Origin of the sequence: Blautia sp. SF-50, assembly GCF_900101315.1 — a bacterium.
GTDB lineage: Bacteria > Bacillota > Clostridia > Lachnospirales > Lachnospiraceae > Blautia_A > Blautia_A fusiformis.
Map to the genome: position 1 here is coordinate 55,602 of NZ_FMUW01000002.1, position 57,671 is coordinate 113,272.

At 44.8% G+C, this 57,671-nt stretch carries 49 protein-coding genes and 1 riboswitch (1 of these 50 only partly in view); of the genes, 47 read left to right on the plus strand and 2 right to left on the minus strand.

The window, feature by feature from the left end; translation table 11 throughout:
• Positions 1-367, minus strand: the 5' portion of a protein-coding gene (locus BLP57_RS01560) for an ABC transporter substrate-binding protein (RefSeq protein ID WP_022427132.1). Its footprint begins 611 nt before the window's first position; the window shows 367 of its 978 coding nt (coding positions 1-367); its start codon is at positions 365-367; its stop codon lies beyond the left edge, outside the window.
• Between the two features lie 226 nt (positions 368-593).
• Between BLP57_RS01560 and BLP57_RS01565 the strand changes: the two genes are divergently transcribed.
• The 16 genes from BLP57_RS01565 to BLP57_RS01640 all read left to right on the plus strand — a co-directional run bounded on the left by BLP57_RS01565 (position 594) and on the right by BLP57_RS01640 (position 20,260).
• A complete protein-coding gene (locus BLP57_RS01565) occupies positions 594-1,358 on the plus strand; it encodes an N-acetylmuramoyl-L-alanine amidase (RefSeq protein ID WP_092068843.1) in 765 nt (254 codons plus the stop codon).
• 144 nt (positions 1,359-1,502) lie between these two features.
• Positions 1,503-2,096: a YdcF family protein gene (locus tag BLP57_RS01570; RefSeq protein WP_021650371.1), complete on the plus strand. Its 594-nt coding sequence runs from the start codon at positions 1,503-1,505 to the stop codon at positions 2,094-2,096.
• Between the two features lie 208 nt (positions 2,097-2,304).
• A complete protein-coding gene (locus tag BLP57_RS01575; protein ID WP_092068846.1) occupies positions 2,305-4,029 on the plus strand; it encodes a hypothetical protein in 1,725 nt (574 codons plus the stop codon).
• 56 nt (positions 4,030-4,085) lie between these two features.
• On the plus strand, positions 4,086-4,436 hold the full coding sequence (locus BLP57_RS01580) for a TIGR04086 family membrane protein (RefSeq protein WP_021650373.1): 351 nt from the start codon (positions 4,086-4,088) through the stop codon (positions 4,434-4,436).
• 82 nt (positions 4,437-4,518) lie between these two features.
• Complete coding sequence (scfA, locus tag BLP57_RS01585) at positions 4,519-4,659, plus strand: six-cysteine ranthipeptide SCIFF (protein ID WP_015524633.1); 141 nt, start codon at positions 4,519-4,521, stop codon at positions 4,657-4,659.
• 143 nt (positions 4,660-4,802) lie between these two features.
• Complete coding sequence (scfB, locus tag BLP57_RS01590; protein ID WP_129975275.1) at positions 4,803-6,167, plus strand: thioether cross-link-forming SCIFF peptide maturase; 1,365 nt, start codon at positions 4,803-4,805, stop codon at positions 6,165-6,167.
• Positions 6,168-6,182: 15 nt separating this feature from the next.
• Positions 6,183-8,609 (plus strand): protein translocase subunit SecD, encoded by a 2,427-nt coding sequence (secD, locus tag BLP57_RS01595; RefSeq protein ID WP_092068849.1) that lies wholly within the window; start codon positions 6,183-6,185, stop codon positions 8,607-8,609.
• Positions 8,610-8,776: 167 nt separating this feature from the next.
• Complete coding sequence (gene recJ, locus BLP57_RS01600; RefSeq protein ID WP_022427127.1) at positions 8,777-10,495, plus strand: single-stranded-DNA-specific exonuclease RecJ; 1,719 nt, start codon at positions 8,777-8,779, stop codon at positions 10,493-10,495.
• A gap of 202 nt (positions 10,496-10,697) precedes the next feature.
• Positions 10,698-11,222, plus strand: a complete 525-nt coding sequence (locus BLP57_RS01605) for an adenine phosphoribosyltransferase (RefSeq protein ID WP_092068853.1) — start codon at positions 10,698-10,700, stop codon at positions 11,220-11,222.
• Between the two features lie 78 nt (positions 11,223-11,300).
• Positions 11,301-13,625 (plus strand): RelA/SpoT family protein, encoded by a 2,325-nt coding sequence (locus BLP57_RS01610; protein ID WP_015524639.1) that lies wholly within the window; start codon positions 11,301-11,303, stop codon positions 13,623-13,625.
• A gap of 22 nt (positions 13,626-13,647) precedes the next feature.
• Positions 13,648-14,277, plus strand: coding sequence for an MBL fold metallo-hydrolase (locus BLP57_RS01615; protein WP_021650380.1), 630 nt, complete (start codon positions 13,648-13,650; stop codon positions 14,275-14,277).
• Entirely contained in the window at positions 14,249-15,778 is a 1,530-nt protein-coding gene (gene hemZ / locus BLP57_RS01620) for a coproporphyrinogen dehydrogenase HemZ (protein WP_092068856.1), read from the plus strand. Before BLP57_RS01615 ends, hemZ begins: the two co-directional genes overlap by 29 nt.
• A gap of 21 nt (positions 15,779-15,799) precedes the next feature.
• The gene (locus BLP57_RS01625; RefSeq protein WP_255363746.1) at positions 15,800-16,435 is read left to right on the plus strand and encodes an HD-GYP domain-containing protein; all 636 of its coding nucleotides are present in this window, start codon (positions 15,800-15,802) and stop codon (positions 16,433-16,435) included.
• Positions 16,368-17,621 (plus strand): histidine--tRNA ligase, encoded by a 1,254-nt coding sequence (gene hisS / locus BLP57_RS01630; protein ID WP_092068860.1) that lies wholly within the window; start codon positions 16,368-16,370, stop codon positions 17,619-17,621. The genes BLP57_RS01625 and hisS overlap by 68 nt, the downstream gene beginning before the upstream one ends.
• A 77-nt stretch (positions 17,622-17,698) precedes the next feature.
• Positions 17,699-19,498, plus strand: coding sequence for an aspartate--tRNA ligase (gene aspS / locus BLP57_RS01635; RefSeq protein ID WP_015524642.1), 1,800 nt, complete (start codon positions 17,699-17,701; stop codon positions 19,496-19,498).
• A 6-nt stretch (positions 19,499-19,504) separates the two neighbouring features.
• Positions 19,505-20,260 carry a sulfite exporter TauE/SafE family protein gene (locus BLP57_RS01640; RefSeq protein ID WP_021650384.1) on the plus strand — a complete coding sequence of 252 codons (756 nt, stop codon included), beginning with the start codon at positions 19,505-19,507 and terminating at the stop codon, positions 20,258-20,260.
• An 84-nt stretch (positions 20,261-20,344) separates the two neighbouring features.
• Here BLP57_RS01640 and BLP57_RS01645 read toward each other — a convergent pair whose 3' ends face one another.
• Positions 20,345-21,478, minus strand: coding sequence for a hypothetical protein (locus BLP57_RS01645; protein WP_092068863.1), 1,134 nt, complete (start codon positions 21,476-21,478; stop codon positions 20,345-20,347).
• A gap of 218 nt (positions 21,479-21,696) precedes the next feature.
• Here BLP57_RS01645 and BLP57_RS01650 point away from each other — a divergent pair, with 218 nt between their 5' ends.
• The 31 genes from BLP57_RS01650 to BLP57_RS01800 all read left to right on the plus strand — a co-directional run bounded on the left by BLP57_RS01650 (position 21,697) and on the right by BLP57_RS01800 (position 57,391).
• The gene (locus BLP57_RS01650) at positions 21,697-23,139 is read left to right on the plus strand and encodes an efflux RND transporter periplasmic adaptor subunit (protein ID WP_092068866.1); all 1,443 of its coding nucleotides are present in this window, start codon (positions 21,697-21,699) and stop codon (positions 23,137-23,139) included.
• On the plus strand, positions 23,136-23,807 hold the full coding sequence (locus tag BLP57_RS01655) for an ABC transporter ATP-binding protein (protein ID WP_015524653.1): 672 nt from the start codon (positions 23,136-23,138) through the stop codon (positions 23,805-23,807). Before BLP57_RS01650 ends, BLP57_RS01655 begins: the two co-directional genes overlap by 4 nt.
• Positions 23,808-23,811: 4 nt before the next feature.
• Positions 23,812-25,893, plus strand: a complete 2,082-nt coding sequence (locus tag BLP57_RS01660) for a hypothetical protein (protein ID WP_092068869.1) — start codon at positions 23,812-23,814, stop codon at positions 25,891-25,893.
• Between the two features lie 21 nt (positions 25,894-25,914).
• Complete coding sequence (locus BLP57_RS01665; protein WP_092068872.1) at positions 25,915-27,177, plus strand: ABC transporter permease; 1,263 nt, start codon at positions 25,915-25,917, stop codon at positions 27,175-27,177.
• A gap of 269 nt (positions 27,178-27,446) precedes the next feature.
• The gene (gene ptsP, locus BLP57_RS01670; protein ID WP_015524657.1) at positions 27,447-29,063 is read left to right on the plus strand and encodes a phosphoenolpyruvate--protein phosphotransferase; all 1,617 of its coding nucleotides are present in this window, start codon (positions 27,447-27,449) and stop codon (positions 29,061-29,063) included.
• A 298-nt stretch (positions 29,064-29,361) separates the two neighbouring features.
• Positions 29,362-30,231 carry a DegV family protein gene (locus tag BLP57_RS01675; RefSeq protein ID WP_015524658.1) on the plus strand — a complete coding sequence of 290 codons (870 nt, stop codon included), beginning with the start codon at positions 29,362-29,364 and terminating at the stop codon, positions 30,229-30,231.
• Positions 30,232-30,270: 39 nt separating this feature from the next.
• Positions 30,271-32,037: an arginine--tRNA ligase gene (argS, locus tag BLP57_RS01680; RefSeq protein WP_092068876.1), complete on the plus strand. Its 1,767-nt coding sequence runs from the start codon at positions 30,271-30,273 to the stop codon at positions 32,035-32,037.
• A gap of 251 nt (positions 32,038-32,288) precedes the next feature.
• Complete coding sequence (locus BLP57_RS01685) at positions 32,289-33,554, plus strand: serine/threonine protein kinase (protein ID WP_207646686.1); 1,266 nt, start codon at positions 32,289-32,291, stop codon at positions 33,552-33,554.
• On the plus strand, positions 33,532-34,527 hold the full coding sequence (locus BLP57_RS01690) for a hypothetical protein (RefSeq protein ID WP_092068882.1): 996 nt from the start codon (positions 33,532-33,534) through the stop codon (positions 34,525-34,527). The genes BLP57_RS01685 and BLP57_RS01690 overlap by 23 nt, the downstream gene beginning before the upstream one ends.
• A 46-nt stretch (positions 34,528-34,573) precedes the next feature.
• Positions 34,574-35,221 carry an HAD family hydrolase gene (locus BLP57_RS01695; RefSeq protein WP_059085566.1) on the plus strand — a complete coding sequence of 216 codons (648 nt, stop codon included), beginning with the start codon at positions 34,574-34,576 and terminating at the stop codon, positions 35,219-35,221.
• A 32-nt stretch (positions 35,222-35,253) separates the two neighbouring features.
• Entirely contained in the window at positions 35,254-36,048 is a 795-nt protein-coding gene (locus BLP57_RS01700; protein WP_242872534.1) for a CPBP family intramembrane glutamic endopeptidase, read from the plus strand.
• Positions 36,049-36,328: 280 nt separating this feature from the next.
• Positions 36,329-36,703 carry a GntR family transcriptional regulator gene (locus BLP57_RS01705; protein WP_092068887.1) on the plus strand — a complete coding sequence of 125 codons (375 nt, stop codon included), beginning with the start codon at positions 36,329-36,331 and terminating at the stop codon, positions 36,701-36,703.
• On the plus strand, positions 36,696-37,598 hold the full coding sequence (locus tag BLP57_RS01710; protein ID WP_059085567.1) for an ABC transporter ATP-binding protein: 903 nt from the start codon (positions 36,696-36,698) through the stop codon (positions 37,596-37,598). Before BLP57_RS01705 ends, BLP57_RS01710 begins: the two co-directional genes overlap by 8 nt.
• Complete coding sequence (locus BLP57_RS01715) at positions 37,573-39,756, plus strand: DUF6449 domain-containing protein (protein ID WP_092068890.1); 2,184 nt, start codon at positions 37,573-37,575, stop codon at positions 39,754-39,756. Before BLP57_RS01710 ends, BLP57_RS01715 begins: the two co-directional genes overlap by 26 nt.
• Positions 39,756-40,523, plus strand: coding sequence for a pseudouridine synthase (locus BLP57_RS01720; RefSeq protein WP_021650398.1), 768 nt, complete (start codon positions 39,756-39,758; stop codon positions 40,521-40,523). The genes BLP57_RS01715 and BLP57_RS01720 overlap by 1 nt, the downstream gene beginning before the upstream one ends.
• A gap of 179 nt (positions 40,524-40,702) precedes the next feature.
• Positions 40,703-41,446 carry a 30S ribosomal protein S2 gene (rpsB, locus tag BLP57_RS01725; protein WP_044960678.1) on the plus strand — a complete coding sequence of 248 codons (744 nt, stop codon included), beginning with the start codon at positions 40,703-40,705 and terminating at the stop codon, positions 41,444-41,446.
• A gap of 36 nt (positions 41,447-41,482) precedes the next feature.
• Positions 41,483-42,421: a translation elongation factor Ts gene (tsf, locus tag BLP57_RS01730; RefSeq protein ID WP_092068893.1), complete on the plus strand. Its 939-nt coding sequence runs from the start codon at positions 41,483-41,485 to the stop codon at positions 42,419-42,421.
• A 290-nt stretch (positions 42,422-42,711) separates the two neighbouring features.
• Positions 42,712-42,826, plus strand: a riboswitch (FMN riboswitch).
• A 275-nt stretch (positions 42,827-43,101) separates the two neighbouring features.
• A complete protein-coding gene (gene ribD / locus BLP57_RS01735; protein ID WP_092068896.1) occupies positions 43,102-44,229 on the plus strand; it encodes a bifunctional diaminohydroxyphosphoribosylaminopyrimidine deaminase/5-amino-6-(5-phosphoribosylamino)uracil reductase RibD in 1,128 nt (375 codons plus the stop codon).
• Entirely contained in the window at positions 44,211-44,864 is a 654-nt protein-coding gene (gene ribE / locus BLP57_RS01740) for a riboflavin synthase (RefSeq protein ID WP_092068900.1), read from the plus strand. Before ribD ends, ribE begins: the two co-directional genes overlap by 19 nt.
• A gap of 18 nt (positions 44,865-44,882) precedes the next feature.
• Positions 44,883-46,100 carry a bifunctional 3,4-dihydroxy-2-butanone-4-phosphate synthase/GTP cyclohydrolase II gene (locus BLP57_RS01745; protein ID WP_092068903.1) on the plus strand — a complete coding sequence of 406 codons (1,218 nt, stop codon included), beginning with the start codon at positions 44,883-44,885 and terminating at the stop codon, positions 46,098-46,100.
• 29 nt (positions 46,101-46,129) lie between these two features.
• Complete coding sequence (ribH, locus tag BLP57_RS01750) at positions 46,130-46,603, plus strand: 6,7-dimethyl-8-ribityllumazine synthase (RefSeq protein ID WP_006427673.1); 474 nt, start codon at positions 46,130-46,132, stop codon at positions 46,601-46,603.
• 15 nt (positions 46,604-46,618) lie between these two features.
• Positions 46,619-47,269, plus strand: a complete 651-nt coding sequence (locus BLP57_RS01755) for an HAD family hydrolase (protein ID WP_092068906.1) — start codon at positions 46,619-46,621, stop codon at positions 47,267-47,269.
• 104 nt (positions 47,270-47,373) lie between these two features.
• Positions 47,374-48,453: a tetratricopeptide repeat-containing glycosyltransferase family 2 protein gene (locus tag BLP57_RS01760; RefSeq protein WP_092068911.1), complete on the plus strand. Its 1,080-nt coding sequence runs from the start codon at positions 47,374-47,376 to the stop codon at positions 48,451-48,453.
• A 123-nt stretch (positions 48,454-48,576) separates the two neighbouring features.
• The gene (locus BLP57_RS18490) at positions 48,577-49,182 is read left to right on the plus strand and encodes a hypothetical protein (RefSeq protein ID WP_092068914.1); all 606 of its coding nucleotides are present in this window, start codon (positions 48,577-48,579) and stop codon (positions 49,180-49,182) included.
• Positions 49,183-49,308: 126 nt separating this feature from the next.
• The gene (locus tag BLP57_RS01770) at positions 49,309-50,691 is read left to right on the plus strand and encodes an MATE family efflux transporter (protein WP_326928966.1); all 1,383 of its coding nucleotides are present in this window, start codon (positions 49,309-49,311) and stop codon (positions 50,689-50,691) included.
• Positions 50,692-50,830: 139 nt separating this feature from the next.
• Complete coding sequence (gene fliB / locus BLP57_RS01775; RefSeq protein ID WP_092069156.1) at positions 50,831-51,967, plus strand: flagellin lysine-N-methylase; 1,137 nt, start codon at positions 50,831-50,833, stop codon at positions 51,965-51,967.
• Between the two features lie 139 nt (positions 51,968-52,106).
• Positions 52,107-52,589, plus strand: a complete 483-nt coding sequence (locus BLP57_RS01780; protein WP_092069159.1) for a LeuD/DmdB family oxidoreductase small subunit — start codon at positions 52,107-52,109, stop codon at positions 52,587-52,589.
• A 3-nt stretch (positions 52,590-52,592) separates the two neighbouring features.
• Positions 52,593-53,843, plus strand: a complete 1,251-nt coding sequence (locus BLP57_RS01785; protein WP_092068917.1) for a 3-isopropylmalate dehydratase large subunit — start codon at positions 52,593-52,595, stop codon at positions 53,841-53,843.
• A 135-nt stretch (positions 53,844-53,978) separates the two neighbouring features.
• The gene (locus BLP57_RS01790) at positions 53,979-54,470 is read left to right on the plus strand and encodes a LeuD/DmdB family oxidoreductase small subunit (protein ID WP_015524680.1); all 492 of its coding nucleotides are present in this window, start codon (positions 53,979-53,981) and stop codon (positions 54,468-54,470) included.
• Between the two features lie 21 nt (positions 54,471-54,491).
• Positions 54,492-55,736: a 3-isopropylmalate dehydratase large subunit gene (locus BLP57_RS01795; RefSeq protein WP_092068920.1), complete on the plus strand. Its 1,245-nt coding sequence runs from the start codon at positions 54,492-54,494 to the stop codon at positions 55,734-55,736.
• A 215-nt stretch (positions 55,737-55,951) separates the two neighbouring features.
• Complete coding sequence (locus BLP57_RS01800) at positions 55,952-57,391, plus strand: L,D-transpeptidase family protein (protein WP_092068923.1); 1,440 nt, start codon at positions 55,952-55,954, stop codon at positions 57,389-57,391.
• Positions 57,392-57,671 lie beyond the last annotated feature (280 nt).

The window sequence follows — 57,671 nt, forward strand, 5'->3', positions numbered from 1 at the left end:
CGACACCATATTCGGTAACGGCTGTTCCAAGGATCGGGATATCGGAAGTTCCGGCAGCTGCAGCCTGAAGAGATGCGGTTGCGTTTGCAAGGATCAGGTCTGCCCCTTCTGAAACAAAGCTGTTGATAATGGTAGAACAGGTATTAGAATCACCCTGTGCATTTTGCTCGTCAAATTTTACGGAATCACCCATCTTTTCAGTGATGGCATCCTCAAAACCCTTAGTTGCGGCATCCAGTGCGTCATGCTGGACCAGCTGGCAGATACCTATTGTGTAAGTCTTTTCTTCTTTGGCGCTTACTGTGGCAGCACAGGTTCCTGTTACAAGAGCTGCTGCGAGTACAGCTGTTAAAATACGCTTTTTCATATTGTTTTCCTCCTCACGATGTTGCTGCATTTTTGGATTATTTAAAAATACAACACTGATTGTGTTAATATAACACTTTAACGCTTAAAAGTCAAGAAGAATTAACGTGAAAATATGTTGAATAAACAGATCCGGAAAACAAAATAAAGCATGAAATGAAATGCAGGCACAGGAAAAAACATACAGTCATATCATATTGTGAATGAAATTCTCAAGGAGAAAGAACATGGCATATAAAATCGTTCTGGATGCCGGACATGGTGGAGAAGATCCGGGTGCTGTTTATAAAGATCGCAAGGAAAAGGATGACAATCTGAAACTGACCCTTGCAGTAGGAAAGATCCTGGAAGAGAATGGCGTGGATGTGGTTTATACCAGGACTACAGATATTTATCAGACTCCTTTTGAAAAAGCGAAAGCTGCAAATGAAGATGGAGCAGATTTTTTTATTTCTTTTCATCGCAACAGCAGTTCCAAGCCGGAACAATACAATGGAGTTGAAGTACTGATCTATGATAAGAAAGGCATTAAATATCAGATGGCACAGAATATCCTGGGAGCATTGGGAGAACTGGGGTTTCGGGAACTGGGCGTAAAAGAACGTCCGGGGCTGGTAGTGCTCCGGCGCACAAAAATGCCGGCACTTTTGATCGAGACCGGATTTATAAACTCGGAAAAGGATAATCAGCTTTTTGAAAAAAAATTCGAAGAGATTGCCAGAAGCATCGCAGATGCCATTCTGGGAACATTGAATGAGGAAACGGTGGAAGAGCCATTGTATTATCGGGTACAGACAGGAGCATTTCGAAATCGGGAAAATGCAGACAGGATGTTGTATCAGCTGACAGATCAGGGATTTCCGGCGTTTATCCTGAGAGAGAATGATCTTTACAAAGTTCAGGTAGGAGCATATATGCAGCTTGGAAATGCGGTCAATATGGAACAAAGGCTGAGGGACAGTGGATATAGCACAGTGATCGTTACAAAATAGAAAACAGATGATCTGTTAGTGCATCTGCCACGAAAGAGTGATATGATTAGGCAATACAGAAAGCTGGATAAGGGATACCTGTCAGATAAATATCTTTTGATCCGGGATTTAGCTGCAGATGGTAAAGAAAGGACATAGAAAATAATGTACGAAGAGTTTCTGAAACAGATAGAAGATTTCATGTTTATAGAAGATAAGCCGGAAAAAGCGGATGTGATCTTTGTTCCGGGAAACGGATATCCTCAAATGGCGGAAAAAGCAGCGGAGCTTTACAGGAATGGGTTTGCACCAAAGATCCTGCCCAGTGGAAGATACAGTATCACAGCAGGGAGATTTACAGGAGTTCTTGACAAGAAAGAATGTTATTGTGGGACATACAAAACGGAATGGGATTTTTTGAAAGATGTTCTGATGCAGAATGGTGTACCGGAAGAAGCGATTCTGAAAGAAGATCAGGCAACCTACACTTATGAGAACGCAATTTATTCCCGGCAGGTAACAGACAGAGAATACCTGGATATCAAAAAGGCGATTCTCTGCTGTAAGACCTGTCATGCAAGACGTGCGTTGATGTATTACAAGTTGCTTTATCCGGATACGGAATTCTTTGTGAGTTCGTGTTGTGTGGATTCTATAGATAAAAATACGTGGATTATGACAAATGATGGAATTGATGAGGTAATGGGGGAAATAACTAGAATAATTAAACAATTTTCATTGATGCTCAAAAAAAATTAATTTAGGGGTGTCGTAAAAAAAAGAATTGTGTTATAATGCATTTGACGAAAAAAAGAAATATCTGTTACGAAAGATTAACAAGATATTAATTTTTGGAGAAATATTGGTTCGAGCGCATGTTACATGCGTTCGATATTTTATATAACTGAATTTTTTGACAAAAGGCAAATATGAATCTTAGATTTTGAATATAGAGGTGCAGATTATTATGAAAAAGAACACAAAGATTACATTTAGCAGAAGCTTTTCAATACTGGCAGCAGCGGCATTGTCCATGACACTGATCGGAGGACAGACCTTTCCGGCATATGCGGAGAACTCTTCAGGTATAGAATCCGGTGCTGTGATCCCGGATAATATAACTATTGACAGCCCTACAGCTCTTGCTAACATTGCGCTCCCATCTAATGCGTATGGAACTCTTTCCTGGGCAGATAGTTCTTATGTTCCGGACAAACGTGTGCAATCCTGTGGGGTAGTGTTCAAACCTGCTGCAGGTGCTGACCTTTCAGGCCTTCCGGGGTGGGACAGTAATTCAGGAACACTTACAGGTTCCGTGACAGTTGTGGTCAGCAGCATTGACAGTACAGAGGAAAATTCCGGAAGTGAGGAAAGTTCCGATTCTTCTGATTCAGATTCAGGAGAATCTTATGGAACCGATGATAAAGAGGAAAATGGAACCGACGTCAATGAGAGTGATGCAGATACTTCTGTAAAAGAAACAGAGGACAGCACTGCAGAGAATGAGGAGAAGAACGAAGGTCTGCAGGATGACAGTGCCCAGGAAAATAAAGAAGATCCGGAGACAACAGGAAAAACGGAGCAGTCTTCTTCAGACTCTTCAGATACAACAGATGCAGCAGATGCCAGTGGAGAGGAAAAAAGGGATCCGGAGATAACAGAAGCTCCGGAGGTAACAGTTGCACCATCTGAGGATAATAAAACTCAGGATGGGGAAGAAGCAGAAGCTGTGGAAACTCCTGCTGTAACGATAACTCCGGCGGCAGAAGATGGTATGGATCCTGATGCAGCATCTGAGAATAGAGACGATGAGAATCATGAAAAAAATAACGATGCTGAAATTACCGCGATCCCGGAAATTACGGAGACTCCTGATACTGAAGAAAACAAGGATAATATTTTTGACAGGAAAGATGATACAGAGGATAAACGCCCTCAGAATGCAGCTACCGATCTGACAGAAACAGAAAAAGAGGAAATTGCGTCTCAAAATCATACCTGTGATGGAATAACTGTATCAGGAATCGATCTTCCGTGGTATGTACAGTTTCGTGTTTCTGGTGGTGAGGACTATCAGTTTACCAATGAAGAAGATGCAACAATCTTTAAATCCTATGAGTTTGAACTTTGGGATACACAGAATAATACAGAGTATAAAATTCCGGATGGGGAGTATATCAGTGTGACTGTACCTGTAAAGGCCGGCTATACATATTCTATTGAACACCTTCTTGATAATGGCGCAATGGAGACCATCATTCCAAGCATGGATGGTGCCACAATGACTTTCAGTACACATTCATTCAGCCCATTTGGCATCGCTGGAAGTAAATCTCTGGTAGGGCCAGATGCTGAAAGCAATACCGGTGCAACGGTTACACCTGCAGCTGATGCTTCATCTTCGGATACTGCATCTTCAGGTACTGCAGATTCTGCAGAAACAGACAGTACAGACACCAATACGGCAGAGACATCTCAGAATCTGACTTCAGATAGCACAGATCAGGAACAGTCTTCTTCTCAGAACAGTGATACGGCGGAGAATGAGGCTGAAGAACAGTCTTCTGCAACAACATCTAAGAAACAGGTAAATACCGGAGATAACACTCAGATCCTTCCGTTTGTGATCTTGTTTGTGGCAGCGGCAGTTGTAGCTGGTGTAGCAGTGTTTTTTAAGAAAAGAAAGAAGTAATGAATACGAATAAGAGAAAAAGCTCTCCCATATAATGACTGTGGGAGGGCTTTTTTATGAAGGGAAAAGCAATATTACGATCATTGCTGCTAGCCTATGGAGTGACAGGACTTTTTCTTCTGATACTGGCGTTTCTGCTCTTTCAGTTTGAATTTGGAGGAGGAACGGCGGCGGTGGGGATTATTATTATTTATGTAGTATCCTGCCTGGTCGGAGGTTTTATGGCGGGAAAGATCATACGGAAAGACCGATATATATGGGGGATCGTTACCGGGCTTTCCTATTATGTTCTGCTGCTTCTGGTATCTTTTCTGGCACAGGGGAAATGGGATATGACCTTTGCCCATGCGTTGACTACTTTTTTCATGTGTCTTGGTGGCGGAGCCATTGGTGGGATGCTGTCGTAAAAGCTTACAAAAAAATGCTTTGAAAATCGATGATTTTATGCTATACTAGGCGAAGAATAGAATACATAAAGGAGGATATATCATGGAACATATCAAGACATTAAATACAAAGAACCTTCAGAACACGGTTAAGAAGGGTGGATGTGGCGAATGTCAGACATCCTGTCAGTCTGCTTGCAAGACTTCCTGTACAGTAGGAAACCAGAGCTGCGAGCACAAATAAGAAGCAGCCGTTGAATGAGTGGAAAGCAGCGGGAGATCCGCTGCTTCACTTGTTTTATCTGAAAGTAACAGGTATCCAGCAAAACGCGCCGGAGGGCGCGTTTTGTCGGGTTATAAAAGAATTTTAGAAAGGATTGCGGGAAGATGAGTCTGATTCACCGTTATCAAAGTAATGGATATAATATTGTGCTGGATATCAACAGCGGCTGTATCCACCTAGTAGATGAAGTAACCTATGAGGTGCTGCCGTATCTTGAAGAAGGCATGGAAGCGGCTGCCATTGCTGAGAAGCTTGGCGACCGTTTTAAGAAAGAGGATGTGGAAACCTCTGTAACTGAATGTAAGAAGCTTCAGGAACAGGGAATGCTTTTTACAAAAGATATTTATGAGAATATCATTGATGAATTTACCAAAAACCGCCAGACCGTTGTAAAGGCTCTTTGCCTTCATATTGCTCATGACTGTAATCTGGCATGCAGATATTGTTTTGCAGAAGAAGGAGAGTATCACGGAAGACGTGCGCTGATGTCTTTTGAGGTAGGAAAAAAAGCGTTGGATTTCCTGATCGCTAATTCCGGCTCCAGAAAGAATCTGGAAGTGGATTTCTTTGGCGGCGAGCCTCTTATGAACTGGCAGGTTGTAAAGGATCTTGTGAAATACGGAAGAGAACAGGAGAAACTTCATAACAAAAAATTCCGCTTCACGCTGACAACCAACGGCGTTCTTTTAAATGATGAGGTGATGGAATTCTGCAATAAGGAAATGGGAAATGTTGTCTTAAGCGTGGACGGTAGAAAAGAAGTTCATGACTACATGCGCCCGTTCCGTAAGGGTGCAGGAAGCTATGATCTGATCATGCCGAAATTTGAGAAATTTGCGGAATCCAGAAATCAGGACAAGTATTATGTAAGAGGAACCTTTACTCATCATAATCTTGATTTCTCTCAGGATGTTCTGCATCTGGCAGATCTTGGCTTCAAGCAGATTTCTGTTGAGCCGGTCGTGGCAGCAGATACAGAAGAGTATGCGATCCGTGAGGAGGATATCCCACAGATCCTGGAACAGTATGATATTCTTGCAAAAGAAATGATCAAAAGAGAAAAAGAGGGAAAAGGATTCAACTTCTTCCACTTTATGATAGACCTTACCGGTGGTCCGTGTGTATACAAACGACTTTCCGGATGCGGCTCAGGAACCGAGTACCTGGCTGTTACTCCGTGGGGAGATTTTTATCCATGTCACCAGTTTGTGGGTGAGGAACAGTACCTTATGGGTAATGTAGACGAGGGAATCACAAAGCCTGAAATCGTAAAAGACTTTGGAAGATGTAACGTCTATACGAAACCGGACTGTAAAGACTGTTTTGCCAGATTCTACTGCAGCGGCGGCTGTGCGGCAAATGGTTACCATTTCGGCGGAGATATCCGGGGGAATTATAAGATCGGATGCGAACTCCAGAGGAAGCGTGTGGAGTGCGCTATCATGATAAAAGCCGCTTTGGCGGAATAAGAGAGGAAAAAGAAAATGAAGAAAAGTAGAGGAATTGCAGTGCTGCTTCTGACAGCAATTGTCACAGTATTCTTCTGCTATGTGGCTGCGGTAGGCATTGGTCCTACAGGAACAGGTTCGGCTAAGAATATCAACACCGGACTTGATCTTGCCGGCGGTGTCAGCATCACATACCAGGCTAAGGACAGTAATCCGAGCAAGGAAGACATGTCCGATACTGTTTACAAGATGCAGCAGCGTGTTTCTCAGTACAGTACTGAGGCACAGGCATATCAGGAAGGTTCCAACCGTATCACCATTGAGATTCCAGGAGTATCAGATGCAAATGCGATCCTGGAAGAACTTGGAAAGCCAGGTTCTCTGTATTTTATCGATCAGACAGATGCAGACGGAAACCAGAATTTTACAACAGGAAACAGTGAGAGTGGATATGTTCTTGCAAGAAGTATTGAGGATATCCAGAAAGCCGGATCTGTTGTACTGGAAGGTACAGACGTTGCAGACGCTGAGGGAGGTGCTTATCAGGATTCATCCACAAGCTCCCAGAAATATGCAGTCAGTCTGACTCTTACAAAGAATGGAAAAACCAAATTTGCGGAAGCTACCAAGGCAAATGTTGGAAAGCAGATCGCAATCGTATATGACGATCAGGTTTTAAGCGCTCCGAATGTAAATGAGGAGATTTCCGGCGGAAAAGCTCAGATCACCGGAATGGCAAGTACAGAAGAGGCACAGAATCTTGCTTCTTACATAAGAATCGGTTCCTTAAGTCTTGAGCTTACCGAGCTTCGTTCCAGCGTAGTTGCTGCACAGCTTGGTGAAGAAGCCATCGCAACAAGTGTAAAAGCCGGAGCGATCGGTCTTGTGATCGTTATGCTGATCATGATCATCGCATACCGTATCCCAGGTCTGGTTGCATCTGTTGCACTGGTTCTTTATACAACCTTAATGCTGATCACGCTGAATGCCTTTGATATCACCCTTACGCTTCCGGGTATTGCAGGTATCATCCTGGGCATTGGTATGGCAGTGGATGCCAATGTTATTATCTACGCCAGAATCCGTGAGGAGATCGCGGCAGGCCTTTCTGTCCATGCAGCGATCAAAAGTGGATTCGGCAAAGCGTTTTCCGCTATTTTTGATGGAAACATCACAACACTGATCGCGGCTTGTGTGCTGATGTGGCTTGGCTCCGGTTCTGTTAAGGGGTTTGCCTACACGCTGGCAATGGGTATCGTGATCTCCATGTTTACAGCACTGGTTATATCCAGACTTGTTATTAATGCGGTATACGCAATTGGTGTTCGTGACCCGAAATTCTATGGCATTGCCAAGGAACGTAAGGTTGTGGATTTCGTTGGAAAGAGAAAAATCTTCTTTGCTGTTTCCATTATCCTGATCCTTTGCGGACCTGTAGGAATGCTGGTCCACAGTAATGTGATCGGTGACAAAGCCATGAATTACAGTCTGGAGTTTTCCGGCGGTACTTCTACCAATGTAACCTTCAATAAAGAGATGGATATCAAGGAGATCGATTCCGAGGTAACACCGGTTGTTGAGGCAGTGACAGGTGATAAGAATGTACAGCCGACCAAGGTGCAGGGAACCAATCAGGTAGTGATCAAAACACGTTCTTTGGATCTTAAGGAACGAGAAGCACTGAATAAGGCATTGGAGGAAAATTTTGATGTAGATACAAGTCTGATCACATCGGAGAATATTTCCGCTACTGTCAGCAATGAGATGAGAAGAGACGCTATCGTAGCGGTTATCGTAGCTGCGATCTTCATGCTTCTTTACATCTGGTTCCGTTTCAAGGATATCCGCTTTGCAAGCAGTGCAGTACTTGCACTTCTTCATGATGTCCTGGTCGTACTTGCGTTTTATGTTATTTCTAGAACATCTGTGGGAAATACATTTATTGCGTGTATGCTGACGATCGTAGGTTATTCCATCAATGCTACTATTGTCATCTTCGACCGTATCCGTGAGAATATGAGAGGCAGAAAGAAAGTTGAGGATGAGAAACTAAAAGAGATCGTAAATACCAGTGTTACAGAAACTCTGACACGAAGCATTTACACATCCCTAACAACATTTGTAATGGTTGCAATTCTTTATGTAATGGGTGTTTCCTCAATTAAAGAATTTGCAGCACCGCTGATGGTAGGTATCGTCGGTGGAGCATATTCTTCTGTATGCATCACTGGTGCTCTGTGGTACACCATGAAAACATTCAGAAAAAATCGTGTTGCAGCACCGGCAGCTGTAGCAGCTTCCGCAAAGATTTCTTCCGAGAAATCTGAGAAAAAGGTAAAACAGCCATCCGGACAGCAGACAGCTCAGCAGCAGCCGAAGAAGAAAAACCGTAAAAGAGTTGCCGAGCGCCTTGCAGCGCAGGAGGCAGCAAAGCAGCAGAATGATGAGGAGAAATCTGAATAAAATTGCTGAATAACAGAAACGTTCCGTACCGGGAAAGAATATTTCCTGGCGGAACGTTTTTTTTGTGTGGCATAAAAAACTTGCAGCTATGCAGGAGTATGAGTTACAATACGGTTATTGTGTTGCTTTGAAGAAAGAAAGCGGCAAAGCATCAAGGAGGAAACAACATGGAACGATGGGTTGTTGCTGCAAAACGGGCGGATTTTGCGGCAATTGGAAAAGAGTTCGGAATTGATCCGGTGATCGCCAGACTAATCCGAAACCGGGATGTACAGGACAGGGATGAAATTCGCAGATATCTTTATGGAAAGGTGGACGAACTGGCTTCTCCGCATTTGATGAAAGATGTGGATAAGGCAGTGGAGATCCTGCGGAATAAAATAAAGGAAAAAAAACGCATCCGTATTATAGGCGATTATGACATTGATGGGGTAGTATCGACCTTCATTCTGATCAAAGGACTGAAGCGTGCAGGAGCTCTGGCAGATACATATATTCCGGACCGTGTGGCGGACGGATATGGAATCCATGAGCACCTGATCGAAAGAGCAGTGAATGATGGGATTGACGTAATTGTTACCTGTGATAATGGAATTGCGGCGTACAATGAAATCACTATGGCTAAAGAGAAGGGAATGACGGTGATAATAACCGATCATCATGAAATTCCCTATAAAGAAACGGAAGATGGAAGAGAACTGATCCTTCCGCCGGCTGATGCCATTGTAAATCCAAAACAGCCGGACTGTAATTATCCGGAGAAAAGATTGTGCGGAGCAGTTGTTGCGTTGAAGCTGGTGACAGCTCTCTATGAGGCATGCGGGATTCCGGAAAAAGAGCTGGAAGATTTTCTGGAATTAGGAGCCATTGCCACGGTGGGAGACGTGATGGATCTTCAGGGTGAAAACCGCATCCTTGTAAAGGAAGGACTGAAACGACTTTCCCACACTTCTAACAAAGGTCTCCGTGAACTGATCCGTTCCAATGGCCTGGAGGAGGGGCCGATCACTGCCTATCATGTGGGGTTTGTGCTGGGACCATGTATCAATGCCAGTGGAAGACTGGATACCGCTGCACGTTCCCTGAAACTGCTCTGTGCGGAGACGGAAGATGAAGCAGCAAAACTTGCCGGTGATCTGACTGCGTTGAATCAAAGCAGAAAAGCTCTCACGGAAGATGGAAAGGAAGCAGCGATCCGTATTGTGGAAGAGACAGAAATCGGACAGGACAGGGTTCTTGTGATCTATTTACCGGACTGTCACGAAAGTCTGGCCGGAATTATTGCGGGACGTATCCGGGAAAAGTACAATAAACCGGTCTTTGTTCTGACAAAAGGTGAAACCATGGTGAAAGGCAGCGGACGTTCCATAGAAAGCTATTCCATGTTTGAGGAACTGGTAAAATGCGGAGATCTAATGGAACAGTATGGCGGTCATCCTATGGCGGCAGGATTATCCATTAAAGAAGAAAATGTGGAAGAGTTCCGCAGACGGTTAAATGAAAACTGTACTCTGACAGAAAAGGATCTGGCTCCAAAGATTCTGATCGATGTGCCAATGCCGGTTTCCTATATAAATAAGGAACTTGTGGAAGAGATATCCCTGCTGGAGCCTTTTGGAAAGGGAAATACCAAACCGATTTTTGCACAGAAGGGACTTCGGGTTTTAAGCAGCCGTATTCTTGGCAAAAATAGGAATGTGGCAAAGCTTCAGCTGTCAGACAGTACCGGCTGTGTAGTGGAAGCAGTATATTTTGGAGAAGCAGATGAATTTGTTGATAGAATAAAAAACTGTGGAAGTATTGCGGTCACATATTATCCTGAGATCAACCGTTATCAGGGAAGAGAGACCTTACAGATCGTAATCCGAAATTATATTACAGAATAACAGGAGAAGGTATCACTAAAATGCAGATCCTGACAGCGAGTAATTGACTGTAAAACAGGAAAGAAGGCTCTGTACTGGGCAATATGCAGTCCAGGGCCTGTCGTAATTCCGCGAGTTCTGTCGGGTTGCACATTGATTCCCTACAGAAAAAGTGCTATACTATCTAACATCTGATTGACAAATTAAACCATTGGAGGTTATTATGAAAAAAATAGAAGAATATGTAAGAAGTATCCCGGACTTTCCAGAGCCAGGGATTATTTTCCGTGACGTTACCAGCGTCCTTCAGGATGCGGATGGATTACAGCTTGCCATTGATTCTATGCAGGATTGTCTGGAGGGTGAGGAGTTCGATGTGATCACAGGTCTTGAATCCAGAGGCTTTATCTTTGGTATGCCGATCGCATATAATCTTCACAAACCCTTTGTTCTGGTCCGCAAAGCAGGAAAACTTCCATGTGAGACCGTTTCCAGAACCTATGATCTGGAGTATGGAAGTGCAACTATCGAGATGCATAAGGATTCCATCAAGCCGGGACAGAAGGTTGTTATTGTGGATGACCTGATCGCTACGGGCGGAAGCGTGGAAGCAGCCATCAAGCTTGTGGAGGAGCTTGGCGGCGAGGTTGTCAAGGTGGTTTTCCTTATGGAGCTTGCAGGTCTGAAGGGACGTGAGCGTCTCAAAGGTTATAATGTGGCATCTGTGATCTGTTACGACGGAAAATGATTTTTTGTCGGTGGAAGGGGATGTGAACTGTTGTAGTCATACGGCAGTATGAAATTGTGCACAGGCAGGTGGGATTTAATGGCAGAGACAAAAAATACGGAAAAACAAAACATTGAGATACAGAAGGAAGAAGAAAAAAGAGAGTCCGTCCGGAAGGCAGATGCGGCGGTGAAATCCATGCATGATTTTACAAGCCCTGAGGTTCTTTATCAGGAGCTGATAAAAAGTGTGAAGAAATATCATCCGTCTACAGATATTTCCATGATTGAAAAGGCCTATAAAGTGGCCAGTGAGGCACATAAGGATCAGAAACGTAAATCCGGTGAACCTTATATCATTCATCCTCTCTGTGTTGCAATCATCCTTGCGGATCTTGAGCTGGATAAGGAGACCATAGTGGCAGGTCTTCTTCATGATGCGGTAGAAGATACTTGGATGACGTATGAAGAAGTAGAAAAGGAATTTGGTTCTGAAGTAGCGCTTCTGGTAGATGGTGTTACCAAGCTGGGACAGCTGTCCTATTCCAAGGACAAGGTAGAGGTTCAGGCTGAGAATTTAAGAAAGATGTTCCTTGCAATGGCTAAGGATATCCGCGTTATCCTGATCAAGCTTGCGGACCGTCTTCATAATATGCGTACCCTGCAGTATATGAGACCAGAGAAACAGCAGGAGAAAGCAAGAGAAACCATGGATATCTATGCTCCCATCGCGATGCGGCTTGGTATTTCCAAGATCAAGGTGGAACTGGATGATCTTTCTCTTAAGTATCTGAAGCCGGATGTTTACTATGATCTGGTAGAAAAGGTTGCTCTTCGCAAAAGCGCCCGTGAGGAATTTGTTAATTCTATCGTGAAACAGGTAAAGCAGCATATGGAGGATGCCAATATCAGGGCACAGGTGGATGGCCGCGTGAAGCATTTCTTCAGCATCTATAAGAAGATGGTCAATCAGGATAAAACCATTGATCAGATTTATGACCTGTTTGCCGTACGTATCATTGTAGATACTGTGAAGGACTGTTATGCAGCTCTTGGTGTTATCCATGAGATGTATAAGCCGATCCCCGGCAGATTTAAAGATTATATCGCAATGCCGAAGGCCAATATGTATCAGTCTCTGCATACAACACTGATCGGCCCTAACGGACAGCCTTTCGAAATCCAGATCCGTACATTTGAAATGCATAAAACCGCAGAATACGGTATTGCAGCTCATTGGAAATATAAGGAAACTTCCGATGGTAAGAAACCTGGAAAGAGTGAGGAAGAGAAGCTGAACTGGCTGCGCCAGATCCTGGAGTGGCAGCGCGACATGTCCGATAACCGGGAGTTCATGAGTCTTCTGAAAAATGATCTGGATCTTTTTGCGGACAGTGTTTACTGTTTCACTCCCCAGGGAGATGTAAAAACACTTCCCAATGGTTCTACACCTATTGATTTTGCATACAGCGTGCACAGTGCAGTAGGAAACAAGATGGTAGGTGCCAGGGTCAATGGCAAACTTGTTCCTATTGAATATAAGATCAAAAACGGTGATCGTATTGAGATCATAACATCCCAGAATTCTCAGGGCCCCAGCCGTGACTGGCTGAAGATCGTAAAGAGCACACAGGCTAAGAATAAGATCAACCAGTGGTTTAAGAAAGAACTGAAGGAAGATAATATCCTGAAGGGTAAGGACATGCTGAATCAGTATGCCAAGACCAAGGGCTTTAAACCAGGCATATATACCAAGCCACAGTATATGGAATCGGTAATGCATAAATATGGTTTCCGAGACTGGGATTCTGTATTGGCAGCGATCGGACATGGCGGCCTGAAAGAAGGTCAGGTGTTTAACAAGCTGGTAGAAGCCTATGAGAGGGAGCATAAGAAGAATCTTACAGATGAACAGGTCCTGGAGGCAGCTTCCGAATCACAGGAGAAGCTTCACATTGCCAAGAGTAAGAGTGGCATTGTAGTAAAAGGCATTCATGATGTGGCAGTTCGTTTTTCCAAATGCTGTAGTCCGATCCCGGGAGATGAGATCGTAGGCTTTGTAACAAGAGGAAGAGGGATCACCATTCATCGTACAGACTGTGTGAATGTGCTCAACATGCCTGAGATTGACCGGAAACGTCTCATTGAAGCAGAGTGGCAGATGCCGGACAGAGCGGATTCCGAGAAATACGAAGCGGAGATCCAGGTTTATGCAAATAACCGTACCGGACTTCTGGTGGATATTTCCAAGATCTTTACAGAGAGGAAGATCGATCTTCGTTCCATTAACAGCCGTACCAACAAGCAGGAACGCGCCACGATTTCCATGTCCTTTAATGTATGCAGCAAACAGGAACTGAATTCTCTGATCGAAAAGATCCGTCAGGTTGAAAGTGTTCTTGATGTAGAGCGAACAACGGGCTGACCCGATAAACGGAGGAATTTTTATGAGTAAACTTGAAATGCAGCAGTGTGTGCTGGGCCAGGTGTTTACCAACTGCTATTTTCTGAAAAATAAAGAGACCGGAGAACTGCTGATCGTAGACCCGGGAGACTATGCAGAAAAAGTTTTTCAGAAAGTATCTCTTATGCAGGGAAAACCGGTGGGGATCCTTCTGACACATGGTCATTTTGATCACATCATGGCTGTAAAGGAAGTGAAGGAAAAATATCAGATCCCGGTTTATGCATGCATGCAGGAAGAAGTGATGCTGGCAGAGCCCACGATAAATATGACTGCTGTTTATGGAAGTGCCTGTTCAATTAAGCCGGATGTTCTTCTGGATGACGGGCAGATTTTCGAAGCGGCCGGATTTTCCATCCAGATGTTCCACACACCGGGACATACCAAAGGAAGCTGCTGCTATTATATCAAAGACGAAGGTGTGCTTTTCAGCGGAGATACATTGTTTTGCGGATCTGTGGGAAGAACCGATTTTCCTGGCGGAAGTTCTGCTGAGATCGTAAGAAGCCTTCACAAGCTTGTGGATACTTTGCCGGAGGATACAGAAGTATTTCCGGGGCATGACGCATCCACAACCATTGGTTATGAAAAGAGGTATAATCCATTTGTATAAGATTGGCATTTTGTTTCAGAACAGAGATTTTGAGCATGATGTGTATGAACTGATCAAAGCGTTTTATCCCGGAAATGAGATCGTTTCTCTTTATGAAGAGGATGATGCGGATTATGATATCCGCTTCCGGGTCTCACGTGATGAAGAAGGTTATACCATCAGTTACAACAACGGAATAGAGAAAAAAACAGCTCATGGGGCTGTGATAGAAGGGCAATCCAGTGGAGAAGCTTCGGATGCCCTTATTTCTTGCAATGATGCCCATGATATCCGCAGAAAAAATAAAGACGCGATCAAATACGCCCTGTATCAGATGCTTTCCAAAGCTACAGGAAAGACACTTCCCTGGGGAAATCTTACAGGCATCCGTCCTGTGAAAATGGCTATGGGAATGCTGGAGTCCGGAATGAAAAATACGGAGATCGCCAGATATATGAGAGATCAGTATCTGGTAAGTCCGGAGAAAACAGCTCTTGCAGTTACCATCGCAAATCGTGAGCGGGATATCCTGAAAAATATTGATTATGAAAACGGCTACAGCCTTTATGTTGGCATTCCTTTCTGTCCGAGTATCTGTCTGTACTGTTCATTCAGTTCCTATCCGCTGGAGAGATGGCGTAAATATGTGGAGGCGTATCTGGATGCGCTGGTAAAGGAAATTCGGGCTGTTTCCGGGATGATGAAAAACCGGAAGCTGGATACGGTCTATATCGGTGGGGGAACACCTACCACACTGGAGCCGGATCAGCTTCGGAGACTTCTTGGCGCGATTACGGAATATTTTCCCTGTGAGGAGCTGGAAGAATTTACGGTTGAGGCAGGAAGACCGGACAGTATAACCTTGGAAAAGCTTCAGGCGATCCGGGAGTTTCCGGTTACCAGGATTTCTGTAAATCCACAGACCATGAATCAGGAAACCCTGGATATCATTGGCAGACGTCATACAGTAGAACAGACAAAGAATGCGTTTCATCTGGCAAGAAAAGCCGGATTCGACAATATCAATATGGATCTGATCGTGGGTCTTCCCGGCGAAGATATCACAAAAGTGCAGCATACACTGGACGAGGTAAAAGCTCTCGGGCCGGACAGCCTGACCGTACATTCTCTTGCTGTGAAGCGTGCGGCAAGACTGAATATTTTCCGTGATAAATACCAGGAGATGACCTTTGAAAACAATCAGGAGATCATGGATCTGACTATGAAAACGGCCTACGAGATGGGAATGGGTCCTTATTATCTGTACAGACAGAAGAATATGAAGGGGAATTTTGAGAACGTCGGGTATTCTGAGGTTGACAAAGCAGGGATTTACAATATACTGATTATGGAGGAAAAGCAGCCGATCATCGCACTGGGTGCAGGTGGTTCCTCCAAGCTTGTGTTTGATCACGGACAGCGCATTGAGCGTGTGGAGAATGTGAAGGATGTTGTCAATTATATCACACGTATCGATGAAATGATCGAGAGAAAACGCGAGGGCATTGCAAAATGGCTGTAGACGGAAAGGAGAGACGGATCCTTGAAAAGCGTACAGAAGATAAGTGAAACTACGCAGGACCGGATCCTGGAAATGGATCTTTCCGCAGAGCTGAAACATGGGGTTGTTGTCAGTAACCTTGCCTATGATGTGGCAAAGGAGCTTGGTCTTGGTGAGCAAGAATGTTATCAGCTGGCTATTGCCGGAATGCTCCATGATATAGGCAAGCTGAAACTGGAAGGATACATTAATGGCCAAGAGCAGAATCCGATGGTCATTGAAGAACTGAAATATGTTCGCATGCACTCCACATTAGGTTATGAGATCCTGAAAGACCAGGGATATTCCGATTATGTTCTGGAAAGTATTCTTTATCATCATGAGAATTTTGACGGCAGCGGTTATCCCAGCAACAGAAGCGGAAAGGATATCCCTATGGGTGCAAGGATCCTGAGAGTATGTGATGTATATGCGGCTTTGAGTATGGACAGACCATATCGGAAAGCTCTGGAAAATGATGAAGTTTTAAGACTGATGATCGATGAGATTAAAAACTTTGACATGCAGGTGTTTCTTGCATTTCAGAGGGTGATTCATAAAGGAGGAAACTATGGCATTAAAAAAGAAACCGGTTACAGGAATGAAGGACATTTTACCGAAGGAAATGGCAATCCGTAACTATGTGATGAATATGATCAGAGAGACGTACGGAACCTTTGGTTTTTCCGCAATTGAAACTCCCTGTGTAGAACATATTGAGAATCTCTGCAGCAAGCAGGGCGGTGAAAATGAAAAACTGATCTTCAAGATCATGAAGAGAGGCGAGAAACTGAAACTGGATACTGCAAAAGCAGAGAATGATCTGACAGATTCCGGACTTCGCTATGACCTGACCGTACCGCTTTCCAGATATTATTCCAATAATGCAAACGAGCTTCCGGCTCCGTTTAAGGCACTTCAGATGGGAAATGTATGGAGAGCTGACCGTCCGCAGAGAGGTCGTTTCCGTCAGTTTATGCAGTGTGATATCGATATCCTGGGTGAGCCGACCTATCTTGCTGAGATCGAGCTTGTACTTGCAACTACAACACTTCTTGGAAAACTGGATTTCCAGAACTTTACGATCCGTATCAATGACAGAAGGATCCTGAAGGCAATGGCTCAGTACAGCGGATTCCCGGCAGAGAGCTTTGATACTGTCTTTATTATTCTTGACAAGATGGATAAGATCGGCATCGAGGGAGTTGCAGAGGAGCTTGAGAAAGAGGGCTTTGCGAAAGAGAGCATTGACACTTATCTTGGACTTTTCCGTGAGATCACCAACGATGTTGAGGGTGTCCGTTATATTAAAGAAAAACTTTCTGATGTTCTGGAAGCAGGTATTGCAGAGGATCTTGAAACGATCATCAACACTGTAGAATCTGTAAAAACAGCAGACTTCAAAATGTCCTTTGACCCTACACTGGTACGTGGAATGTCCTATTACACAGGTCCGATCTTTGAGATTTCCATGGATGAGTTCGGCGGAAGCGTCGGTGGAGGCGGACGTTACGATGAGATGATCGGTAAATTTACAGGAAATAATACCTGTGCTTGTGGTTTCTCCATTGGATTTGAGAGAATCGTTATGCTGCTTCTTGAGAGAGGCTATGAGATTCCAACCAAGAATGGCAAGAAAGCATATCTGATCGAGAAGAACATGCCGGCAGACAAGCTTCTGAACATCCTGAAACAGGCAACTGAGGAAAGAAGTGCAGGTACACAGATCAATATCTCTATCATGAAAAAGAACAAAAAATTCCAGAAAGACCAGCTGGCAGCAGATGGTTATACAGAGTATGTAGAATTTTTCAACAGAGACTGAAACTGCCCGTCTGAAAACGGAGATAGCAGAGTAAATTAAAATGACTATGAAAAAAATAGTCAGAGGAGGATAAAGAGATGGCTGAAAGCATGCAGGGACTGCACAGAACTTGCCGATGTGCAGAAGTGACCACAGAGATGGTCGGAAAAGAAGTAACATTAATGGGATGGGTGGCAAAAGCCAGAAATAAAGGAGGTCTTGTATTTGTGGATCTTCGTGACCGTTCCGGGATCATGCAGCTGATTTTTGAGAATGGCAGCATTGACGAGGAAGGCTTTACAAAAGCAGGTAAACTGCGTAGTGAGTTTGTTATTGCTGTAACCGGTACCGTAGAGAAACGTGGAGGAGCAGTAAACGAGAATCTTGCAACTGGCGAGATCGAGCTTCGTGTAAAATCCCTCCGTGTTCTTGCTGAGGCAGATGTTCCTCCATTCCCGATCGAGGAGAATAGCAAGACAAAAGATGAGATCCGACTTAAATATCGTTATCTTGATTTAAGAAGACCGGATCTTCAGAGAAATATCATGATGAAGAGCAAGGTTGCCCAGCTTACAAGACAGTTCTTTACAGAAGAGGGATTTCTTGAGATTGAGACACCGATGCTTGGAAAGAGTACTCCTGAGGGAGCCAGAGACTATCTGGTACCATCACGTGTTCATCCGGGAAGCTTCTATGGCCTTCCACAGTCTCCGCAGCTGTACAAACAGCTTCTGATGTGCTCTGGATTTGATCGTTATATCCAGATAGCAAGATGCTTCCGTGATGAAGATCTTCGTGCTGACCGTCAGCCGGAGTTCACACAGATCGATATGGAGCTTTCCTTTGTTGATGTAGACGATGTTATCGATGTTAACGAGAGATATCTTGCATTCCTGTTCAAAGAAGTTCTGGATATCGATGTAAAACTCCCGATCCAGAGAATTACCTGGCAGGAAGCTATGGATCGTTTTGGTTCCGACAAGCCGGATATGCGTTTCGGTATGGAACTTCATGATGTCAGTGATATCGTAAAAGACTGCGGATTTGGTGTGTTCACAGGTGCGCTTGAGAACGGCGGAAGTGTTCGTGGTATCAATGCAGAAGGTCAGGGCGCAATGCCGAGAAAGAAGATCGATAAGCTTGTTGAGTTCGTAAAAGGTTATGGTGCAAAAGGTCTTGCATACATTGCCATTGCAGAGGACGGAACCAGAAAGTCTTCTTTCGCCAAGTTTATGACAGATGAAGAGATGGATGCTCTTGTAAAAGCTATGGACGGCAAGCCAGGAGATCTTCTTCTTTTTGCAGCAGATAAGACAAAATTGGTATACGATGTACTGGGAGCACTCCGTCTTGAGCTTGCAAAACAGATGGATCTTTTAGATAAAAATGAGTATCGTTTCGTATGGGTAACAGAGTTCCCGCTTCTTGAGTGGAGCGAGGAGGAGAACCGTTTTACAGCAATGCACCATCCGTTCACCATGCTTATGGAGGAGGATCTTCCGCTTCTTGACACAGATCCGGGAAAGGTTCGTGCAAAAGCATACGACATCGTTCTTAACGGAAATGAGATCGGCGGCGGCAGCGTGCGTATCCATCAGGATGATATTCAGGAAAGAATGTTTGAGGCACTTGGCTTCACAAAAGAAGCTGCACATGAGCAGTTCGGATTCCTTCTGGATGCCTTCAAATATGGAGTTCCGCCACACGCAGGACTTGCATATGGCCTTGATAGACTTGTTATGCTTATGGCAAAGGCAGATACGATCCGTGATGTTATTGCATTCCCGAAGGTTAAGGATGCCTCCTGTCTGATGACTCAGTCTCCTAGCCAGGTAAGTGAGGCACAGCTTCATGAGCTGGGACTTGACCTTGAGCCGCAGAAAGAAGAGGAAGAATAAAAAATCATGCAGCCGACAATCTATACATTTCTGATCGTTTGTCCACTTGTATTTCTTGCCGGATTTGTAGATGCTGTAGCAGGCGGGGGAGGACTGATTTCCCTGCCTGCTTATCTTTTGGCCGGAGTTCCTGTACATAATGCTGTTGCCACCAACAAGCTGTCATCAGCAACAGGAACATTGATCTCAACTGTCCGTCTGTGTAAAAATAAATTTGTGGACTGGATCCTGGTGCTTCCATGTATTCCAATGGCGCTTCTGGGATCTTCCATAGGAGCTCACCTTGCTCTTATAGCCAGTGATAAGCTCCTGCGTTATATGCTGATCCCGGTTCTTCCGGTGGTTGCTTTTTATGTGCTGCGCAAGAAAAATATGGATGAGAAGGGTGGCGAGATCGCCAGAAAAAAACAGATCCTGCTCTGTGCCGTATGCTCTCTTGCTGTAGGATGCTATGATGGCTTTTATGGACCAGGAACAGGAACTTTTCTCTTGCTTTTGTTTACAGGATTGGGAAAAATGAGTGTGGCAAAAGCTTCCGGTACCATGAAGGTTACCAACCTCTCTTCCAATGTAGCGGCTCTTGTTGTATTTCTGCTCAGCGGAAAGATTGTGATCATGCTTGGAATTGCAGCGTCAGTGTTCTCGATCGCAGGACATTATACCGGTGCAGGTATGGTTATGAAAAACGGAAGCCGGATCATACGGCCTATTATTCTTATAGTCCTTGCATTGCTTTTTATAAAGATCATATCCGGAATATAAAAAAGAAGAATATAAAAAACCCGTGAAGATCACGCTTTCCTGTCAGAGAAAGCAGATATTCACGGGTTTTCTAGCTTTTATTCTTTATTCGTTATCTTCGGTAGAATCTTCAGGAACCGGTGAAGCGGTAAGAGTTCCGAAGATGGCATTGCCCAGTTCGGTACCTGCATTCTCAAGCTTCCAGGATGCACCATCGTTTGTGAGATGGAAGGTAGCAGTGGCAGTTATGGTTGCCTGATTATTCCTGATACTGTCCAGAAGCAGTTTATGTGATTTGTTGTAACGCTTCTGGGAGCCGTCGATCACTGCATCAGCAGAAGCCAGATAAGTATTCAATTCTTTTTCGTACTGTGTAAGAATGGAATTACTGTCAAATGTGGTAAGCTCTGCGTCCACCTCAGCAAGATATCCGGAAACAGAGGTGCTTGATATTTTGTAGTTAAAACAGGAGTGAAACTGTTCCATAAGGGCAGAGGCAATGGCGTTTTTTGCCGAATCTGAAGTGTTCAGAATGGAATCCAGCCCCAAATAATTAGCCATCTGCTTTACATCCATTTCTTGAAGCGTTTTCAGATAGACGGTAAGCGTTTCGGCAGGCGGCACAAGATCAGGATCGGACAGATAGGTGATAAGGCCACCGACCAGATCATTTTCGAGAGAGGAACTGTGCGTAATCTCCCAGTCAGGTTCTGAAGAAGATCCAAGATTGTTTAGTTGGATGGAAGTAGTGCGTTCTGCAGAACTGTACGTGTTATTCTTGAGGAGCTTGTACAGGAGCAGATAACGCTGCTCCAGGGAATTTCCGTTATCATTTTCTTTACCGGAGGCGGTTTCCAGTATTTCTTCCTGAAGGCTTGCAGAAACAAAATCACTGGCAAGAGCCTCAGCATCCAGAGTAGTGAGCTTAAGCTGTGCAGAAGCATTTTTTTCGTCGCTATCAACGGATATACCTAGGATTTTGTAATCGAAATTCTGAAAGAAGAGAGAAAATACTTCTTTTATGTCAGCAGAAAGCTTTGTGCTGTCATCAGAATCCGGAAACAGTTCCTGATAGGATATGTACTGCATGGTTGTTTCAGAGTCCAGATTTTTAAGAAGATCCAGATCTTTTTTGATCGCCTTCTCCGCATGAGCTTTGGCCGACTGGGAGCAGCTACATAAAAAAACTGAGAGAAGAATGATCATCAAGAAAGCCAGCAGATGTTTCACTGTCTTCATATTGTTCTTTCCTTTCAAAAAAGTTATATTACAACATTTTAGCAGATAAAGTACCGAAAGTCAAAATATCGCAAAAATGGAGAAAAAGGAGACTTTTTTATGAAAAATCTGTGAAATCTGCATCGTTTTCTTCAGGGACTTTTCTTTTTAGAGTGAATCTGCTATGATGTTTGAAGCAACAGATAGTTTTAGTACGATGCTGAGAAAAGGGGACAGATATGAAAAAACGTATTTTGATCGCACTTGGAGTCCTTGTACTTGCAGCCGGTATCGGAGCCGGTGGATGGTATTATTATACACATCATGCAGGGTCCGCAGGAGGCAGCGATATTGTATATGTAACAAAGATAAGCAAGCTTTCGGAAATGGATTCCGGAGTGGAAAACCGATATGCAGGTGTTGTGGAACCGCAGGAAACGGTTCAGGTAAAGATCGAAAGCGGCCGAAAGGTAAAAGAAGTTCAGGTAAAGACCGGTCAGGAAGTCAAGAAAGGGCAGCTTCTTTTTCAGTATGATCTTGGAAGTATCCAGCAAAGTCTTCAGGAAGCACAGCTGGCCTTGGACCGCCTGAAAAACGAACAGTTAAGTATATCTGATCAGATCACCACACTGGAAGCTGAGAAAAAGAAAGCTACAGCGGATAATCAGCTTTCCTATACAATAGAGATCGAAACACAGAAAATGAATCTCAAGAAGAATGAATATGATCAGAAAAGCAAACAGGCAGAAATCGATAAGCTTTCCCAGGCAACGCAGAATACCGAGGTGCGCAGTGAGATCGATGGAGTGATCCAGAAGATCGATACCTCCAAGATGGGCGGTGATGATTCTGAGGGCGTGGAGGATACGCTGACAGAAGGCACGACGGATTCCACAGATTCCAGTTCCGGAGACAGTTCCGGCAATGCATTTATCACGATCCTGAGCACAGGCGCTTATCGTGTAAAGGGAACGGTAAATGAAATAAACCGTGATTCGATCATAGAGGGGACACCTGTGATCATCCGTTCCAGAGTGGATTCTTCAAAAACCTGGAAGGGCACCATGGGCTCTGTTGACATGGATAATTCTACCAGCAACAGCAGTTCGGATATGGCAATGTTCGGAATGTCCAGTGCCAGTGATGATCAGACATCATCCAGTACCTATCCGTTTTATGTGAATCTGGATTCATCTGAGGGTCTGATGCTGGGGCAGCATGTGTATATTGAACCGGACGAAGGACAGGATGAGAAGAAGTCCGGTATCTGGCTGAACGATTATTTTATCGTGGATGCGGATACAGACAGCCCATATGTCTGGATCGCAAACGGTCAGAACAAGCTGGAGAAGAGAGATGTCATATTAGGACAGTATGATGAAGATCTTGGGGAATATGAGATCGCAGACGGACTTTCTGAAAAAGATAAGATCGCATTTCCGACAGATGAGCTGAAAGAAGGTATGTCTGTCACAGAAGGTACTGCAGATCAGACTACAGCGGCGATGTGGGATGATTCCGAGGATGATGAAAGTATTGATGATTCTGCGTACACGGAAAGTGATGGCTCAGAGCCTGAAATGATCGAAGATGGAGCGATCGACAGTGACATGATGGATGCGACAGACGATATTTCTTCGGGAGATGACCTTGTTCCGATGGAAGGAGCGCCGACAGAATGATTTTGGATTTAAAAGGAATATATAAGGATTATCAACAGGGGAAAATGACGGTACCTGTATTGAAAGATGTAGATTTTTCCATGGAGGAGGGAGAATATGTGGCGATCATGGGACCTTCTGGTTCCGGAAAGACTACACTGATGAATATTATCGGATGCCTGGACAAACCTACCAAGGGAACTTTTCTCCTGAATGGAGAAGATATTGCCAAATGTACAGAGAATGAGATGTCAGATATCCGTCTGAAAACGATCGGATTTGTATTTCAGAGCTTTCATCTCCTTCCAAGGCAGAGTGCGCTGACAAATGTGGAACTGCCGCTGAATTATGCAAGGGTTCCCAAAAAGGAGCGCCGGGAACGTGCACGAAAAGCTCTGGAGCGTGTAGGCCTTGCCGACAGGGTGGATTTTAAGCCCAACCAGCTTTCCGGAGGACAGATGCAGAGAGTGGCTATTGCAAGAGCGATCGTAAACAATCCCAAGCTTTTGCTTGCAGATGAGCCTACCGGGGCACTGGATACGAAATCGGGAGCACAGGTTATGGAACTGTTTCAGAAGCTGAACGATGAGGGAGTTTCTGTGCTGATGATCACACATGACCCGGAGATCGCGGCACATGCCAAACGGGTTGTTATGATCCGTGACGGTGAGCTGCAGGAAAAGAGGTGATAGAATGAAAGTGGTGAAGAGAGTGATCGTTGGTGTACTGGTTGCGGCATTGGTAGCCGGAGGAATCTACACAGGGCTTATGCATGTGAAAGAATCCAAGGTAACAGAGGTGCCGGTAACCAGCGTCAGCAATCTTCAGACGGACTGGTATTCGGAGACAACACTGGATGGAACCATCACCACGAATGTTTCTCAGAATGTAAATATGGATAAAGATATGATCATCGAGAAAATATATGTATCCCAGGGTGATGATGTAAAAAAAGGCGATAATCTGATCTCCTTTGATATGACACTTGTAGAGATGGAACTGAATATTGCAAAGCTGAAACAGCAGAAGCAGGAGCAGGATCTGACCAAAGCACAGAACCGTCTGACAAGTCTTCAGAATGGAGGTCCCATCGAAGACAGTACAGACAGTACTGATGATACGGACCTGAATCTTACAGGTGGTGATACAGGAGGTGACGGAGAAATGACAAATACGGATACACCTTCTGGAAGTGACGGAGACGAGGATATGCAGTCAACTACCGGTTCCGCGGCTACTGCAGATGGCAGTTATCTTGCAGCGGCTTCCTCCAGGCCATTACTTCTCAGTGCCTTTACAGATACAGAAGGAGATCTTGAAGATTCTGCAGAGGAAGTTACCGAAGAAATGCCGTCCGGAGAAACGACGGACAGTGAAACAGAGCAGATGACCGGAGATGACACAGCGGATATGGAAGAGGATACAACTGCATCCGATGAGGATCTGATCATGGATCCGACCTACCAGGATCCTACTGCCAATGATATTACAGACGGAGAGACTACGGACTGGGGTTCCGGAGAAGATGACACCCCAACGGTATCTCCGACACCGACTCCCACACTGGGACCCAATGAGCTTCCTGATCCCAATATAACAGAACCGGAAATTCCGGGGATCACAGATGGTGAACCGGAATTTTATCAGAAGCTGGATTATACTTCTCAGCCGTTTACAGGAACCGGTACGGAAGAAGATCCCTATGTTTTTCTTGTAAGCAGTGCCAAAGGCAAAGTTACGGTGATGGGATCCTTCTTTAACAGAATGGCGGGATACAGTGAGGATGGAACCAAAGTGGTCCAGAAAGGCGGCAGCTGGTTCCAGCTGGAGTTTCATGAGAATGATACCATTGCTGATTTTCAGGACAGAACACTTTCCTGTACAGGATATTATCTGATCGATGGAAGTCTTCTTGAAAATCCGGTATATATGTATGCGGAAACAGAATTTACACTGGACGAGGCTTCCAAATATGACAAAAATGATGATGAGATACCGGATGACAGCGGTGATGGAGATGACGGTACTGATGGCACAACCATGTCAAGAGAGGATGCGATCAAGATCCAGAAAAACAAGATCGCAAGTTTGAAACTGGATATTGAGGAAAATAATCTGAAAATCACTAAGCTGGAGAACAAAATAAAAAACAAGCTGATAACAAGCAAACTGGATGGAACGGTTGCTTACATCGGAGATGAAGTCACAGGTTCTTATAATGGAGATGCTTTTCTGAAAGTAAAAAGCAAAGATGGTTTTTATGTTACCGGAACGGTCAGCGAACTGATGCTGGATCAGATGAAGGAGGGAACACTTCTTCAGTGTACCAGTTATAATTCCGGCAGCTTTGAGGCGAAGGTACTGAATGTATCCGATTACCCGGTGGATTCTTCAAATGCTTATTATGGTGGAGATTCTAATCCCAATGTATCGTATTACACCTTTAATGCAGAGATCACAGATCGTTCATTGCAGTTTACCGACCAGGATTATGTGACGGTATCTCTGAAGTCAAATAAACTTGCCGAAGGCAGTATGGTTGTGATGAAGGCATTTATCCGTACGGAAAATGGAACCAGCTATGTATACAAAGACGTGAAGGGAACACTGAAAAAGCAGCAGATCACAGTGGGAAGCATTGTGAACAGCGGATATTATGCAGTTGTAACTTCAGGTCTGAAATCCGATGATCTTCTTGCTTTCCCATATGGTGATGCCGTGAAGGAGGGAGCCAAGACAAAAGAAGTGACTTTGGATGATATGTACAATGAATAAATAACAGGAAGGAGAAATTTCATGTTTGAAAATATACGCCTGGCTTTTCAGGGAATATGGTCACATAAGATGAGATCCTTTCTGACCATGCTGGGTATTATTATTGGTATTGCATCTATTATTGCAATTGTATCTACGATCAAAGGTACCAGTGAGCAGATCAAGGAAGATCTGATCGGGTCCGGAAACAATACCGTACAGGTTATGCTCTATGACGGAGACAGTACATACGATATGGATTATGGTTCTTACGGAAGCTCGGCCAAACCGCCGGTTATTTCTGATTCCCAGAAAACGGCGATCGGAGACTTGGATCATGTGATCAGTTCTACATTTTATTACAGCAGCCAGTCTGCCAGTGTTTATTATAAAAACACAAGCTTTCAGGGCGGAACCGTGTACGGGATCGACAGCAATTATCTGAAAACGAGGGGATACCTGGTCCAGTCCGGGCGGGGATTTGTACAAAAAGATTATGACAGCTACCGAAAGGTTGCTCTTGTGGATTCCAATGCTGCACAGAATATTTTCGGAAGTGAGAGCCCGGTAGGGAAAACCATTGAGGTGGGATCAGAACCGTATATCATTGTAGGTGTGATTACTCAGAGTGAGGACAGCATGCCGAAGATCAATACGATTTCTGAGTATGAGGAATATTCGCAGACGATCATGGGAAGCGTGATGATCCCGGATACTACCTGGCCTGTTGCATTTAAATTTGATCAGCCGCAAAATGTGACAGTCCGTGCAGACAGCACAGATAATATGAGTTCTGTAGGAAAAGCAGCAGAGGATATTCTGAATACAGGGATCCAGAATGAAAAAAACAAATCGAACTTTAAATATAAAGCGGAAGACATTATGGAGAAGGTCAAGAATCTCCAGAAGCTCAGCGAAAGTACCAATCAGCAGCTGATCTGGATTGCAAGTATCTCCCTGCTTGTTGGTGGTATCGGTGTTATGAATATCATGCTTGTATCTGTCACAGAACGTACCAGCGAGATCGGACTGAAAAAAGCTATCGGAGCAAGAAAAAAAGTGATCTTGGGACAGTTTCTGACGGAAGCTTCGGTGCTGACCAGTATCGGAGGAATCATTGGTGTGGTCCTTGGGATCATCTTGTCAAAAATGGTGTCTCAGGTGTCAGGAGCACCAACAGCCATCAGCGTTCCGGCTATCATCGGCTCTGTGGTATTTTCCATGCTGATCGGTCTGATCTTCGGACTTCTCCCATCTGTAAAGGCAGCTAATCTTAATCCGATCGATGCCCTTCGCAGTGAATAAAAAGATATACATACATATAGCATCTGCAATTGCCGGAAGGATTCCGGCGGCAGATGCTTATTTTTATATCTGAAAGTATTGTTCAGGTTTTATGAAGCTCTGCGGTCTTTATTTTGTCACTTTTGCTGTATATATGACAAAAAAAGAAAGTATAAATAGAGTTTTTACAGGTTTTTTAGAGATCATAAAAAAATCGTGGCAGAATCTTTGGATAGTGTGATATAATACGTCATAAGTGGGCAAATATAAAAACAGAAGGAGATAATTTCATGAAGGTTTTGGAAGGTAAATCTGTATTTTCCGGTATTGCGATCGGTAAGATCTCAATCCTCCAGAAAGTTGACGCTAGTGTTAAACGTGTTCACGTGGAGGATCCGGAAGAAGAGGTAAAGCGTGTGGAGGCAGCCAGAGAGCAGGCTGTGGCACAGCTTCAGAAGCTTTATGACAAGGCTCTTCAGGAAGTTGGAGAGTCCGGAGCGGCAATCTTTGAGGTTCATCAGATGATGCTGGATGATGATGACTATCTGGATTCCATCCACAACATTATCCGTACAGAGTCTGTAAATGCAGAATATGCGGTTGCAACAACTGGTGATAACTTCTCATCAATGTTCGCACAGATGGACGACGATTATATGAAAGCAAGAGCAGCTGATGTAAAGGATATCTCAGACCGTCTGGTACGTGTGCTTTCCGGCCATGGAGATGGAGAGCTTGAAGCATCCGAGCCGGTGATCGTAGTTGCAGAGGATCTTGCACCAAGTGAGACTGTACAGATGGATAAGAGCAAGGTTCTTGCTTTTGTCACAAGAAAAGGTTCTTCTAACTCACATACTGCGATTCTTGCGAGAACCATGAATATTCCGGCGCTGATCAATATTGAATACGATGAGTCCATGGACGGTAAAATGGCAGTCGTAGACGGAAAGAGCGGAAATCTGATCGTTGAGCCGGATGCAGAGACCCTTAAAAAATATGAGGATATGCGTGCCGATGAACTTGCACAGCGTGCAATGCTCAAAGAACTGAAAGGTAAAGAAACTGTTACCAAGAGCGGTCGTAAGCTCCACCTTTATGCCAACATCGGAAGTACAGGTGATGTTGCGAATGTACTTGCCAATGATGCGGAAGGCATCGGACTTTTCCGAAGTGAGTTCGTATACCTGGAAAAAGAAGACTATCCTACAGAGGAAGAGCAGTTCCAGGTTTACAAGACCGTAGCTCAGAATATGGCCGGCAAAAAAGTTATCATTCGTACCCTGGATATCGGAGCGGACAAGCAGATCGATTATTTCAATATGGCGCATGAGGAAAACCCTGCAATGGGATATCGTGCGATCCGTATCTGTCTGGACCGTCCGGAAGTATTTAAGACACAGCTGAGAGCGCTTTTCCGTGCAAGCATGTTCGGAAATATTTCCATCATGTATCCGATGATCATCTCTGTAACAGAGGTGAAGCAGATCAAGGCTATTGTAGCAGAAGTAAAAGCAGAGCTTAAGGAACAGGGGATCCCGTTCCGTGATGACGTGGAGCAGGGTATCATGATCGAGACTCCGGCAGCTGTTATGATCAGTGATCTTCTTGCAAAAGAGGTTGATTTCTTCAGTATCGGAACCAATGATCTGACCCAGTATACACTGGCTATTGACCGTCAGAATGCAAAGCTTGACAACATTTATGATTCCCATCATGAGGCAGTTCTCCGTATGATCCAGATGGTTGTGGATAATGCACACAAAGAAGGTATCTGGGCCGGAATCTGTGGTGAGCTTGGTGCGGACACTACACTTACTGAGAGATTTGTAGAGATGGGACTGGATGAGTTGTCCGTATCTCCGACATTTGTTCTTCCGGTTCGAAAGATCGTAAGAGAAATGAAATAAAACACAGATCATAAATAGATAAGGATATTTTTGATAAATAGTGTGACAGCTGCTGTGCATAAATATTTGTATGGCAGCTGTTTTTTTTAGTTACTGTTTGCGGTTACTGTTCACTGGTAATATTCCGCGAGGTGTTTTTTGTGAGCGAAGGTCACAGAAAATTTCCAATTGTGATATAGAAAAAAATATGATACACTAACATCATGGCTTTCTACAGCAGTTCAAAGAATTAGTTCATCAGGGGCTGATGCATTAATTCTTTGAACTGTGAGATAACAGACCAGGAGGAGAGAAAAGAATGGGCAAAATTGCCATTGTAACAGACAGCAACAGCGGTATCACACAGGCCCAGGCCGAAGAGCTTGGCGTTTATGTGATACCGATGCCGTTTTATATTAATGAAAAAATGTATCTTGAAGGTGTAACTCTCACACAGGAAGAGTTTTATGAGAAGCTTAAGAAGGATGAACCGATCTCCACATCTCAGCCAAGTCCGGCTGATCTCTGTGATCTGTGGGACAAGCTTCTGAGAGATTATGAGGAAATCGTTCATATTCCGATGTCAAGCGGACTGAGTGCATCCTGTTCTACTGCAATGGGACTTGCTATTGATTATAATGGTCGTGTTCAGGTAGTGGACAATCAGCGGATTTCCGTAACACAGAGACAGTCTGTAATGGATGCTAAGATGCTTGCCGAGGCAGGAAAAAGTGCTGCAGAGATCAAGAAGATCCTTACAGATCAGAAACTCGATTCCAGTATTTATATCACACTTGACACCCTGAAATATCTGAAAAAAGGTGGCAGGATCACACCGGCAGCAGCAGCCATCGGAACGGTTCTGAACCTGAAGCCTGTACTTCAGATCCAGGGAGAGAAGCTGGATGCCTACGCCAAGGTCCGTGGCAAGAAGCAGGCCAAACGTGCCATGCTGAAGGCAATGAAGAATGATTGGGAAACACGTTTTAAGGAATACGCATCTGACGGTGAGATGTGTCTTCAGGCTGCTTATACAGGAAATCTGGAAGAAGCAGAAGAATTTAAAAAAGAGATCCAGGAGGTATTTCCGGGAATGGAGATACATATGGATCCCCTTTCCTTAAGTGTTGCCTGCCATATCGGTTATGGTGCCCTTGCAGTCGCATGTTCAAGAAAAGTGACGTTATAAGCATAAAATACAGAAACAAAGATATGAGGAGTTTGAAACATGAAGAAGATTATGGAACAGATGGCGGAAGAACTTTCCGCAGCATTTGAAAAAGCAGGTTATGATCCGTCCTACGGAAAAGTTACTGTTTCCAACAGACCGGACTTATGTGAGTATCAGTGTAACGGTGCTATGGCAGGAGTCAAAGCATATCACAAGGCACCGTTTATGATCGCTGATGATGTGGTAGCACAGCTGTCAGACAGCCGGATCTTTTCCAGAGCAGAAGTTGTAAAGCCTGGATTTATCAACCTGGATGTGAAAACGGAATTTGTTGCAGAATACATGAATAAGATGGCAGAGGATGAGAAGCTTTCTGTTGAGACTGCCAAGAATCCGAAGACGATCATTATCGACTATGGCGGACCAAACGTTGCCAAGCCGCTTCACGTAGGACATCTCCGTTCTGCGATCATCGGTGAGAGCATCAAGCGTATCGGACGTTTTGTAGGACATAAGGTGATCGGTGATGTACATCTTGGAGACTGGGGCCTTCAGATGGGACTGATCATCACCGAGCTGAAACACCGGAAACCGGAGCTGGTATATTTTGATGACAGCTTTACCGGTGAATATCCGGCAGAGGCACCGTTTACTATCAGCGAGCTGGAAGAGATCTATCCATGTGCCAGTGGGAAGTCCAAAGAGGATGAGGCTTACCGTAATGAGGCACTGGAGGCAACCCACCTTCTTCAGCAGGGTAAACCCGGATACATGGCGCTCTGGAACCACATCATGAATGTATCTGTAACTGATCTGAAGAGAAACTACGCGAACCTGAACGTAGACTTTGACCTCTGGAAAAAAGAATCCGATGCACAGCCGTACATCCCGGATATGGTAGAGGATATGAAGAAGCGAGGATTTGCCTATGAGGACCAGGGTGCTCTTGTTGTAGATGTAAAAGAAGAGAGTGATACCAAGGAGATCCCTCCATGTATGCTTCTGAAATCAGACGGAGCTTCTCTCTATACGACCACAGACCTTGCTACTATCGTAGAGCGTATGAAACTCTTTCAGCCGGATGAGATCCTTTATGTTGTTGACAAGCGTCAGGAGCTGCATTTTATCCAGGTATTCCGCTGCGCAAGAAAAACCGGTCTTGTAAATCCGGAAACCAAGCTTTCCTTCCTTGGTTTCGGTACCATGAATGGAAAAGACGGTAAACCGTTTAAGACAAGAGAAGGCGGTGTTATGCGTCTGGAGAACCTGATCGCAGATATTGATGAGGAAATGTATCGTAAGATCGTGGAGAATCGCAGTGTAAAAGATAAAGATGCAAAGGATACTGCCAAGATCGTAGGACTTTCCGCAATCAAATACGGAGATCTTTCCAACCAGGCGACCAAGGATTACATCTTTGATGTTGACCGCTTTACATCCTTTGAGGGAAATACAGGTCCGTATATCCTTTATACTATCGTTCGTATTAAGTCAATCCTGAACCGTTATGTACAGGAGGGAGGAGATTTAAGTACAGGTAAGATCCTTCCGGCAGTCAATGCCAGTGAGAAGAACCTGATGCTTCAGCTTTCCGGCTTTGCGGCAATGGTTGAGAACGCTTTTGAAGAAAAAGCACCACATAAGATCTGTGCATATATCTATGAGGTATCCAATGCATTTAACAGCTTTTACCATGAGACCAAGATCTTAAGCGAAGAGGATCAGGCACAGAAGGAATCTTTCCTTCAGCTGCTCCAGCTTACAAGAAGAGTGCTTGAGACAAGCATCGATCTTCTTGGATTCTCTGCACCGGATCGTATGTAAGGTATAGCTTTGCAGATACAAACACTATGAATAATGACAGACCGCCGGATAAAGAGACATTTTTGTCTGCTATATTCGGCGGACTTTTTTATATAGAAAGTTCTTTGCAAAAAGAACAGGACGTGCTATAATAGGACTTATCCTAAACGAAGGCAGATCACGAATTTCTGCCTGACTATAAGTTATCTGATTTTTTTCAAACCGGAATTCACCGGATTATCCCAAATCAATAAGAAACGTAATTATAAATATTGTCTGACAGAAATGAGAGGAAGGTGATCTGTCTGATCGGAAATGTTCTGAAAGAACGTTATTGTATTGTAGAACAAATTGGACATGGCGGAGGTGGAAGCCTTTATCTGGCAAAAGATATGGAGCTTGGTATCTGCCGTGCAGTGAAAGAGATACCGATCGCAAAGAAAAAAGAAGCCAGACTCATGCAGCATCTGGAATATCCTGCAATACCGAAGATTATCGATTATGTGGAAACAGGGGAGTACTGTTATCTGATCATGGAATATATCAAGGGTCAGTCGCTGGGAGAACTTCTCCGTTCAGGAAAACGGTTTTCTTTACGGGAAATCCTTGCTCTGGGAAAGGAGATTGCCAGAGTATTGGAATATCTTCACAGTCGGAAGCCACCGGTCTGTTACGGGGACCTGAAACCGGATAATCTTATGTTTTCTGAAACCGGGCATCTGTATCTGATAGATCTTGGAAGTGCCATGTTCGATCATGGAAAAAGAAAACAGATCTGTGAAGGAACGAAAGGCTATGCGTCGCCGGAGCAGTATCAGGGCTACTTAAGACCGGGAAGTGATATTTATGCTCTGGGGAAGACCCTGGAAAAGCTTTGCGGAAAAAAGAAATGGCAGTGGATTTTATATCCGGATTTTTTCTGGCTTCTGTTCCGATGTACCAGAAAACAGGAAAAATACAGATATTCGGATATGTCAGTGGTTCAGAAGAAAATCCAAAAGCTGGAAAACAGATATCGGATGATCACCTGGAGAAAACGATTTCTGGAAGCGGCAGCTGCAGGGATTCTGATAGGAACACTGATCTTGATAGCAGGATTGCTGAAAACGGAAGAATTTTCTGTGGCGATCTCAGAAGTAACAGATTTGTATTACGAAGCCAGACAGTATCCGGAAGACTCAAAAGATCGGGAAAAGTGCTGTATGGCAGCGGAAAAGAGACTCCAGAGGTTAAGTAGAAATTATGGGGAAAAAGAACAGCAGCGTCGTATTGAGCTATTGCTGGCATGGAATGCGGAGCTTTTGTGTGAACCGGAAAAAGCGGCTTTATATTATGAAAATCTTCTTCTGTATGATGCAGAATATCCTGTGGCCTACGGGGAATATGGGATGTTTCTTATTCGGACCGGTCAGAAAGAGGCCAGCAGAAAGCTGTGGGAAGATTATAAAGAGAAAGAAAAAGCGGAATTACTGGATGACAGTGAAAGCAGAAATCTGCAGCTTTGGGAGGAGATCAATGAGAAAAAGAAGAGAAAGTGATCAGAAAAAACCAAAAGAAATGAAAATTCCTAGTAGGAAAACCTGTTTTATTGTTTTGTTTCTGCTGGTCTTATGCAGCTGGATGATCCCTTCCATTGCTGTCTATGGATTTGATGTGTCAGGAATGGATAGTTTTGATACCGGCGGATTTGATATGAATGTGGGAGAAGGAACCGGACAGCTGCCGGAAGACTGGGAAGAAAGCTATGCAGGAGAAGGAAGTGATGATAGTAATTGGAACAGAGAAGAAGGAAATACGGAGGAGTATTCCGCTGCCTGGGCAGAATCGGAGAATGATCAGGAGGAGTCTGCACAATGGAATTTAGATTTTCAGACAGATGAGGTACGTTCTCAGGAAGAAAGCTTTATGGAAAATGGAAATACTGCGGCAGAAGATCCGGGGGTCGGGGGAGAAGGCTATGAAGTTCAGAAACCGGATATCAGACAAGATGAAAATCCGGGGATAACTATTCCGGAAGAAGTAGAGATAGCTGATATACCTGCGGAAAAACTGAAGGAAACGCCGATACCAACAAAACTGCCAATACTGACTGAACAACCGATCCCCATACAGACAGTGGTAGCAAGTCCATCTGTAACGTTGACTCAAAAACCAGTTCGAAAGTCAGCAGTAGATGCATCAAAGAGGGAGAAGAAGCAAAATCCGGCATTATCTTACTATCGGATAGAACCAACAGGAACGTCGGATAGGAAAAAAGAAAAAGAGCAAAAACCGGTGATCCGAATGAAAACAGACGGTAACAGGATCCGGATAGAGATCAGTCCGGATATTCCGTTCCAGATCCTTTCATTTCGGATCAATGGAAAAGAATGTGATTTTTACTGGCAGGGAAAAAAGCTTCTGGCGGAATTACCGAAAAAAAGCAGAAATCCCTGGAAAGCAGAACTCATGGGTTTTGTGAAATCCGGGAAGCTGTACTATGAAACCATGGACTTACCAGAAAAACAGTGATACAATAGGCATACTTACTGATTATTTTATACAACAGGAGGAATTTATGTATAAGGCAATCTTTTTTGATCTGGATGGAACACTGACAGAATCCGGAGAGGGGATTACGAAATCTGTACAGTATGCACTGGAGAAGCTTGGAGTTTCGGCACCGGAGCTGGAGCCATTGAAGGTTTTTGTGGGTCCGCCACTTCTGGAACAGTTTATGAAATATGCGGGATTTGATAAAGAGACAGCACAGAAGGGAATTGAATATTACAGAGAACGGTATTCAGAAAAAGGAATGTATGAGAACACCGTTTATCCCGGCGTAGAAAACACTCTGGCAGAACTGAAACGTCGTGGCTACAGACTGGCTGTGGCGTCTGCGAAACCGACCTTTTACGTAACACAGATCATGGACCATTTTAATCTGAGTCGATATTTTGAGGTGATCGCCGGGACGGACCTCAATGGACCGAAAGTAACCAAATCTCAGGTGATCGAGGAAGCTCTGGAAAGAATGAGCCTTTCTGACCACCGTGACCAGGTGATCATGGTGGGTGACAGAGAACATGACATTCTCGGAGCCAGACGATGCGGGATCCAGTGTGTGGCTGTATCTTACGGATATGGAAGCAGAGAAGAACTGGAAAAGGCACAGCCTCTTCAGATCGTAGCTTCCGCAGATGAACTTCTGAATTTTTTCGTCTGACCCCTCTGCACAGACAGAATATTTTTCAAATAGTGTGGAGGGAGCTTTATCCGGCAGGAATCCATTATCTTATCGGACAGATCCTCGGAAGCGCCGTGCTTCTCTGGCTGGCAGGGCATGTCGGCAACGCACAGGAAAGGTACTATAGTTATACGCTGGTGATCACCGGACTTACCGGAGTGCTGGTTATGTTTCCGGCAGTATATTTTTATCGGAAGGATCGTATAGGAAGGCTGATCGGCGGTTTGACTTCCGTTGAGGAACAAAGGCTATCTATTCCTGAAATGCTGCTTCTTCTTGCTGCTGGAGCCGGATTTGCCCAGTATGCCAATGTGCTGGTGGCGATCCTGCAGAACTGGATCTCATCCAGCTATGGAGAGACGATGACGAAGATTACTTCAGGAAAGAGTTTATTTATGATGATCTTCTGGATGGGGATCATAGCGCCTGTTGCAGAAGAAATGATCTTTCGCTGGCTGATCTATCTGCGACTTCGGGATCACTTTTCTGTACTGTTTTCCGCTGTGATCTCTGCGGCGTTTTTCGGAATTTATCACGGAAATGTCCTGCAGGCTGTGTATGCGTTTGTTCTGGGAGGGATTTTTGCGTGGTTTCTGGAGATGGGCGGTAATAAGTGGACCAGTGTGCTGATGCACATCGGAGCCAATACCTGGATACTTATTTTCAGTGAATATGCCCAGACTCTGGTGGAAAAAGCCGGAGCAGGAAGCCTTCTGATGATCTATGGTGTTTTTGCGGCAACGATGATTGGAGGATATCAGTATTTTGCACGCCGGGGAGAAAAACGTGGCTACCGGGCTGTTTGATCCAATGTGGATCACGAATATCTGCCTGCTACTGGATCAGGCAGAGTGATAGATGAATATTTGCTTTACAGAGAATCTGTAGTGGAATCATAGTATAAGGATGCCATTACAGATTTTTTTTATAAAAATATGCCGGAATCTTTTGCTGCCGGTAAATTTATATAGATTTTATATTTATTTAAGAGACCATTTCTTGCGTACCTTTGTATCGTGTGCTATCATAAGTGTATTAAAAGAATTAATACACTTAATACACAGATTACAGAGAAAGGAGCGTCGTATGTTATTCTTGGACTATCAGGACAGACGTCCCATTTACGAGCAGATCGTAGAGAAATTCCGGATGCTGATCCTGTCAGGAGCTGTGGAGCCATCTTCCAAGATGCCGTCTGTGCGGCAGCTGGCCGTGGAATTATCCATCAATCCCAATACCATCCAGCGGGCATATATGGAACTGGAGCAGCAGGGGCTGATCTGTCCGGTGAAGGGAAAAGGCAGTTTTGTCACAGACAGCGGCAGGATCAGGCAGATCGGTATGGAAGAAACCTTAAGTGAGCTGAAAAAGATCACAGAAAAGGGAATGGCTCTGGGAGTAGGGGAGGAAGAAATGATCGGTGTGATCCGCTTATGCTATAAGGAGGGAAACAATGATTGAGATAAAAAACTGCAGCAAAGCTTTTGGTAAGATACAGGCAGTAAATAAGGTCACCATGGATATCGGGGAACGGGAGGTTTTTGGACTGATTGGCTCCAACGGTGCGGGAAAAAGTACTCTGCTCCGTATCATGGCCGGGATCATCCGTCAGGACAGAGGAGAGGTGCTGATGGATGAAGAACCGGTTTTTGAAAATGAAAGGATCAAAGAGCATTTTTTCTACATCCCGGACGATGCATATATTCCGGCAAATTACAATGCTCTGGACATGGCAGAATTTTACCGTTGTATTTATCCGGGATTTCAGCAGGCGCGTTTTGAGACAATGATGAAGCAGTTTCATCTGGATGGAAAACGAAAAATCAGCACTTTTTCCAAGGGAATGAAGAAACAGCTTCTGGTGATCCTGGGAATCAGTACAGGAACGAAATATCTGTTTTGTGATGAAACCTTTGATGGCCTGGACCCGGTAATGCGCCAGGCAGTAAAAAGTATTTTTGCATCGGAGATCATGAGTCGTGAATTTACGCCGGTGATCGCTTCCCATAATCTCCGTGAGCTGGAAGATATCTGCGATCACATCGGGCTTCTTCATCAGGGAGGAATTCTCCTTTCCAGAGATCTGGAGGATATGAAATTCCACATCCATAAGATCCAGTGTGTACTTACTGACAAAAAGAAAGAAGAAGAATTAAAGAAAGAGCTGGAGGTTTTGAAAACAGAGCATCAGGGCTCCCTGTTGCTTATTACTGCAAGGGGAACAAGAAGAGAGATCATGGAGAAGATACAGGCAAAAAATCCTCTTTTCTGCGAAGTGCTCCCACTGACTCTGGAAGAAATATTTATCAGCGAAACGGAGGTGGCAGGCTATGAAGTCAAAAATTTATTCCAGTGAGTATATGAAATCCTCTTCTAAAGGACAAAGATGGATCCCGGCATTTGCCATGATCGCATTTCTCCTTGCATTTCCGGTAGCGGAACTTATTCTGATGGGAAAATGGAATGAGCGCAGTTATACTCAGAGTCAGCTTTCCTATCTGTATTCCAGCCTGTGGAGCAGTGACTTTCTCACAATGGGAGCAGCTGTGGCTGCGGTAACCGCATTTTTGGCAGCAGTAAGCGGCTTCTGGTATCTGTATTCCCCGAGAAAAGTGGATTTCTATCACAGCCTTCCGGTAAAGCGAAGTGCACTGTTTCTGCACAGAGTATTGTTGGCTGTTCTTTATTATCTGGTGCCATATGTGATCATGGAATTTGCTGCGGTATGCATCGGGGCAGCCAGAGGATATTACAGCCTTTCCATTATGAAAAAGGCACTGATCCTGCTGGTGCTCCATCTCCTGATGTATCTTCTGGTGTATTTTTCCACAGTGCTGGTGATCGCCTGCACCGGTACCATGTTGATGGGAGCACTTGCATGGGTAGGGCTGTTTACCTACAGTATCGTTCTGGCAGTGATGCTGCAGTTAAGCGGACATTTATTTTTTGATACCTGGTACGAGGGCAGTTACGGAATTCTGGCAGCAGTGCGGAATCTGGGATCTCCTCTTATGGTGATCGTAAGCTTTATAGATAGATACAGCAGCGGAAGCTTTGGAAAGCAGTTGCTGATACTGATCCTCACGCTGTTTATCATGGCAGCACTTTCCTGGATGGCATTTTGCAGACGAAGGTCAGAGAATACCGGAAAAGCTCTGGTATATACCTGGATGGAGCCGGTCTTAAGTGCCCTGCTCACAATACCATCCGGACTGGGGATCGGTCTGATCTTTTATATGATTCCGGAAGATTCATCCAAAACAGCATGGTGGATCTTCGGAATGATACTGGGAACGATCCTGGTCCATGGAATTCTGGAAGTGATCTATGAAATGGATTTTCGCAGATTTTTCCGCAGAAAAGTGCAGCTTATGATCCTTGGAGGTGTTGTGGCAATCTGTGCGCTGACCATGAAAATGGATCTTCTGGGATATGACAGTTATTTTCCGGCTTATGACAATCTTCAGGGAGTTGTGATAAATGTAAGCAATCTTTCATATACAGAGCAGCTTTGCAATGTGGAAAAAAAAGAAAACGGAATCTATAAGATCCGGTATACTGCCACCTCAGACAATAGTTCCGGTCTGCTGGATCAGCCGGTGATGAAAAGTAAAGCATTATATAACAGTCTGAAGGATATCAGGCTTCAGAATGAAAAAGGAAAAAAATCAGGAAGGCGCATGTATGTGCGCTACATAAATAAACAGGGATTCAGTGTATGCAGAGGCTATATTGTATCCTCTGCACAGGCACAGAATCTTATGGAAGCCCTGTATGATGAGCAGACATGGAAAGAAGACAGATATTCATTTTTCCAGCTGGACAAACAGTATCTGAAAGAGGTTACCGGTATTTTCTGTGACGGAGATATTCATTCTTTATTTGAAAAAAATGCAGAGAAGCGTCAGGCACTGGCAGAGGCACTGAGAAAGGACATTCTGGAAAACGGCGGTCAGACAGTAAAAGACCAGCCATGTGCAATGCTGATGTTCGATTATACGGGAATTCCGTCAGAAGGCTACATGGATGAAGGGGGAATGAATGTACCGGCTGTGCAGGAAGGAGAGAATGTGTCCACATCCGTTCTGGTGTATCCGTCATATAAGAGAACACTTGCAATTTTGGAAGAAACAGGATATCCTCTTTCTATGGATGAGCTGTCTGTTGAGTATATTGATGTTTATTACTTCAGCTCCGAAGCTGCCGGCGAAGATGATGAAGCTTTTTCCGACACTGAGCCCATTTCGGATCTTGAAGAAACAGATAACGGTTATAAAGTCCGTTACGATAAAAAGGAACAGCTGGAAGCTCTGAAAAAATGTATCCGTCCATCACAGCTGGTAAACGGATGGACTATCTGGAATGCAGATGCCACAATGGAAGTGGTTCTGGAAGGACAGGAGAGCACCGGCGGGGATTCCGGACTTTATATGACATTTACCGGAGAGATCCCGGATTTCATCAAAGCAGATGCAAAGGCAGCCCATGTAACAGAATGGGAGGTAAATGATTAATGGAAAAACCAGTCCGGCTGGATAAATTTCTGGCAGATGCCGGCGCAGGTACAAGAAGCGAGGTAAAAAAATACATACAGAAGGGTCAGGTGCAGGTTAACGGGAAATCTGTGAAGAAACCGGAGCTGAAAGTAACAGAAGAAGATCAGGTGGTTATGAACGGGCAGGAGATCCATGCTGCACCGGAATATGTATACTATCTTTTTAACAAGCCGGCAGGCTGTGTCAGCGCAACGGAGGACTTCAGAGATAAAACGGTTCTTGACTACATTGAAGAGAAAGACAGAAGAAAGGGTCTTTTTCCGGTGGGACGCCTGGATAAAGATACAGAAGGCTTTCTTCTGATCACAGATGACGGTCCTCTGGCACACGAGCTTCTTTCTCCGAAAAAGCATGTGGATAAGACCTACTATGCAAAAGTATCTGGGAAAGTGACAGAAGAAGATGTCGTGAAGCTGGCAGAAGGCGTGGATATCGGGGAAAAAGATCTCACACGACCGGCAAGGCTGGAGATCCTTTCTACCTGGGAGTCCGGTACAGAATCTGCAGAAGCCGGTAAGAATTGGGAATCTGAGATCCGACTTACTATCCACGAGGGAAAATTCCATCAGGTAAAACGGATGATGGAGGCACTGGGAAAAAAAGTAACTTATTTGAAAAGACTATCTATGGGGCCGCTGGCGCTTCCTTCAGATCTTCCGACAGGAAAATATCGTTCGCTCACCGAAAAAGAGCTGGAGCTTCTGAAGTCTGCCGGAAACCGCTGAAAAACAGAAAAAAATTGGAAAAATCCCCTTTACATAAGGGGATTTTCTATGCTATAATTCAGAAGTTGCAAAAATAAGCACGCACGGCGATTCTATAAGGATGGTGCCCTACGGTGTGAGGATGGGTCCAGAGAGAAGGCGACCTGTGCGGAAGAATTTAACCAAAAAGGAGAAAAGACATGAGCGTTATTTCAATGAAGCAGCTTTTAGAGGCAGGTGTTCATTTCGGACATCAGACAAGAAGATGGAACCCTAAAATGGCTCCGTACATCTACACAGAGAGAAATGGTATCTATATCATTGATCTTCAGCAGTCTGTAGGAATGGTTGACGATGCTTACAATGCAGTAGCAGATATCGTTGCCAACGGTGGACACATCCTTTTCGTAGGAACTAAGAAACAGGCTCAGGATGCTATCCGTACAGAGGCAGAGCGTTGTGGAGAGTTCTTCGTAAATGAGAGATGGCTTGGTGGTATGCTTACAAACTTCAAGACAATCCAGAGCCGTATCGCAAGACTGAAAGAGATCGAGACAATGGAAGCTGACGGAACATTCGACGTACTTCCTAAGAAAGAAGTTATCGAGCTTCGCAAAGAGCTTGTTAAGCTTCAGAAGAACCTTGGCGGAATCAAAGAGATGAAGAGAATCCCGGATGCTATCTTTATCGTAGATCCTAAGAAAGAGAGAATCTGCGTACAGGAGGCTCATACACTTGGAATCCCGCTTATCGGTATCTGCGATACTAACTGTGATCCGGAAGAGCTTGACTATGTGATCCCGGGAAATGACGATGCTATCCGTGCAGTAAAACTCATCGTTTCCAAGATGGCTGACGCTGTTATCGAGGCTAAGCAGGGAACTGCTGAGGCAGATGGCGAGATCGAGGCTGAGTCTGAGGAGTTTGCAGCTACAGAGGAATAATTCGTATAAACAGAATATTTCAGGAGGAAACGAACAATGGCTATTACAGCAGCACAGGTAAAAGAGTTAAGAGAGATGACCGGCGCCGGAATGATGGATTGTAAGAAAGCTCTTACATCTACAGATGGTGATATGGATAAAGCAGTTGAGTTCCTGCGTGAGAAGGGTCTTGCTACAGCACAGAAGAAAGCAAGCCGTATCGCAGCAGAGGGTCTTTGCAAAACTCTGGTAACAGAGGATGGAAAGAAAGCAGTCGTTGTTGAGGTTAATGCTGAGACAGACTTCGTTGCAAAGAACGAGAAGTTCCAGGGCTATGTTGCAGATGTTGCAGCACAGGCACTTAACACAACAGCAGCTGATATCGATGCTTTCCTTGCTGAGGCATGGGCACTTGATACAACCAAGACTGTAAAAGAGGCTCTTGCAGCTCAGATCGCAGTAATCGGCGAGAACATGAACATCCGTAGATTTGCTCAGGTTGAGGAGCAGAACGGATTCATCGCTTCCTACACTCATATGGGTGGAAAGATCGGCGTTCTTGTAGACGTTGAGACAGATGTTGTTAACGATGCTGTTAAAGAGATGGCTAAGAACGTAGCTATGCAGATCGCAGCTCTGAAACCGCAGTACACAAGCGACAAGGAAGTAAGCGCTGACTATATCGAGCATGAGAAAGAGATCCTTATGGCTCAGATTCAGAACGACCCGAAGGAGTCCCAGAAACCGGCTAAGGTTATCGAGGGAATGATCACAGGACGTATCAAGAAAGAGCTCAAAGAGATCTGCCTTCTTGACCAGACATACGTAAAAGCAGAGGACGGAAAACAGTCCGTTGCTAAATACGTAGAGCAGGTAGCAAAAGAGAACGGCGCTAAGATCCAGATCAAAGGCTTCGTTCGCTACGAGACAGGCGATGGTCTTGAGAAGAAAGAAGAGAACTTCGCTGAGGAAGTTGCAAAGCAGATGAACGCATAATCTTACAGTTCGCATAAGAATTTGAATCGTAATTTTATCATGTAAATCAATGAAAAACCTTGAATTTCCTATGAAAATGGGATGATTCAAGGTTTTTTTGCGTATTGGGGAATAAATTCGAGACTGTGAGAAAAAGTCTGTAAATAAGATTCTTCTATGATATGCAAGGGTGGCAAGCCTGAAAATCAGGCTTCTCACCCTTGTTTTATATATAACAGTGGTAGGGCGGTGGAATTTAAATAAAAAATTTACACTTTACAAATAACAGATAAAGTATTAAAATAAACAAAAGATATCTTCAGGGCAGGGTGTGATTCCCTACCGGCGGTAGAGCCCGCGAGCCGAAAGGCATGATCCGGTGAGATTCCGGGGCCGACAGTATAGTCTGGATGGAAGAAGATGATAGTACAGTTGATTTTTGTATGAATGAATGTAGTATCAGAGCTCTGAGATGGTGATCCATTTCAGAGCTTTTTATGTAGGAAATAATCAGACATTCATTTATTGATCATATGTAACAGATCAATTCCACCCTGCAGATATTTCTGCAGGCTTTTTTTGTATTTGGCACATCGTTTTCGAAATAAATATACCACTCACTTGTCTGTGAATCCGATTGCACAGGTCTAAAAGCCTCGGCGTACCAGGCAAAGAACAGGAATAAGAAAGAAGGAATAAAAATGACGGATCAGGAATATATGCTTCGGGCGATCCAGCTGGCCAAAAAAGGAGAAGGCTGGACGAATCCCAATCCGATGGTAGGGGCAGTGATCGTAAAAGACGGAAGGATCATTGGGGAAGGCTATCATAAAAAGTATGGAGAACTTCATGCGGAACGTAATGCAATTGCTTCCCTCACAGAATCAGCAGAAGGTGCGGTGATTTATGTTACGCTGGAGCCTTGTTGTCATCATGGAAAAACACCTCCATGTACGGAAGCGATCATTGAACAGAAGATCAGAAAAGTGGTGATCGGTTCCCGGGATCCGAATCCGAAAGTGGCAGGAAAAGGTGTACAGATGTTAAGGGAAGCCGGTGTAACAGTAGTTGAAGATTTTATGAGAGAAGAATGTGATCAGCTGAATCCGGTGTTTTTCCATTATATTACTACGAAAACCCCATACGTGGTGATGAAGTATGCCATGACACTGGATGGGAAGATTGCAACGAAGACAGGAGCATCAAAATGGATCACCGGAGAAGCGGCAAGAAAAGAAGTACAGCATATGCGGCATCAGTACATGGGGATCATGGCAGGTATTGGAACTGTGCTTGCAGATGATCCGATGTTAAACGTCCGGGTAGAAGGCTGGAAAAGTCCTGTCAGGATTGTGTGCGACAGTAAGCTCAGGATCCCGCCGGACAGTCAGATCGTAAAAAGTGCGGAAAAGTACCGGACGATCGTGGCTTATGCAGATCAGAAAAATACAGAAGAAAAAATAAAAATATTACATACCATGGGAGTTGAGACCATTTACTGTCCCGATGAAAAAAATCAGATAGACCTTAAGAAGCTGATGGCAGATCTTGGAAACAGAGGCATTGACAGCATTCTCCTGGAGGGAGGCGGTACGTTAAATGACAGTGCCCTGCGAGCCGGAATTGTAAAGGAAGTACAGGCTTTTGTGGCACCAAAGCTGTTTGGTGGTGTGGCCGGGAAGACACCGGTAGAAGGTATCGGAGTTGAATTCCCGTCTGAAGCAGTAGAACTGAAATATACAGATATCTGCCAGATCGGTGAGGACATCCGGATAAGATGTCAGGTGTGTGAGAAAAAACAGGAGGAATCATGTTTACAGGAATCGTAGAAGAGAAAGGAAAAGTCCGTTATATACAGCTGACAGGAGAATCAGGGATCCTGGCAGTGAAAGCCCGGAAAGTCCTAGAAGGGACAAGGATCGGTGACAGTATTGCTGTGAATGGTGTGTGTCTGACAGTTACGTCGATCCAACCGGACGGATTTACTGCCGATGTGATGGCAGAGACGATCAGAAGAAGCAGTCTTGGCAGTTGTAAAGCTGGAAGCCAGGTAAACCTGGAACGTGCAATGGCTGCAGATGGTAGGTTCGGGGGACACATAGTAAGCGGCCATATTGATGGGACTGGAGTGATACGTTCCATGCTCCGGGAAGAAAATGCCATCTGGGTATCAATTGAGACATCGCCACAGATCTTGCATCTGATCGTGGAAAAAGGATCCGTTTGTATTGATGGGATCAGCCTGACAGTTGCAAGGGTTGATGAAGCTGGTTTTCAGGTGTCGGTCATTCCACATACAGGAGAAGAAACCACCCTTTTGGAAAAGGTGCCGGGGGATCTGGTTAATCTGGAAAATGATGTGATTGGAAAATATGTAGAAAAATTGCTTGGCATCAAAAAAAACGAAGAAGAGAAAAAAGAATCCGGAATTACGATGGAGTTTCTTGAAGAATTCGGGTTTTAGAACAGGAGGATATACACTATGTCACAAAATTATCAGTACAACACAATTGAAGAGGCACTTAGGGATCTTAAGAAAGGAAAAATAATTCTGGTCACAGATGATCCGGACAGAGAAAATGAGGGAGATCTGATATGTGCGGCAGAGTTTGCAACCCGGGAAAATATTAATTTCATGGCGACTTATGCAAAGGGTCTTATCTGTACACCGATGAGTGCAGAAATTGCGGCGAGATTGAACTTTCCGCCGATGGTTGCTGAGAACACGGACAATCACAGTACAGCATTTACCGTGGCAGTGGACCACGCAGATACAACCACCGGTATCTCTGCGGCAGAACGCTCCTATACCATTATGAAGTGTGTGGATGATCAGTCAAAACCGGAGGATTTCAGAAGACCGGGACATGTATTTCCGCTTATTTCCAGAAAAGGCGGGGTTCTGGTACGAAATGGCCATACGGAGGCAACAACAGATCTTATGAGACTTGCCGGACTGAAAGAATGCGGCGTGTGCTGTGAAGTTATGAAAGAAGATGGCACTATGATGCGTACATCACAGCTATGGGAAATGGCAAAAGAGCATAACCTTACATTTATTACGATTCGTGATCTGCAGGATTATATAAGAATACATGAAAAGCATGTAAAGGAGGAAGCAGCTGCAAACCTCCCAACGCAGTACGGTGATTTTAAAATGTATGGCTATATCAATGACATTACAGGAGAGCATCATCTGGCACTGGTAAAAGGTGATCTAGGAGATGGTGAGGATGTGCTTTGCCGTGTACATTCGGAGTGCCTGACAGGAGATGCATTCGGATCGCTCAGATGTGACTGCGGCCTGCAGCTGCAGACAGCGATGCGCCAGGTAGAGGCGGAAGGCAGAGGGATCATTCTGTATATGAGACAGGAAGGCAGAGGGATCGGACTGATCAATAAGATCAAAGCCTATGCGCTTCAGGAACAGGGATACGATACCGTGGAGGCTAATGTGAAGTTAGGGTTTGCACCGGATCTCAGAGAGTACTGGGTTGGGGCGCAGATACTGTCAGACCTTGGTGTGAAATCATTAAGATTACTGACCAATAACCCGGATAAAGTCTATGGGCTTGGCGAATTCGGGCTGAAGATCAATGAGAGAGTACCATTGGAGATTCCGGTACAAAAGTATGACCGGAAGTATATGAAAACGAAGCAGGAAAAGATGGGTCATATTTTTAAAGAAATAAATTTATAAAAAACAGCAAATAGCAGGAGGAAGAAAAAATGAGACAGATCAATTTAGTAGAAGGAAAAGTAGTAGCACCGGAGGGAATGAAGGTTGGTATCGTGGCAGCGAGATTCAATGAGATCATTGTGAATAAATTATTGGGAGGGGCAGTCGACGGACTGGTAAGACATGGAGTAGAAGAAGAGAATATTACTGCAGCATGGGTGCCGGGAGCATTTGAGATTCCGCTTACAGCACAGAAAATGGCACAGTCAGGAAAATATGATGCAGTTATCTGCGTGGGAGCTGTCATTCGTGGAGATACTTCACATTATGATCTGGTGTGCAATGAATCTGCCAAGGGAATCGCACAGGTTGAACTTGCAACAGGGATCCCGGTCTTATTCGGAGTGATCACGACTGAGAATATAGAGCAGGCTATTGCGCGTGCAGGAAGCAAAGCGGGAAATAAAGGCTATGACTGTGCGTTATCTGCGATCGAGATGGTCAATCTGATGAAGCAGCTCTAATAGATAGGAAAATAAATGATGACAAAAACGATCATATTCGATTATGATGGAACGATCCATCATACCATTGGAATCTATGAACCGGCATTTCGTGAAACCTATCAGTGGCTGACAGAACAGAAGGCTGCAGAAGAACGGGAGATAGGCTCGGCGGAAATTGCCGGCTGGCTGGGATTTAACAGTAAGGAGATGTGGAATACATTTTTGCCGGAGCTGGATCAGAGCTATAAAGAGCAGGCGAGCAGGATGGTAGGAGAACTGATGGTCAGACAGATCAGGAAGCATAAGGCAGTGTGGTATCCGGGAGCAGAGGAGATGCTTACAGTCTTGAAGAACCGGGGATATCATCTTGTGATCTTAAGTAACTGTAAAGCTTCCTATCGTGAGGCGCACTGGAAGGAATTTGGGATGGAACGATGGTTCGATCATTTTTATGACTGCGAATCGTATGGATTCCGTCCAAAGACAGAAATTGTGCAGGAAATCATCCGGGAATGTACAGGCCCTTATCTGGTGGTCGGAGACAGGAGGCAGGATCTGGAATGTGCCAGAGCCTGCAAAAGCCCATTTATAGGATGCCTGTATGGATATGGTGAGAGCGGGGAGCTGAACGGAGCAGATCGTCTTGCAGAACATATAGAGGATATACCACAGTTGGTGATATGAGGATGAGCTCAGCTTAATCCGAAAGCAAAAGCTGTACACTGACAGAAGGCATAGGACTGACGGGAACGGCATAAATATTATAAAAATCCGAAGGATCCTGAAATATGATTTCCCTCAGTCTATGTATGATCGTAAAAAATGAAGAAGCAGTTCTTGAGAGGATCTTGAAGCCGGTTTCTCAGGTGATGGATGCGATCCTGATCGCAGATACCGGTTCTTCAGACAGAACAAAAGAGATCGCGGAGCAGTATACGTCGCAGGTGTTTGATTTTCCCTGGTGTGATGATTTTTCTGCTCCGCGTAATTTTCTTCTGGAAAAAGTCCGCACCGATTACTGGATGTGGCTAGATGCGGATGATGTCCTGGATGAAGAAAATCTGGAAAAACTGAAGAGTCTTAAAGAAACTCTGGATCCCGGAACAGATGTTGTAATGATGGAATATGCGGCAGGGTTTGACCAGAGCGGGAGAACAACATTTTCTTATTTTCGGGAGCGGATAATGAAAACATCCAGAAATTTTAGATGGAATGGGGCAGTTCATGAAACTGTGATTCCGGAGGGAAATATCATTTATTCAGATGTGGTGATCCGGCACCGGAAATGTGGAAAAGGTGATCCGGACCGTAATCTTCGCATTTATGAAAAAATGCTGGCAGGAGGAGAAACGCTGGAACCCAGACATCAGCTTTATTATGGGAGAGAACTGTATTATCATCAGCGTTATCCGGAGACAGAGGCTGTGTTGGTGGAGTTCCTGAAAAATCCATCCGGATGGCTGGAAAATAAGATCGATGCCTGTTTTGTACTTGGACAGTGCTACCGGAAAATGGGAGAAAAAAAGTACGCACTGGAAGCTTTTCTGTACAGTCTGACTATGGATGTGCCGAGGGCGGAAATCTGTTGTGAGGTCGGAAAGATTTTTCTGGAAAGAGAGCTTCCCAGACAGGCTGGCTATTGGTATGGGCAGGCGCTTACTGTGCCGTCAGATAAGAAAAAATGTGGATTTTTTATGGCTGAGTGTCATGGATTTGTGCCATATATGCAGCTTTGCGTTTGTTATGATAAGATGGGATGTCCGGAGCAGGCATTCTTTTTTCATAAGAAAGCGAAGGGACTGAAGCCGGAAGATCCGGGAGTATTGTATGACCAGAAATATTTCTGGGAAAAATATGGTCTGGTATAAAAGAAAAGATATCTTTATTATATTTTTCCTGGCAGGGTACAAGCTTGCGGGGATCCTATGCACAGGTAAAAGCTGTTGTCATATACTGTAGGGAAAGTTATTTTCCTATGAGGTGATCGAAGAATGCTGTTCAGGCATCGAAAACGTAAGGAAATGGAAATGCAGCAGGACAGTCATGAGGATTTGTCCTGTATGTCCTGTTATGGAAATCATAGTTCCTGTGGATGTGACAGATGTGGAACAAGAGGCTGCCCAGGCCCTGTGGGACCTACAGGACCAACCGGTCCCAGAGGCTGTCCGGGAGTTCCGGGTCCTATGGGTCCTCAGGGACCGCAGGGGGAACCGGGAATACAGGGATATACGGGAGCCACGGGTCCCGCTGGAGCCACTGGTCCAGCGGGAGTCATCGGTCCGACGGGAGCAACAGGAGCCACCGGTCCGGCAGGAGTAACAGGTCCGACGGGAGCAATGGGAGCGACAGGAGCAACAGGAGCCACTGGTCCAGCGGGAACGACGGGGGTAACAGGTCCGGCTGGTGCGATCGGAGCCACCGGTCCAGCAGGTCCAACAGGAGCCACTGGTCCTGCAGGAGCAGCCGGAGCCACCGGCCCTGCTGGAACAGTAACCCCGGCAGCTGCTGTTGGAAATGCAACAACGGTAGATGATATTGTGGAGGATTTTAATGCACTTCTTGCAAACCTTCGTGATGCAGGACTCCTGGAAAGATAGTGAAATGATAAACACACGTTACTGTGCGGCTGCGTATTTTATGCAGCCGCTGCATATTCTCCATAAAAATATTTCATTGTAGCTTTCCGACGAAAGGTGCTATAATATTCTTATGTAAGTATGAACATGGGGGATGAAATCGTGAAAAAAAACAAGTATGAGATCGATATGTGTAATGGGTCGATCATGGACAAGCTGATCTCGTTTTCACTGCCGCTGATGCTGTCCGGTATCCTGCAGCTGATGTTCAATGCAGTGGATATCGTGGTAGTGGGACGTTTCAGTGGAAGTGAGGCGCTGGCGGCAGTAGGCTCCACTACCGCACTGATCAATGTGTTTACCAACCTTTTTATCGGGATTTCTCTTGGTGCCAATGTGCTGGCAGCCAGATTTTATGCTGCCGGTAAGGATGAAGAAATGTCAGAAACAGTACATACATCGATCCTGCTGGCTCTGATCAGCGGGATCATCATGGCAGTTCTGGGAGTGATCTTTGCCAGAATCTGCCTGGAACTGATGGATACACCGGACGATGTGATCGATCTTTCTACTCTTTATATGCGTATTTATTTCCTGGGAATGCCGTTTTTTATGCTGTATAACTATGGTGCGGCGATCCTGCGTGCTGTGGGAGATACCAAGCGGCCGCTGGTCTTTCTGATCATTTCCGGCTGTGCCAATGCGCTTTTGAATCTGTTTTTCGTGATCGTGTGTCATTTAAGCGTGGCCGGTGTGGGAATCGGAACGGTGATCTCTCAGCTGATCTCCTGCATTCTTGTCCTTCGGTGTCTGTATCAGACAGAGGGAAGCTATCAGCTGCGTTTTTCAAAACTGTCCATAAAGGGAGAGTACCTGAAGCAGATCTTCCAGGTGGGACTGCCTGCCGGGATCCAGAGTACAGTGATCAATTTTTCCAATGTACTTCTTCAGTCTTCTGTAAACTCCTTTGGTTCCATTGCTATGGCAGGATATACAGCAGCCAATAATATTTTTGGATTTCTGTATGTGTCCGTGAATTCGGTTACCCAGGCCTGCATGAGCTTTACCAGTCAGAATTATGGTGTGCGAAAACCGAAACGTATGGACCGGGTGCTTGTTGACTGTATGATCCTGTCCTTTGTCGTATCCTTTGCCATGGGCTGTGGTGCATACTTTTTCGGTCCGCAGCTTCTGAAGATCTATACGGAAGACCCTAAGGTTATCCAATGCGGAATGGAGATTCTTGCCTATACCACAGTTACCTATTTCCTCTGCGGACAGATGGATCTGTTTCCGGGAGCACTGCGCGGAATGGGACGCTCCGGTGTCCCCATGATCCTGTCTATTATCGGAACGGTCGGCCTTCGAATTGTGTGGATTTTCGGAATTTTCCCGGCTCACAGATCACTGAAAGTACTGTTTATTTCTTATCCGGCATCCTGGATCCTTACGATCATCATGCAGGTGACCTGTTTCTGGTTTGTAAGGCGGAAAGTTCACAGGCAGCTTCTGGGAGAGACTGCAGAATAAAAACGAATACACAGAATATCAGAAAAAGCGGATAGAATTCCGCTTTTCTGTGTTTACGGGGAAAATAAAACAGGTCAACTCATGTCCATTTTGCAAACAGGAGACATTGGAGCTGGAAAATAAAGAATATGGAGGAAACATGGAATTATTAAAACCTGATTATTACGACGAATTTACCTGTATTGCAGACAAATGCACCATCAGCTGCTGCAGGGAATGGAAGATCAACATAGATGATGAAACCTACAGAAACTGGAAAACCATCCAGCCGCCGTCAGAGGTGCCCGGACACAGAAGCTGCCTGCAGGCCTATACCATGAAAAAGGACGGCAGCCGGATCATGAAGATGACGGAAGAGCACGACTGTCCTTTTCTTGCAAAGAACAGACTGTGCTATCTGGTAAGTGCTTATGGGGATTCGATGCTTTCAGAGACCTGCCAGATTTTTCCAAGGGAGATCCATGAATTTCAGGATCATAAGGAAGCGACCATGATGCCCTGTTGCCCGGCTGTCCTGGACATCTGGAAGGAGAAGAAAAGAATCGCTTTTCCGGAAACTCCAAAAGAAAAGGAACAGCCGCTTTTTCTTGTGCGCCGGAAGGTTATGGATCTTATAATGGATCCTGAAAAAACACCGGAGGAAATCCTTCTTGATAGTTTTTATGTTCTGAAGGAACTTCACTGGAACATGCCGCTTACCACAGAGCTTGTGGAAGATTATTTTTCAGAGAAAACGATTCGCCAACTGGAACATGCTATTAATGAAATAGAGCTGCCTGTTCTGGATACCATGGACGAATGCAATGAACTTTTGCAGGACCTGGCTGTAAATTACCGGAAAGAGGGACTTTACCGGAAATATCTGGAGCCGGTGATGGAACTTGCGGAGGAATTGTCCGAAGAATATGAGGAAGAGGAACTGGTGGAAGCCCGGGAGGATTTTTATCGGAAATTTCGTGTATATGAAGACCTTCTCCGGAGCTTTCTTGCCAACGAAGTATATTCAGATCTTCTGACACCGGAGGGAGATCTGGAAGATGCCCTGGTCCATATGCAGTGGATCGGTATGGAATATGCCACCATCCGCCAGGCTGTTTTTCTTCGGTGGCAGAAAGATGGACGGGGATCTCTTCCCTACGAAACACTCCGGGATTATATGGTAGTGATCTCCAGAATGACCGGATACGAGGAAGACGATATCCGGGAATATCTTGAGAACAGTTTTGAAGAGCTTCTGTGGGAGTGGGGATATTTTGCGCTGATCACAGGGAAATGACTTTATAACTTAAAGTTATATTAATTATTAAAAATATACATTTTAATTATATGACGTTTTGTGTTAGAATATAGGACGAAAAGGGTAACAGAGGAATGTTAACCCGGAAATGGATAACAATCAGAAAGGAACTTGTTTTATGGATAAGGGAACAATTTTTAAATTTCATAATGACCTTGATACCGATCAGATCATTGCATCCCAGTATCTGCTTCTGCCGAATCTGGATGAAATGAAGGGCCACACATTTGAATCACTGGATCCGGATTTTTCCAAGAAGGTGAAACCGGGAGATTTTGTAGTGGGAGGAGAGAACTTCGGATGCGGATCTTCCAGAGAACAGGCACCGGGCGTTCTTAAGGCACTTGGAGTAAAGGCAGTTATTGCGAAATCTTTTGCCCGTATTTTCTTCCGCAATGCCATCAATATCGGACTTCCGGCAATTGTCTGTAAGGACCTCCCGGATGATGTGAAGACCGGAGATACCATGGAGCTTCATATGTCCGAGGGAACAGCGGTTGCCAACGGAAAGACTTATTCCTGCACAAAACTGCCGGAATACATGCAGAATATACTGAATCAGGGAGGACTTATCGCTTCTCTGAACCGTGAGGAGGAATAAGAGATGGGAATGACGATCGCAGAAAAAATCATCGCGGCAGCAGCCGGTGTGGACAGCGTAAAACCTGGAGATATCTATACAGTTCAGCTGGATCATCTGATGAGCAATGACGGAACCACACATCTGACTGTTGACATGTACAACAACAAATTAAAAAATCCACATATCGCAGATACAAAGAAACTGGTATTTATCGTAGACCACAATGTACCGTCTGACAGCCCGAAAACAGCAGCATCCCAGAAAAAAATGAGAGATTTTGCAAGAGAAAACAACATTGATTTCTGGGAAGGAAAAGGCGTGTGTCATCAGATCATGATCGAGAATTATGTCCGTCCGGGACAGCTGATCTTTGGTGCAGACAGCCATACCTGTTCTTATGGAGCACTTGGCGCTTTCGGTACCGGTGTAGGATGTACAGACTTTCTTTATGGAATGGTAACCGGAACTTCCTGGGTTATGGTACCGGAAACTGTGAAATTCAACCTGACAGGGAAACTTCCTGAGGGTGTTTATGCAAGAGATCTGATCCTTACCATTATCGGAGAGATCGGAGCAAACGGATGTAATTATCAGGCAATGGAGTTTACCGGCGAAGGCGCCAAAACATTAAGCATCAGCGACCGTATGGCTCTTTGCAACATGGCTGTTGAGGCTGGTGCGAAGACAGGAATCTTTGAGGCTGATGATAAAGCTCTGGAATATCTGAAAGAGCATGGACGTGAGCCAAAAGCGGTATATCACAGCGATCCGGATGCTGTTTACGCAAGAGAGTATACCTTTGATCTTTCAAAAGTCCGTCCGGTTGTAGCGAAGCCAGACTTTGTTGACAATGTGGTTCCGGCTGAGGAAACCTGCGGCATCAAGATCAACGAAGCGTTTCTTGGCTCCTGCAATAACGGCCGTATTGAAGACCTCCGTGTAGGCGCAGAGGTGATCAAAGGCAAAAAAGTTGCAGAGGGAGTTCGTTTCCTGGTTGTTCCTGCAAGCCAGACCATCTATCGTCAGGCATTAAAGGAGGGGCTTATCGATATCTTCATGGAAGCAGGGGCTATTGTTATGAACCCGAACTGCAGTGTATGCTGGGGAAGCTGCCAGGGTGTTATCGGCGAGAATGAGGTTCTGATCAGCACAGGAACCCGTAATTTCAAGGGACGTGCAGGGCATCCGAGCTCCAAGGTTTACCTGGGATCTGCGGCAACAGTTACTGCATCTGCCGTTGCAGGTGAGATTGCAACTGCTGACAGAGTATAAGAGTTTCAGAAAAGATTTGAATAATATATTCAGAAATTATCAGAGGATGATCCGTTTCGGTGTGGGTTCTTATAACAGGGCAGACAGAAAACATTTGCCTGATGATACGGAACGGAATAAACAGGAGATATACATATGGAAGCATTTACAGGAAAAGTGTGGGTACTTGGTGATGATATTGATACGGATATCATTATCCCGACGGAGTACCTTGCACTGAAAACTATTGACGATATGAAACAGTACGGATTTAGCCCCCTTCGTCCGGAGCTGGCCGGACAGATCCAAAAGGGCGACATTATTGTAGCAGGAAAGAACTTCGGATGCGGATCCTCCAGAGAGCAGGCACCGGAGATCATCAAGGCACTGGGTGTGCAGTGTGTCATTGCGAAATCTTTTGCCCGGATCTTTTTCCGCAACTCCATTAACAATGGCCTTCTTCTTATTGAGCAGCCGGATCTTCATGACAATGTAAAAGAGGGAGATCAGGTTACGGTAGTAATGAATGAGCATGTAGAGCACAATGGAAAACAGTACCCGATCGCTTCTCTTCCGGAGAATCTGATGGATATCATCCAGGCTGGCGGACTGGTAAAAGCCATGCGTAAGCTGAACGGCCTGGACTAAAAAACGGAGAGGAGAGAAATAATGGGCGAGACGATCATTGAAAAAATTATCAGACATAATACAGGCAAGGCAGTAAAGCCTGGTGATATCGTGACGGTCAATGTGGACAGAGTGATGATCCATGATATCTTTATTCCGTTTGTAGCGGAAAAATTTGAGGAGATGGGCTTTCAGAAACTGTGGGATCCGGACAAGGTTGTTCTGATCTATGACCATCTTGTACCGGCAAGTCAGCAGGATGATACCAGACATTTCCATGTGGGAGATGCTTTTGCAGCTAAATATGGCATGAAAAACGTACACAGAAGTGACGGTATCTGTCATCAGCTTATGACTGAGGCAGGTTATGTTAAACCCGGTAATATTGTATTTGGCACAGACAGCCATACCACGACTTATGGATGTGTTGGTGCGTTTTCTTCCGGTATCGGTTACACAGAGATGGCCAGCATCCTGGGAACAGGAACCATGTGGATCAAGGTTCCGGAAACCATAAAGGTTGTGATCGACGGAGAACTTCCGGAGAATGTCATGTCCAAGGATATCATCCTCCGCCTGATCGGTGATCTTCGTGCAGATGGAGCTACTTACCGTGCTCTGGAATTTTCCGGAAGCACCATTGAAAATATGTCTGTGGCAAGCCGTATGACTATGGCGAATATGGCAATTGAGGCCGGTGCGAAATGTGCACTTTTCACACCGGATGAGAAGACAGCTGCTTACTGTAACGTAGAGCTTGATGATTATCAGAAGAGTCTTGTGGGAGATGAGGATGCTGTCTACATGAAGACCATAAGTTATAAAGCAGAGGATTTTGTGCCGGTAATGGCATGTCCGTCTCAGGTGGACAAGATCCGTGATGTCAGTGAGCTTCAGGGTGAGACCATCGACCAGGTATTCATCGGTTCCTGTACCAACGGACGTCTGGAGGATCTTATGGCGGCAGCAGAGGTGCTGAAGGGCAAAAAGGTTGCAGACTTTGTAAAGCTGATCGTGACTCCTGCCAGCCGCAAAATTTACCGTCAGGCTATTGAGCTTGGCATTCTGGATACTCTTGCGGAAGCAGGGGCTATCATTACACATCCGGGTTGCGGACTTTGCTGCGGAAGGACCGGCGGAATCCTGACAGACGGTGAAAAGGTCGTGGCAACCAACAATCGTAATTTCCTGGGACGTATGGGAACTTCCAAGGTTCAGATCTATCTGGCATCTCCGAAAACAGCAGCAGCCTGTGCCGTTGCAGGCAAGATCGTAATGCCGGAATAAGAAGCAGAAGATTCTGAGAGAAATACTGTTGCCAGAAACAGATAAAGAAACGTATGAGAAAGACAGATTTTCGCAGAGGCGTCAGTCTGTCTTTTTTTACCGGATCAGAAGGATCCGGGATAAGTCATTTTTACAGAAAATGGGATTTATTGTATTATAATAACAACCAGTGTGACAACATAACATATATTACATAAGACTCGAGGGATAAGGGTATGGAGAAAAGATCAACCATCAGTAAAAAGACACTGAAGATCATACTTGGGATCTGCATTGGCGTAACGATCCTGGCAGTGGCAGGGTTATTTGTCTATACATACTTGGCAGATCACAATACGCTGGGACGGAAGATTTCCATATGGGGAGTGGATGTTTCCGGACTGGATGCAAAGCAGGCAGAAGAAAAGATCACTGCGGAATTTGCAGATCGTCCGGTATCCTTTCAGGAAAATGATCAGGAAGTTTACAGTACTACTTTGAAAGAGCTGGGCTACAGTCTCAATGAAGAAGCCCTTCTGAGTAAGCTTACAGAAATTCAGAAACAGCGGGAAGAGAGCCGGAAGCTTTTTCCAAAGGAAGAAAATATAGAACCGGAATGTCAGATCGAGGAAGATGAGGAGCAGGAAAAGCAGGCTCTCGATCTTTCAAATTTCGGTACGGAAGAAAGAAAAGCTTCTGTTGATGCAGCCATTCAGTACGATAAGGAGAAAAAAGAATTCACCCTTGTGAAACAGGTACAGGGGACGGAGATCGATCCGGATAAGCTGGAGACTACCGTGGACACAAATCTGAACGCAGCATTTGATACGGCTCTGCTTGGGGATACCATCACAGTACCGATCAACAAGCATGTGTATGTAAGCCCGACGGTCACTGTAACAGAGGATATGAAAAATAAGATTACAGACCTGAACAGCCAGCTGAAGAAATACCGCAGCAGTACAGTAACTTATACATTCGGAAGTGAAACGGCTGTTCTGGATTCCGATACGATCACATCCTGGCTGAAGGCTGAGGGGGAGACGCTGACTTTAGATGAAGAAGCCATTAAAGCCTACATCAGTGAGCTTGCCAACAAATACAATACCATTTATGTTCCCCGCACCTTTCATACATCTGCGGGAACGGATGTGACCATTGAGGGAAATGAGTACGGATACCGGATCGATCAGGACGGAGAATATGCGCAGCTTCTGGAAGACCTGAAAAGTGGTACTGCTGTAACAAGAGAGCCTGTTTACAGCAAAAAAGGATACCAGAGAAACGGAACAGACGATCTGGCAGGCAGTTACATAGAGGTCAGTCTGGATGCACAGCATTTGTGGCTGTACAAGGACGGATGCCTTGTGACGGAAACAGATATTGTCAGCGGTAAGCCGGTGAAGGGGCGTGAAACATATCGTGGTGCATGGCCGATCGCCTACAAGGCGAGTCCCTTTAACCTTACCAGCAATGAATATGGTTACGATGTAAAGGTTAATTACTGGATGCCTTTTGTCTACGGACAGGGACTTCATGATGCGTCCTGGCAGTCATCCTTTGGCGGGAACCGTTATAAAACCAACGGAAGCCACGGCTGCATCAATCTGCCTAAGGATCAGGCAGCACTGATCTATAACACCATTGATGCAGGTTATCCGATCATTATTTACTGATAGGAGCAAAAAAGCTTCGGAGAGATCCGGAGCTTTTTTTATGCCCGAAAATGAAAATTATCATGGAAGCAGGATCGTAAATGATAAGGCTTTTCAAAAGTACGTTAAAAAAAACACAAAAAAATATCGAAAAAGCCTTGTCGAAACAGAAATAACGTGATATGATGATTTCGGAAATCGAGCTAATACACTTCTTAATTGCGGAGGAAGAGTGTTTTTCTCTTTTATTTGGGTGCAAATTGATAAAAAACTCAAATAAGTGTTAGTTGAGATTTCATTT

Excerpts from the sequence above, each read along its gene's own strand:
- rpsB (WP_044960678.1), top strand. The coding sequence starts at position 40,703 with ATGAGCGTTATTTCAATGAAGCAGCTTTTAGAGGCAGGTGTTCATTTC.
- scfA (WP_015524633.1), top strand. The coding sequence starts at position 4,519 with ATGGAACATATCAAGACATTAAATACAAAGAACCTTCAGAACACGGTT.
- BLP57_RS01770 (WP_326928966.1), top strand. The coding sequence starts at position 49,309 with ATGGGGGATGAAATCGTGAAAAAAAACAAGTATGAGATCGATATGTGT.
- BLP57_RS01575 (WP_092068846.1), top strand. The coding sequence starts at position 2,305 with ATGAAAAAGAACACAAAGATTACATTTAGCAGAAGCTTTTCAATACTG.
- BLP57_RS01780 (WP_092069159.1), top strand. The coding sequence starts at position 52,107 with ATGGATAAGGGAACAATTTTTAAATTTCATAATGACCTTGATACCGAT.
- BLP57_RS01615 (WP_021650380.1), top strand. The coding sequence starts at position 13,648 with ATGAGTAAACTTGAAATGCAGCAGTGTGTGCTGGGCCAGGTGTTTACC.
- ptsP (WP_015524657.1), top strand. The coding sequence starts at position 27,447 with ATGAAGGTTTTGGAAGGTAAATCTGTATTTTCCGGTATTGCGATCGGT.
- BLP57_RS01795 (WP_092068920.1), top strand. The coding sequence starts at position 54,492 with ATGGGCGAGACGATCATTGAAAAAATTATCAGACATAATACAGGCAAG.
- argS (WP_092068876.1), top strand. The coding sequence starts at position 30,271 with ATGAAGAAGATTATGGAACAGATGGCGGAAGAACTTTCCGCAGCATTT.
- BLP57_RS01650 (WP_092068866.1), top strand. The coding sequence starts at position 21,697 with ATGAAAAAACGTATTTTGATCGCACTTGGAGTCCTTGTACTTGCAGCC.
- BLP57_RS01610 (WP_015524639.1), top strand. The coding sequence starts at position 11,301 with ATGGCAGAGACAAAAAATACGGAAAAACAAAACATTGAGATACAGAAG.
- tsf (WP_092068893.1), top strand. The coding sequence starts at position 41,483 with ATGGCTATTACAGCAGCACAGGTAAAAGAGTTAAGAGAGATGACCGGC.
- BLP57_RS01760 (WP_092068911.1), top strand. The coding sequence starts at position 47,374 with ATGATTTCCCTCAGTCTATGTATGATCGTAAAAAATGAAGAAGCAGTT.
- scfB (WP_129975275.1), top strand. The coding sequence starts at position 4,803 with ATGAGTCTGATTCACCGTTATCAAAGTAATGGATATAATATTGTGCTG.
- ribE (WP_092068900.1), top strand. The coding sequence starts at position 44,211 with ATGTTTACAGGAATCGTAGAAGAGAAAGGAAAAGTCCGTTATATACAG.
- BLP57_RS01800 (WP_092068923.1), top strand. The coding sequence starts at position 55,952 with ATGGAGAAAAGATCAACCATCAGTAAAAAGACACTGAAGATCATACTT.
- BLP57_RS01745 (WP_092068903.1), top strand. The coding sequence starts at position 44,883 with ATGTCACAAAATTATCAGTACAACACAATTGAAGAGGCACTTAGGGAT.
- recJ (WP_022427127.1), top strand. The coding sequence starts at position 8,777 with ATGGAACGATGGGTTGTTGCTGCAAAACGGGCGGATTTTGCGGCAATT.
- aspS (WP_015524642.1), top strand. The coding sequence starts at position 17,699 with ATGGCTGAAAGCATGCAGGGACTGCACAGAACTTGCCGATGTGCAGAA.
- BLP57_RS01645 (WP_092068863.1), bottom strand. The coding sequence starts at position 21,478 with ATGAAGACAGTGAAACATCTGCTGGCTTTCTTGATGATCATTCTTCTC.
- BLP57_RS01665 (WP_092068872.1), top strand. The coding sequence starts at position 25,915 with ATGTTTGAAAATATACGCCTGGCTTTTCAGGGAATATGGTCACATAAG.
- BLP57_RS01790 (WP_015524680.1), top strand. The coding sequence starts at position 53,979 with ATGGAAGCATTTACAGGAAAAGTGTGGGTACTTGGTGATGATATTGAT.
- secD (WP_092068849.1), top strand. The coding sequence starts at position 6,183 with ATGAAGAAAAGTAGAGGAATTGCAGTGCTGCTTCTGACAGCAATTGTC.
- BLP57_RS01580 (WP_021650373.1), top strand. The coding sequence starts at position 4,086 with ATGAAGGGAAAAGCAATATTACGATCATTGCTGCTAGCCTATGGAGTG.
- hisS (WP_092068860.1), top strand. The coding sequence starts at position 16,368 with ATGGCATTAAAAAAGAAACCGGTTACAGGAATGAAGGACATTTTACCG.
- BLP57_RS01570 (WP_021650371.1), top strand. The coding sequence starts at position 1,503 with ATGTACGAAGAGTTTCTGAAACAGATAGAAGATTTCATGTTTATAGAA.
- BLP57_RS01675 (WP_015524658.1), top strand. The coding sequence starts at position 29,362 with ATGGGCAAAATTGCCATTGTAACAGACAGCAACAGCGGTATCACACAG.
- hemZ (WP_092068856.1), top strand. The coding sequence starts at position 14,249 with ATGAAAAGAGGTATAATCCATTTGTATAAGATTGGCATTTTGTTTCAG.
- BLP57_RS01660 (WP_092068869.1), top strand. The coding sequence starts at position 23,812 with ATGAAAGTGGTGAAGAGAGTGATCGTTGGTGTACTGGTTGCGGCATTG.
- BLP57_RS01690 (WP_092068882.1), top strand. The coding sequence starts at position 33,532 with ATGAGAAAAAGAAGAGAAAGTGATCAGAAAAAACCAAAAGAAATGAAA.
- BLP57_RS01655 (WP_015524653.1), top strand. The coding sequence starts at position 23,136 with ATGATTTTGGATTTAAAAGGAATATATAAGGATTATCAACAGGGGAAA.
- BLP57_RS01720 (WP_021650398.1), top strand. The coding sequence starts at position 39,756 with ATGGAAAAACCAGTCCGGCTGGATAAATTTCTGGCAGATGCCGGCGCA.
- BLP57_RS01710 (WP_059085567.1), top strand. The coding sequence starts at position 36,696 with ATGATTGAGATAAAAAACTGCAGCAAAGCTTTTGGTAAGATACAGGCA.
- BLP57_RS01605 (WP_092068853.1), top strand. The coding sequence starts at position 10,698 with ATGAAAAAAATAGAAGAATATGTAAGAAGTATCCCGGACTTTCCAGAG.
- BLP57_RS01640 (WP_021650384.1), top strand. The coding sequence starts at position 19,505 with ATGCAGCCGACAATCTATACATTTCTGATCGTTTGTCCACTTGTATTT.
- BLP57_RS01785 (WP_092068917.1), top strand. The coding sequence starts at position 52,593 with ATGGGAATGACGATCGCAGAAAAAATCATCGCGGCAGCAGCCGGTGTG.
- BLP57_RS01715 (WP_092068890.1), top strand. The coding sequence starts at position 37,573 with ATGAAGTCAAAAATTTATTCCAGTGAGTATATGAAATCCTCTTCTAAA.
- BLP57_RS01705 (WP_092068887.1), top strand. The coding sequence starts at position 36,329 with ATGTTATTCTTGGACTATCAGGACAGACGTCCCATTTACGAGCAGATC.
- BLP57_RS18490 (WP_092068914.1), top strand. The coding sequence starts at position 48,577 with ATGCTGTTCAGGCATCGAAAACGTAAGGAAATGGAAATGCAGCAGGAC.
- ribD (WP_092068896.1), top strand. The coding sequence starts at position 43,102 with ATGACGGATCAGGAATATATGCTTCGGGCGATCCAGCTGGCCAAAAAA.
- fliB (WP_092069156.1), top strand. The coding sequence starts at position 50,831 with ATGGAATTATTAAAACCTGATTATTACGACGAATTTACCTGTATTGCA.
- BLP57_RS01695 (WP_059085566.1), top strand. The coding sequence starts at position 34,574 with ATGTATAAGGCAATCTTTTTTGATCTGGATGGAACACTGACAGAATCC.
- ribH (WP_006427673.1), top strand. The coding sequence starts at position 46,130 with ATGAGACAGATCAATTTAGTAGAAGGAAAAGTAGTAGCACCGGAGGGA.
- BLP57_RS01565 (WP_092068843.1), top strand. The coding sequence starts at position 594 with ATGGCATATAAAATCGTTCTGGATGCCGGACATGGTGGAGAAGATCCG.
- BLP57_RS01755 (WP_092068906.1), top strand. The coding sequence starts at position 46,619 with ATGATGACAAAAACGATCATATTCGATTATGATGGAACGATCCATCAT.